The following is a 51743-nucleotide window of genomic DNA, read 5'->3' as shown; positions in this document are numbered from 1 at the left end:
ATATAGAGTAATAGGATTTAGCTCCTATACCCATAATTAATTAAAATGCTTAGCCTCAGCTCTGCAGGACACGGCTAATACTAACTGCTAAAAAAAGTCTTAGATATTATCCTGTCATATTACTTCCTTTAAGACTCTCGTAAAGAAGTTGGGATTCCTACGGAATGACACAATGGGAATAGAAATTTATGATCATTCCCCCGAAACCCACATCATCCATCATCCATCATCCATCATTCATCATTTATCATTTATAACTCCCCCCCTAGCCCTGATAGAAATGGTTACCCCGCAGCTTGCGTGGGAGAGTCGGTGGGTTGGAGCCTGGGAGACCCTTCGACTTCGCTCTGGGTGACAGCCTGGGAGAGCATGGCGCGAGGAGTAGGAATGGAGAGCAGGAAAAAGATCCCCCAAAAAAAGTTGGAGAGTTGGAGAGGGTGAGAGGGTTGGTAAGAAATAGAGAATTATACTCTTAAGGGTGAGAAGGTGAGAGTATGAAATTATAGTTACCATATATATGATGATATTCGGGTTTGAGAAACAGTTTATAGTGAATGATTCACCTTTTCAACTATAACAATAGATGTAATAATGATAAAAAGAGGCTAACATTTTTTTTGATTGCTTACATTTGTAGTGCATTCCGGTTTCTAAGGAATGAAATGAGTTTTATATATGATAGACAGAAAATATAAGGAGACGGTTCATACGGATAAAAACCACTACGAATATATTACAGTAACACATGACGAAAACAAGGTCAGAATCTATACTTTGAAAAATGGATTAAAGGTTTTTCTTGCTCAGAATTTTGATGCACCAAGAATACAGACCTTTATTCCGGTAAGAACAGGAAGTAATAATGATCCTTCTGATAATACAGGATTGGCGCATTATCTCGAACATATGATGTTTAAAGGAACATCTAAAATCGGGACTCAGAACTGGGAAAAGGAAAAAGAGCTTCTTGATCAGATTTCAGCTTTGTATGAAGAACATAAGGCAGAACAGGACTCTGAAAAGAAAAGGGAAATCTATAAAAAGATAGACGAAGTTTCGCAGGAAGCCAGCCAATATGCTATTGCCAATGAATATGACAAAGCAATTTCTTCTCTGGGAGCAAGTGGTACCAATGCGCATACCTGGTTTGATGAAACGGTTTACAAAAACAATATTCCGAACAATGAACTTGAAAAATGGCTTAAAATAGAAAAGGAAAGATTCTCTGAAATTGTTCTTCGTCTTTTCCATACTGAGCTGGAATCGGTATATGAAGAGTTCAACAGAGCGCAGGACAATGACACAAGACTTGTGAGCTATGAACTGATGGATGCTCTTTTCCCCACTCATCCTAATGGGCAGCAAACAACGCTGGGAAAACCGGAACATCTGAAAAATCCATCCATGAAAGCTATTCATAAGTATTTTGATGAATATTATGTTCCCAATAATTATGCTATGGTATTGGTGGGAGACCTTGATTTTGATGAGACGATCCGATTAATCGATCAGTATTTCGGAACTTTACCTTATAAGGAGCTTCCTGTAAAAACACCCATTACTGAACAGCCTATTACAGAAGTTGTAGTGAGAACGGTAAAAAGCCCTACTACTCCACGTACTCAGCTTGCGTGGAGAACAGACAGCTATGGAACAAGAGAAGCAATGCTGGCTGATGTGGTTGCGAATATCCTCAGCAACAGAGGGGAAGCAGGATTACTGGATCTGCATATTAATCAGACCCAGAAGATGCTTTGGGCTCAGGCTTTTTCTGTAGGATTAAGACAGTATGGATATTTTTCCATCGTTGCAGTTCCTAAGGAAACACAGACTCTGGAGGATGCAAAGAATATGGTACTGGATGAAATTGAGCTGATCAAGAAAGGAGATTTTCCGGACTGGATGCTGCCAGCCATTATCAATGATTTCAAACTTCAGAGAATGAAAGGTCTTGAAACCGCCGAAGGTCTTGCCACCAATCTTTACGATTGCTATATAAAAGGAAGAACCTGGGAAGAGGAACTGAATGAAATGGATGAATATGCTGCTTTCACCAAAGATGACGTCGTAAATTTTGCCAATGAGTTTTTCAAAGAAAACTATGTGGTTGTCAATAAAGAAAAAGGGGTGAATGACAAATTGATCAGGGTTGAGAATCCCGGAATTACTCCTGTTAAAATCAACCGTGATACTCAATCGGAATTTTTAAAAGAGATTCTGGCGGATAAAACTGAAGATATTAAACCTGAATTTATTGATTATCAAAAAGAGATCATCACGGATCAGCGTAACGGAAAGAAATTAAGCTTTGTAAAGAATAAGTATAACGATATTGCTCAGGTACATTTTATTTTCCCTTTTGGAAGTGATAATGACAGAGATTTAGGAATTTCTACTCAGCTTTTGCAGTATCTGGGAACTGATACCCTTTCACCGGAGGATTTAAAAAAGGAATTTTTCAAAATCGGAATTAGCAATGATTTTAAAACCACGAACAACCAACTGATCATATCCCTAAGCGGACTGGAAGAAAATATAGAAAAAGGAATTGCTCTTCTTCAGCACTGGATGCATGATGTACAACCTGATCAGGAAATCTATAATCAGTTTGTGGGCACAGTACTGGAAAACCGAGAGGCCATCAAGAAAGATAAAAACCGTATTATAACGGCATTGAACAATTATACGAAACTGGGCAGCAACTCACGTTTTACAGATGTCATTTCTAAAGAAGAACTTCAAAACAGCAATTCTGAAGTATTCACAGACAGAATGAAAAAGCTTTTCCAATATCCTTATCAGGTATTCTTCTACGGTAAAAACTTTGAAAACTTTAAAGAATACATCGGTCATTATATAAGGCCTGAAAGTCTTCACATCCCGGAAGCCAAGCAATATCCGGAACCAGAAACGGGAGGAAAGGTGAATTTCATCAACTACGATATGGTTCAGATGGAAATGAGCAAGATTGGTAAAGGAAACGAGGTGAATCCGCTTCATTTCGGAAAGATCAATGTTTTCAATGAATATTTTGGAAGAGGATTGTCTTCTATTGTTTTCCAGGAGATGCGGGAAAGTAAGAGTCTGGCCTACTCTGCTTATGTTTCTTATGCTGCAAACTCTGAGCTGAACCATCCTGACTATGTGACTACCTATATCGGAACCCAGCCAGACAAACTGATGATCGCTGTAGACACTCTGAATGAACTGATGAACGAACTTCCTGAAGTACCCATTCAGTTTGAAAATGCCAGAAATGCAGCGCTGAAACAGATTGCCTCCACAAGAGTTACCCGAAATAATATATTCTTCAATACCTTAAGATTACAGAAACTGAATATCTATCATGATTTCAGAAAGGATATTTATGAACAGATCAAGCAGCTGAAATTTGAGGATATCAACCATTTTTATAAGACAGAAGTTCAATCAATACATTTTAACACGGCCATTATCGGCAAGAAAGAGAATCTTGATATGAAAGCAGTCAACAAAATGGGAGCATTTAAAGAAGTAAGTCTTAAGGATATTTTTGGTCATTAAATAAACTGAGATTCTGTTAGACATTATCCCGAACTCCTATGTTTAAATAACAAAAAGAAGGATGTACCAAAGTTTAGTACATCCTTTTTCTTTGTCCATTTTATCATTAATGTTTACAGAAAATTTATGGGAGTTTTCAAGCATATACTGTTGAAGATTTTTCATTATATTCTGATGGTATAAGATATAAGATCATGGATCTTGATAGCGTATTACTGAATTCTGACAACTTTTACATTTTCTCTTTACGCTTCAGGTATTCAGTGGCTGTATATCCTGTAATTTCTTTAAATACGCGGCTAAAGCTAGCCTGATAGCTGAATCCTGCTTTTCTGTAAATAAATGAGATTTTATAATTTTTGTGCTCCAGATTTTCAAAATCCTGTAAAACCTGCCGGACACGGTAGGTATTTAAGAGATTATTAAAATTTGTTTTTCCTTTTTCTCTCAGAGCCTTAGAAATGTATGTACGGTTAGAAGACAGCTTTTCTGCTAACTGGCTGATAGAAAAATCTGCATTCTGCCATACCTTATTTTCTTCTATATAAGCAATGATTCGCTGGTAGAGTTCATCAAATTTATCTGCATAATCTGATGGTATTTCAATATGAGCCATGGAATGGTCTTCCAGGAGTTCAGCTTCAGGTTCAGAGTGGTTTTCAGCTGACTGAATTTCTTCATTTCCTTTTTTCAGCAATCCATCCTGTTTTATTTTGTTAAAAATTTTCAAGTAATGAAAAATAAAAAATATACCAAAAATAACGGCTACAAAAGTAGATATATTCTGGATCATTTCTTCTGTCCTGCTCAGCTTCAACGGATGTGAAAAGTTAAAAAAATTATCCAAAACAAAAGGGCTGAGAAAAGAAATCACTATGTAAGCCGACCAGAGAATCAGTACTTTGAGGCTATAAAGATAATTAAGTATCAAAAATGCCGGAATATAGTACAGTGCCTGTATTAAAAAAGTATTGTAGGTAATATAAAAGCAATACTGCATCAGAGTATAGACCAGAATATGAAGAGTTGTGAGAAATTTAAACGTCATATTCAATTTTAATCCAAGCCATAATCCTATTAAAATCGATGCAAAATAAGTGAATATTATAAGATGCGTGATCCCATTTGGGTCCACAATATAGTAAAAGCATCCCATATAAAAGTAGAAAGGAGACATACAAAAAACGAAATTCTTCATGAATTCTCTTTCCTTTACATATAATAGTTCACTTGTTTCCATTTTTAAAATTAACAATATTTTTCATTTTCTAATATACAAAGAGATCAATTAAACAATTAAATTTCAAAAAAAAATCATTTTCACAAATAAAAAAAACAATTAAACATTTTCTGAAAACATATAACATCATATTTTACAGCACTTTATTAAAATGATTCATTCTTTTACACTTTGATTTAATCTTTTGTGATTAAAATTTAAAATCCCTATTACCTTCGCAGAGCAATATTCTATAAAATCACAAATCTTAAAAATATAAATGTTAAACTATAAAATTTTACAAATGAAAAAAAATGTATTTCTATTTATGTTCTTGCTATCCTGTATATACAATGCGCAGGTCGGGATTTACACCCATGATCCTCAGGGTGTAATGGACATCAAAAACCAAACCGGCAAAAAGAACGGGCTGGTTCTCCCCATCGTTGATGATGCTAATAATACACTCACCCCATCGGGAAACACTGCTGTAGAAGGCACATTAGTATATGACCAGGGTTCCCAATGTATCCGTGTAAAAACAGGAACAGGATGGTCCAACTGTCTTATAGACCAGTCGAGTGTAAGCATAACGGCTTTGGGCAGTGTTTATTGGGTAGCCAATTCTTTTTCTAACTTAACAGAGCCATTAATGCAGAAAAAATTTAGTGTCAATATGTATACGGCGGTGTTTGGTAATGCGGCTGACAATGGATATATCACTGGTTCAGGATATGCTACTAATGGTCTGGGATTACCAACAACAGCAACCAGCGTATCTCCTGCCAAGAGATTATATAAAGGTAATGTTCTTACTGTAAGCGGAAGCCAATCATCTCATGTTATGATCAATACGGATGGAAAAATTTTTGTTACAGGATCTAATACTAGTGGGAAACTTGGAACAGGAAACACTTCAAATATAAACACATCATGGAAGGAAGTTACTTTAACAGGAGCTGCTACTGACGAGAAAGCCATTCAGGTACAGACATCACCGAATGCTACCATAATTCTTACTAACAAAGGTTATGTATATTCTGCAGGATCTAATACAAATGGACAAACCGGTTTAGGTATTACTACTGGTAATACACCAACCTTTACCAAAATCCCAACCCTTAGCAATGTAAAATCTATCTGGGGAGGCGAAGACCTTAACGGTTCCAGTATGTTCACTGCAATTACTAATGATCATAACATATATGCATGGGGATATTATTTAGGAGCAGGTATGAGTTCCAGCCTTGGAAATAATGGAAATAAACCTACTCCGATAGACATCACAGCATCTTTTGCATCAGCAACTGCATCATCGGGTGTTATAAAGAAAGTAATGATTGGACATAACGGAACTCTTGCGATGTTTAGCAACGGCTCCATATGGGCATCTCAATCCGTGAATGCTCCGAAATCTAATATCGGCTTGGGAACTGGTACTGCCAGCACCTCAGAATTACAGGACATTACCAGCTATATCACTATGGATGCAGGAGAAAAAATTGTAGACTTTGACCTTAGTGATAATGGTGGGGTTATTATTACAAACCATAATGTATGGATATTCGGAACAGATCTATCTAATAGGTTCTCCCAAATTGGTGGAACATCTAATACATGGATCAAGGTGCAAAGCCAGCTTTATGATGGAGTTCTCCAGCTTACTTCTGTAGACTTAGGTTATAATGCTATGCTGGTGGGAACCGATCTTGAAAATTCAAACAGAATAATTGTTTCCGGCAGTAACACTTACAGGCAATTGTCACCAAGCGGCAACACAAATATTTCAACCCCTACTTACGGTCTGTACTAATAAAAGATAACGTGTGATTTGTGGAAATAAGGTATTATTTACTTTTACTCAAGAAAATATTCGGAGGAATACTTATTGAACACACTAAATACAGAAAGGGAGATCATTTTGATCTCCTTTTTTGTTACACACCGGCAAAACAGAGCCTGTTGCTATCATTTCTATTTTTGCTAAACAGCCTGAGTCCGAGATAAGAACTTCCTGTTCTAATCAGCGTGAAGACCAGAACTATAAAAAAAACTATTCTGGTAATAAAGACCAGCTTTTCTGTATTGTAACTTTCTAAACATTAATTGGATTCGGGATAACCTCTGCAAATAACAAGGACAGAAAGTAACTTTCAGTCTTTTTTTCCAGCGTTCAATAGCCCGAATATTAATTTTATTGTCTCAAAAACCAGATTAAATATATTGCAGATCTGTTAAACCATCATACAATCTGCATCTCCATCCTGATAACTGGGGCTGAAACCCTCCGGAAGCAGCTTCAGTAAGTCCTTATGGAAGAGATATTTTCTGGTAAAATTACGTTCGTAGATATGGGAAAATGCGCTTGAATGCCGGATCATTTCATTCAGCCTGATTTGATAACTGGTAAAGCCTTTCACCTTATGAATTATCATAAAATAATTTAAAAACCGAACCACCTCAGCCAGATCAGATTTTGAAAAAAGGTAAGGTATTTTAAGATAGCCATCACGGAGCTGCAACAGGAAGCAAGAGGAAATGTTATTATCCTGATCCAAAATTTTAATCCAATAAAACTTAAAGCTGTCAGCAAAACTGGAAAACAGGTATTTTTCATCTTTTTTACCTTCCAAAACCCAGGGATAACTGATAAAGGTATTGATTTCATATGCGTCACGTCTCCCAGAAAATCCATTAATAAAATCTGTACTTTCTTTGTCGATCCTATTCAGAACTTCATATTTGAAATCTGGTTTTTGTACTGCCAGGTTCTTTATTGAGATCAGTCCATTGGCTGCAGCATCCAGAATTTGAAAAAGAGGTTTCAAAGGTTTCGTTCCCGGTTTCTTTTCAGGAATCATTTTCGCCGCATCGGTTCTGAAGTAATATCGTTTGCCTTCTTTAGGAAAAACATATTCAAAAACACCCATAATATTGTAGAGTGCTTCTGCCTCTTTGGTAAATTCTGTAATGGCAATTCTGCCTTCGTATTCTTCAAAAGCTTTTTTCAGTAATGCTTTGGCTGGTCTTTTTTTTCTGTATTCCGGGTTTACATACAGAGTACTGAGCCAGGCATAACGGATTTCTTTTCCATCAATAATAAAGGAATCAGGAAAACATCCCACATAACCTACCAGTTTTTCTTCATAAAAGGCAAGAATAAGAAGTACATCTTCATCTGATGCTTTTGGATTTTGAATATGAGACAGCGCCCGATGTCCGGTAATCGGAAGAAAATCATACTGCCGGAAAGCTCCGGATGATATAAAATCGTCCAGCTGGTTTCTATTGAAAGTTTTCAGCGCTATCATTTTCTCACTATCATATTTTTATTAATAAGGCTTTTCAGTCTGAAGTAAGTGATTTCCCTTTTCAGTATCTGTGCTCCGCTCTCTCCCATTTCCATTGGAATCCTCTGGAAATTTCTCTTTACGCTGTCCAGTTTTATACCTGCACACCCAAAGCTGCAGTAGATGTCTTCATTTTTATAAAGTTCATCAAAAAATTCTTTCTTTACTTCAAAATCGGTAAAAGGGAAGGCAAAACTTTCGTATAAAAAACCATTTTCTTTTAAATAATCAAAGGTTTTATCTGTTGTTTCCATCTGCCGTTTCAAAGATAAGTCTCCATATTTCGGATGATCCCAGCTGTGCGAAGAAATTCCGAAACCTTTACGGGTAAGTTCTTTTAATTCTTCTGTGCTTAGATAAGGCTGATATTCTTTTGAATACGCTTTAAAATCTATTTCAAATTTTTCAGCAAGCCTGTCCAAAATATCTTTTTGCTGATAATTTACAGATAAAATTTTCTTTTGTAAAATGCTTCTGTCTGCATTTTTCAACGATAAGATAAAATAAATTTCGGGATCAATGGTTTTCTTTTTTTCAGCAGCATCGGCAAGAAGGCTTGCTTTGCATCTGAACATCATATCTTTATTGTCTATGAAAGCGGGATTGATAAAATTGCAGGCATATATTCCCTTTCTTTCCAAAATAGGAACGACAATATCGTAGAATTCTCTGAAACCATCATCAAAAGTGAGCATGGCAATCTTTTTCTGAGGCTTGAAATTCCCGGACGTAAATTCTTTAAACTCCTGCCAATTCACAAACTGAAAATTCCCGGCCATATGATCGAGATCGTCTTCAAACTGCTGGGTCGTCTTATAGCGGATCACATGTTTTAAATGAGGCAGTTCTTTGTCTGAAACACTATGATAAAGCGGCAGACAATAATCCAGCGGAAATGATTTCCCTATATTCTCAGATTCAAAAGCTGCCAAAACATTGATGATTCTGTCTTTCATCCTATTTTAAATAAAAAAGAATCTATTCAAAATTAAATTCAAATAGATTCTTAAAGGTATAACTTTTAAAATTATTTTATGATTTTCATTTCATCAACAAGCCATCTTGAATCAGCAAACTTATCAATGATGAAAAGGATATATTTTGTATCTACCATAATATTTCTGCTGAAACGCGGGTCATAATTGATATCACTCATTGTTCCTTCCCACTGTCTGTCGAAGTTCAATCCGACAAGGTTTCCGTTGGCATCAAGAGCTGGGCTTCCTGAGTTTCCTCCGGTAGTATGGTTCGTTGCAGTGAATCCTACAGGAACATCACCAGTTTTATCTTTATAGATTCCGAAATCTTTTTTGTTGTAAAGATCAATCAGTTTCTTTGGAACATCAAATTCATAATCTCCGGGAACGTACTTTTCCATTACCCCTGCAAGATGAGTCTGGTATCCGTAAGAAACCGCATCTCTGGGAGTAGAACCTTTTACTTTACCATACGTTACACGAAGTGTTGAGTTCGCATCCGGGAAGAATTTTCTGTCTTTATCCGTCTTCATCTGCTGTGCCATGAATTTCTTCTGTAAAGCATCAATTTTTGCCTGCATAGAAGTATATTGCGGATCTGCAGTTTTCGTATAGGTTTCTTTCATCGAAACATATAATTGATAAATAGGATCTTTCTTTAAAGTCTTTATCAGTTTATCCTGATTAGAAAATGCTTTATCAATATCGGCAGTCAATGTTCCTCCGTTTACAGCTGTTCTTCCTGTAATAACAGAGTTTTTAGACATATCTTCTATAACAGGAATATTGGCATTTTCATCTTTATATTTGTTGAATCCCGTTGGTAAAAACTGAGGTGCCGTTTTATTAACGTATAAAGCCAATAGTTTTGCTGTTACTTTAGCATCTAGCTCTGCACTGTAGTCTTTATAGAAAGAAGTTAATTTTGTTTTCAGTTTTGAAAGTTCCTTTTCATCCATTCTCCCTGCTTCTACAGAAGCAACGAAGTCATAATAATCACCAGCTAATTTCAAAGTCTCAGCATTTTTGATAACTTCTGTGAAGTAAGCATTGTTTAATGCATAAGGAGCCTGATCATTGTACAGTTTATTCAGCTGATCCAAAGTAGTTTTAATCTCCGGGTTTTTAGCTACCAAAGAACCTTCATACATTATTTTCTTTTCTACTGCATTGGATTTTTTCAATCCTTCTATTTCACCAATCCACTTTTTCCAGTAGTTTGCAACGGAAGCATATTTTGAAGCATATTTGATACGTGTTTCATTATCAACACGCATTTTTTCATCCAACGTTTTTAAAGCAACATCTCGTACCGCAATTCTTGCAGGATCAATATCTTTCATGATCTTCTCTACAGCGATTGCAGGAAGGTATTCTGTAGTTTTTCCCGGGAATCCGAAAACAAAAGTAAAATCGTTCTCGTTTTTATCTTTGATAGAAACCGGTAAGTAGTGTTTTGGAACGTAAGGTACGTTGTCTTTTGAATATTCTGCAGGTTTGTTGTTCTTGTCCGCATAAATTCTGAACATAGAGAAATCCCCTGTGTGTCTCGGCCAAACCCAGTTGTCAGTATCACTTCCGAATTTCCCGATACTTTGAGGAGGTGCTCCTACAAGACGGATATCTTTATACGTTTCTATGGTATAAGCATAGTACTTGTTTCCATAATACATTGGCTTTACCATGATCGACTGGTAAGATTCAATTTTCTGAGAGTTTTTATACACCTCAATATTGTTGTTGATCTTTTTAGTAAGTTCAGGTTCTGTAAGGTTATCTGTACCTTCTAATATGGGATCAGTAACTTCTTTTATATCTACAATAAAATCTACTTTTACTCCCGGGTTGGGAAGTTCTCCTGCTGTATTTTTTGCCCAGAATCCGTTTGAAAGCAGGTCATTCTGAACGGTAGAGTGTGCCTGAATCTGCCCAAAACCACAGTGATGGTTGGTTAAAAGCAATCCTTTAGGTGAAATAATTTCTGCAGTACATCCGCCGTTAAACTGTACAACCGCATCTTTAATGCTTGGTTTCTGAGGATTGAAAATATCTTTTGCAGAGATCTTCATTCCTAAATCCTTCATTTCCTTTTCATTCAGCTCTGTAGGAATCCACATTCCTCCATATTGTTGCGCAAATGCCATTGCAGCCGGCAAAAGAAATACAGATAAAAGTATCTTTTTTGTCATAATCAAAATTTTGCCCCAATTTACAAAGAAAAATATGAACATGCTTTATAAAAGAGGTGGAAAAACTGTTGCGAGGTCTTTTTTAAAAAGGTTGATCGTGAATGGCCAATTTTGCTTCACAAGTGAAAGGTGAATTTTTATGATCAGACAGAAGTAAATTTATGAAATATTGACAAGCAAAGCGAATTGACTATTCACTCTTCACAATGCATTCAAAAGTTGGATAGTCAATGGTGAATTTGCTTCGCAAGTGAATGGTGATTTTTTTCTCAGAAGGCACTTCCAATTCATCATGTACTCATTTAAAATTGATGCAAAAAATAAAAATTGACAAGCAAAGCGAATTGACTATTCACCATTGATGAAATCTGCTCTTCAGTGTTCCTCTGGCTCAGTTTTTGTTGATTGGAAGTAACTTTATTATTAAAAACATCCTTAAATTAATTATTATGATGAAAAGCAAAATGTTTGTGTTAGCAATGACATCTGTTCTGTTCCTCGCTTCATGTTCTAAAAAGGAAGCTGCTGAAACAACCAACACTACAGATTCTGCTGCGGCTGTACAACCTGCTGCTACAGACAGCATCACTAAAGCTACTCCTACAGCTGCAGGTGATACCTCTGAAAATGCACTGGACTGGGCGGGAACTTATGAAGCAACAGTTCCCTGCGCCGACTGCCCGGGAATAAAGACTTCTTTGACATTGAATGATGATAAAACATTCAGTATTACCGAGGAATACCTTGAGAGAAATTCAAAAAACCAGGATAAAGGTTCTTTTGTATGGGATGCTACAGGAAGCATGATTACTTTAAAAGGGAAATCTGCCAACTATAAATATAAAGTAGGTGAGAATATGCTGATCCAACTGGATATGGAAGGAAAAGAGATTGATGGCCCAAACAAGGATCTTTATGTATTCAAGAAAAAATAAAAATAAAGGCTTGAGCCTTTATTTTTTTGCTTTTATATCCTAAAACTGATAGGCTATAATCTTCGGATCGTCTACCAGCCTTCTGATTACTTCTTCGTGATGGGTATTTTTACCTGTCAGTCTCCATATGACAGCCAAACTTCCCTGTGAATACTGCTGCTTGATCATCTGATAGTTTAAATGATATTCTTTAAAAATATTTTCACAATATTTAATATCTTCTGAATGGGTAAGTGTTATTCTATATTCTCTCACTTTATGGAAATTATCAATAAAATTCTGAAGATAGGTTAAGGCACTCAAAACAATTAAAACCAACGCCGTTCCTAGGAGCGCAATATAAATATAGCCGGAACCTACCGCCATTCCTATAGAAGCGGTGGCCCAAATAGTGGTTGCTGTGGTAATTCCTTCAATTTTATTATCTCCTTTGAAAATAACTCCTGCTCCCAGAAATCCGATTCCCGTAATTATATTGGCTGCCAAACGATCCGGATTGGCCACACCTATTTTTATAGAAAGTATGGTAAACAGGCAGGCTCCAAAACACACAAGAATAAAGGTTCTGAGACCAGCCGATTTATTACGGTATTCTCTTTCGGCACCAATGAACAGTCCTAAAATAACAGATATAAGGATAAGCAGCAATTCATTTTTAATGGCGTAATGATCCTGAAGAAAATCCATATTTTACAATTTAAATAGAGAATAAATTTACAATAAATCCTATTAAGGAACTATCTTTGCTGCGGAGATTTTATGTTGTTTCCTCAAAAAATGTATTTCCGGAAAAAACTTTTGTAATATTACATATTAATTGTAACAATTTTCCTTGCATAAAAGGGATTTAACAAAGAGATTGTCATAAAAACGCCTATGAAAAACCTTATTTTTGCATTATTTACCGTATTATCCGGAATGACATTTTTACATGCCCAAAAAGTATTTAATGAAAATTATTCTTTTAAAAGTGATGGGTCAACGGTTGCTTTTGTACCCATTATCAATGATTTTAAAGATAATGACGATATTACAAATCAAATTTTAAGGGATACTCTTCAATTAAAATTTAAAGATGCAGCTGTTTTACGGGCAAATATGGATACAAGGGTGATCGATATTTTAAAGAAAATCGCTGAGAAAGATTATAAATCCAAAGAAGTAAAAATGTTTCCTAATCTTACAGGCATAATAACTGGTGAGGAAATGAACTATATTAAAGAAAAATTCGGCAATGCAGATCTATTACTGCTTCCGGTTGTTTTCAATATCAACCAATCTATGGGAATGACCTTTGGAAATTCATTATTCCGGCTCTATGATCTTAATAATGGAGATTTCATTCAGCAGTTTTCAGAAAAAATCAATGTGAATATAGGAGATGAAACAGGCTTCACAATAATGACCAGTATGCTTATCAGCGGTGAAAAATCTCACTTGCTAAAAAATATTAAAAAATAAAACTTATATACAATTATGGATAAAGAAATTTCACACTTCTGGTTAGGATATTTCAAAAATGAAGAAGATTTCTATAGCTTCGTAGAGGAGGATGAAAATTATTATATAGAGGAAGAAACTGATGATCAGTATGTTTCCAAGTTTGCAGAATCACAGAATATCAAGTGGTTTGACGATGACTTTATAGAATATGGTTTTGAGGATGAAAGCCTTAGTCTTTATGACAAATTTGCAGAATATTCTTATGCTGACCAATGGATTCCGATCTTAGAAAAAAAGCTGAATGAACTTAGTCTGGACACGCCCGTGAATGCGATCATCTTTGCGACACGATTTGTTATTCCTAATCCGGTTTCTGTAGAAAATGATGATTTTTCACTGCATTATGTAGGGGAAATAGAATATGATATTTAATACTATCATTAATAACAAGTAACTTCATCAGAAATGCAGTTACTTGTTATGGATAAGATTCTGAAATGGCATAATAAGTGATAATTTAATCCGTAAACTATTATCATGAACAGAAATCTTATTATCATTAATCTTACCATCATACTGCTTCTGGCAGGAGTCTATATTTCCGGATATTATTTTATTAATTATCCTTTGGAATTCAATTTCTGGCTTTCCGTTAAAGAATCAGGTTTTGAATATTTCCCTTTTATATTAGCTGGTACCGCTCTTATCACCTATCTTCTGAGTAATGTATCAATTAAAAATTTAAGTTTCAAGGCTAAGTTTTTAAGGATTTACCCTGTTCTCAATTCTATTATTCTTCTTTTCTTCATCATTTCATCTGGAACTGAACTGATAAAAAAACAAAAAGAACTTTCAGAAAAAGAAACTGAATATATTCTACAAGCCCAAAAAGATATACAGAATGATCAGGTTACGCTATCTTATGCCGGAGGTTTTTCAATTCCTTCTTATAATGAATCAACGCTAAGCAAAATACAGGACATCCGAAAGAAATACGGTGTAACTTATGTGAATACAGGTTGTATTATTGATCCTATAGATCATGAGGCACAAAAGAAATACATACAAACAGTGAATCCTTATCTTGAAAAAAGAAATGGAAAAGGCTGGAAAGATAAGATGCAAAAGGAGATTGATGGTTTGAAGTAAACTTACTAATATCCATCAAAAAAATAGAAGTATTTTTGCAGCTGATGGATTTATATTCTACCCTACAAATCGGAGATTATCATATTAATCATTGTGAAGATGATCTTCTCATCAAAAAAATCAGTTCGGATAAAATTGTATGTACTGTGATGGATGGATGTTCTACCGCTATGGACAGTCATTTTGCCTCAACACTTATTGGAAAAATTTTGCGTAAAACCATTATTGAAATAGGCTACAGAGCATTATATGAAAAAGACAGCCAGCACAGTCCGGAAGAAGAACTCAAAGAAATCATCAAAGGCTTATTCCATGAACTTCAATTTATTAAAAAGCATCTGATGCTGGATGAAAAAGAGCTGTTATCTACTCTTATAATTTTGGTTTATGATATCTCAAAAGACAAAGGATTAATCCTAGCCATTGGTGACGGAGTTGTTTGTATCAATGGAAATATCACGGAATTTGACCGTAATAATAAACCTGATTATTTAGCTTATCATCTTCATGAAGATTTTGAAAATTGGTATTCCGGTCTGTCTCAGAAAATATCTTTTGATCACCTGGATGATATTTCTATTGCTACTGATGGCATTTCCAGCTTCTCACAAATAAAAAAGACCGATCCCGATGAAGTCATCAACTTTATGGAATATCTGATGATTAATCAAAACAACAACGATACGGAAGATATGCTCAACAGAAAGCTTAAACAGCTGGAACATCAATATGGGGTAAAACCTACAGATGATTTAGCGATTATAAGGATGATAAAATAAAATTATTCTGAAAATCTGTTATATTAAAAAACAAAAACTTCCGCCCAAAAGACGGAAGTTTTTTATATCGTTAGGGATACGTTCTGTTTATTAATGTGCTTCTAACCAGTTGTCCCCTACTCCAATTTCTACCAATAATGGAACCTGTGTTTTTAAGGCACTTTCCATTTCAGTTTTGATGAGTTTTGAAGCGGTATCAATCTCATCTAACGGAGATTCAAACACCAGTTCGTCATGTACCTGAAGCAGCATTTTTGTTTTAAGCTGTTTCTCTTCCAATTCTCGGTCTATTTTAATCATGGCAAGCTTTACAACATCTGCCGCACTTCCCTGAACAGGAGCGTTCACAGCATTTCTTTCTGCATGACCTCTTACCACAAAGTTATTAGAGTTGATATCTTTCAGATGACGTTTTCTTCCCAATATGGTTTCCACATATCCTAACTGGCGCGCTTTACTCACCTGCTCTGCCATATATTCCTTCAGTTTCGGATACGTTTCGAAATAAGCTTCGATCATTTGTTTAGCTTCTGTACGGGATAATCCCGTTTGCTCAGCCAAAGCAAAAGCTCCCTGTCCGTAGATAATCCCAAAATTTACAGTCTTAGCCTGACTTCTCTGGGTTTTAGATACCTCAGCCAAAGGAATTTTAAAGAGTTTGGCTGCTGTAGAAGCGTGGATATCTTCTCCATCCTGGAAGGCTTTAATCATATTATCCTCTCCTGAAATTTCAGCAATTAAACGAAGTTCAATCTGTGAATAATCGGCAGAAATAATCTTTTTCCCTTCTCCGGAAACAAATGCTCCGCGGATCTGCTGGCCTCTCAAGGTTCGGATCGGAATATTCTGCAGGTTCGGGTTTACACTTGCCAAACGGCCTGTAGCGGCTGTAGTCTGCGAGAAGTTGGTATGTACTCTGTTATCTTTTTTCTCAATCTGTGAAGGCAGAGCGTCTACATAGGTTGATTTTAATTTCTGATAGGTTCTGTATTCCAGGATATGCTTGATGATTTCATGTTTTGAAGATAACTTCTGAAGAACATCTTCTGAGGTTGCATATTGTCCGGTCTTTGTTTTTTTGGCTTTCGGATCCAGCTGTAATTTTTCAAAAAGAATCTCTCCCAGTTGTTTAGGTGAATTCATATTGAATTCTTCTTCTGAAAGTTCAAAAATCTTTGCTTCCAGCTGTTTCAGGTCATTTTCAAGGTCAACACTTTCCTGAGCCAGCCATTTTTCATCCAGAGAAATTCCTGCCAGTTCCATTTTCGCGAGCACTTCCATGAGAGGCATCTCAATATTGTAGAAAAGCTCTTCCAGATTTTCTTTTTTAAGCTGTGGTGCAAAAAGCTCATACAGTTGGAAAGTTATATCTGCATCTTCCGCTGCGTAATCTGTTTGCGTTCTCAGATCAGCATCTCTGAAATTCCCTTGTTTTTTCCCTTTTTTTCCGATGATGGTTTCAATGGATACAGGTTTATAGTTCAGGTATACTTCTGAAAGGTAATCCATCCCGTGTCTTCCGTCCGGATTCAGGAGGTAATGAGCAATCATGGTATCGAACATGGCCCCTTTCACGGTGATATCGTATTGTTTTAAAACTTTATAATCGTATTTAAGATTGTGAGCAATTTTCAGCAGGTCTTCTTTTTCGAAAAACGGTCTGAAAATTTCCAGGGTCTGCAACACTTCTTCTCTGTTTTCAGAAAGTGGAATATAGTAGGCAAGTCCTTTCTTGTAAGAGAAGCTCATTCCTACCAATTCTGCTTCCAGCTCATTTAATGAAGTAGTTTCTGTATCAAAACAAACTACTTTTTGCTGGAGCAGGTTTTCGACCAGTTTTTTCTGTGCTTTCGGATTATTGATAAACTGATAAAGGTGATCATTATTCTCAATGGTAGACTTTGTAGAAGTAGCCTGCTCCAATTCTTCGAAATTGGCAAAAAGGTCAAGCTGCATCGCCTGCCCTTTAACTTCTGCTCCTGTTGGACCCTGCTTCACTTCTACTTCACTCACCACTAATGTTTCTGTAGTGGAAGGAGCAAAAGCTCTGTATAGATTTTCATATAGTCTTCTGAATTCTATTTCATCAAAGACTTCTTTTACTTTTTCAAAATCCGGAGTTTCAAGGTCATATTGTTCCTGATGGAATTCTACAGGAGCATCACAGATGATAGTCGCTAATTTTTTAGACAAAATACCACGCTCCGCAGAAGCTTCTACTTTTTCCTTCAGTTTTCCTTTAAGCTTATCGGTATTGGCAAGCAACGTTTCAATATTTCCGAATTCTTTCAGGAATTTCATGGCAGTTTTCTCTCCTACTCCTTCTAATCCAGGGATATTATCTACTGCATCACCCATCATGGCCAGGAAATCAATCACCTGCTTTGGATCTTCAATCTCATATTTTGCCTTTACTTCTTCAACTCCCAGAATCTCAATATCACCTCCTTTTAAGCCTGGTTTATAAATTTTAATTTTATCGGTAACCAGCTGTGCAAAATCTTTATCCGGCGTCACCATGAAAGTGGTGTATCCTTCTTTTTCTGCTTTGCACGCAATAGTCCCAATGACATCATCGGCTTCATATCCTTCCACTCCAAGAATCGGGATATGCATTGCTTCCAGAATTTTATGGATGTATGGAACAGCAATTTTGATCGCTTCAGGAGTCTCGCTTCTGTTGGCTTTGTAATCTGAGTAGTCATCCGTCCTCACACTGGCCTGGCCTACATCAAAAACTACTGCCAGGTGTGTTGGTTTTTCTCTTCTGATCAATTCTATGAGAGAATTGGTAAAACCGAAGATGGCAGAAGTATCCAAACCTGTACTGGTGAGTCTCGGATTCCTGATCAATGCGTAATATCCTCTGAAAATCATCGCATAAGCATCGATGAGAAACAGCCTTTTATCTTGTGTTGCGTCCATATTTTGAATAATGAACAAATATAAGAAAATAGGAGTAAAAATTGGTAGCCTGTTGAAGGGTTTCGGGTATCGGATTTGAGTTTTTGAGTGCAGGATACGAGGCCCGAGTTGCGGGGTACGTAATATAACAATCACTTTTCAGCAGCGGTGGTTTTAAGACTGATTGGTCTATTTTCATTTCGACTGTTTTCCATTTTTTGCTTTGTACAGCTACTTTTATACAAACAAAACAGCATACCCAAAGGCATACTGTTTCTTTTTTATTTAAGTTTATGGGATTATTTACCTGAAGAAGGCCATAGCCCTGCGTACTGAGAAGTACCGTAGTCAATGGTTTCAGCACTTACTACGAAACTGATCAGCATACTGTTGCTGTCTACTGCGTCGAAGTCTACTTCATGCTGGATGACGTATCCGTTTTCCCATTTCAATGTGATCAGTGTTCCTTCTTCGTGAGATTTATTGAAAGTAATTTCTCCTACTGTCGGCTTATATTTGCCGTTTAGTAAGCTTTCCAGGATGTCTGACTTTTCAGTAGCTTCTACTGTAACCTTGATTAATGCGTTGGAAGGATCTGATGCTACACGTCCTGAAACGTCTGTAGCTCTTGATACGCTGTAATTCATTTTTAACAGCTTCTGTCCTTCTCCGTTGTTGAATTTTAAGATTCCTCTTGAGTTTCTTTCTGCCATGATTGTAAATTTTAATCGTTAGTAATAAATTGTAATTCAATAATTATATAACAAAGATAAAGCCCCTGGTTTTGAAAAAAAAGCAATTGAAAGGAAATCTGAAAAAGTGTCGTAATTATACGATTTGATGTAGTAGTTCTACGATTAGTTGTCGTAATTCTACGACATTAAGTTAAAAAAAATAACATAAACACCTTATAATAAATACATTAACAACAGAATCTAAATAAATATTATTACACTATAAAGAGATATATTATATTAAATATTATTCCAAAAAACCTAATTATTAAATAAAAAAACAGAACAGCGTCTCTTGTCCGCTGTTCTGTACCAATTTTATTTTTACTAAGATGATGAATAGGCTTATTTACCTGCTGAAGGCCATAGTCCTGCGTACTGAGAAGTACCGTAGTCAATGGTTTCTGCACTGATGACGAAGCTGATCAGCATACTGTTGCTGTCAATAGCATCGAAGTCTACTTCGTGTTGGATGACGTACCCATTTTCCCATTTCAAAGTGATCAGTGTTCCTTCTTCATGAGATTTGTTGAAAGTGATCTCTCCTACTGTCGGTTTATATTTACCGTTTAGTAAGCTTTCAAGGATGTCTGACTTTTCAGTAGCTTCTACTGTAACCTTGATTAATGCATTAGAAGGATCTGATGCTACACGTCCCGAAACGTCTGTAGATCTTGATACGCTGTAGTTCATTTTTAACAGCTTCTGTCCTTCTCCGTTGTTGAATTTTAAGATTCCTCTTGAATTTCTTTCGGCCATGATTAGTAAATTTAATCGTTAGTAATATTTTGTGATGTGGTGATTGTGTTAGCAAATATAGAAGCTCTTTTCTGCTAAAAAAAGCTTTTGAACGGAAATCTGAAAATTTGTAGTAGTTCTACGATTTCTTGTAGTAATTCTACGATAATGGATTTAACAAAGCTATCCAAAACCTCATCAAGAAAGGTTTTGAATCAACTAAAAACCAACAACAAAACCAATAATTTTACACTTAAGTGAGAAATATTAAGAATTTATCAATAAAAAAATAGATCTGTTTTCAGCAGATTACTTAATAAAAAAGCAACCAGATCAACTGATTGCTTTGTATGGTATTGCTGTTATTTTACTGTTGGGTCTTTCCGCCTTCTTTTAAGGAACGAACCAATATTTTATTTTTTCTCAGCAGAAAATCTGGCATCAGATCCACGGGAAGATAGAATGGACTTTCCCCTTTTTTCTGGAGTTCTTCCTCGATTCCGGGATTCCAGGCAAGGATTTTGTCTACATCAACGTTCAATTCAGCAGCAACCACATTCAGGTTGAATCCGGCATTGATCTCTGTTTCTGAAAGCGAAGCAGCGGTCTCTTTACGGTCTCCCTCAAAGAAAATCTTATTGAGTCTTGCAGAATTATAATTATTCAATACACTCTGAAGCTCTCCGGTTGCATAGCATGCATTAAGATATTTCTTCACATGATTAATGGTTTCTGCCGGAAGGTATTTATAAAACTCATGGTATTGAGTAGAGCCAGCAGCTTCCATTGCTTTGGCAATATTTCCTTCACCGCAGTTATAAGCCGCAACCACTGTCACCCAGTTATTGTACTTTTTGTAAAGATTACTTAAGGAAATAGTAGCTGTTTTGGTACTTTTATAGATATCTGTACGTCCCTGCTCTGTAAGTCCATACTGGTTGGCATGGGCTGTCATGAACTGCCAGATACCAACTGCTCCCGCTCCCGAGGTAATATTTCTGTCAAAATGGGATTCAATCAGGGCCAGGTTTCTCAAATGTTTGGGAACACCTTTCTGAAGGAGTAACTGTTCAATAAATTCGACAAGATCTTTATTGGCATTAATGATACCCTTATACTTTTTCACACTGCTTTCCGAGGTATCGGAAGCGGCAAGAAACTGTCCGTTGATCATGATAACGGATCCTAATAATAGAAAACCTGTAAAGATATTTCTGGCAATCGTTTTCATTGTAATTTCATTTATAAGTAAAAGGGTAAAAGCTGATGGCAAATCCCCTTTTCTTTATACTTAATCTACTTTCCAGCTCAGTTTTTCTTCGTCTTTATTCCAATCTACATGAATCGTTTGTCCGGATTTCACTTCTTCTCTAACAATCATTTTAGAAATTGGTCTTGCAAGCTGTGCACGGATTACTCCGGAGATCTGTCTTGCTCCGTACTTGCTGCTGAAGCCTCCTAATGCAAGGTTTTTCACAGCTTCGTCTGTAATCTTTAAAGCAATTCCCAATCTTGTTAAAGAAGTATGAAGTGATTTCAGCTGAATATTAAAGATTCTTTCTGCAATGGATTCTGTGATCGGTGCAAAAGGAATGATCTCTGTAATTCTTGCCAGGAACTCAGGTCTGAATCGTCCTGAATTCGACATGATCTGCATCAGTGAAGATGATTCCGGAATTTTTCCTTCTTCAAACTGTTTTACAATTTCTTCACTTCCTATATTGGAGGTAAACAGGATCAGTGCATTGCTGAAATCTCCTTCTTTACCTAATTTATCATGAACTTTTCCTTCATCCATAATCTGAAGGAAAACATCAAAAACTGAATGATGGGCCTTTTCAATTTCGTCAAATAAAACAACGGTGTAAGGCTGCTGTCTTATTTTATTAACCAGCATACCACCCTCTTCATATCCTACATATCCAGGAGGCGCTCCGTATAGCAAGGCTGCGGAATGTTCTTCTTTAAATTCTGACATATCAAAGCGTACCATTGCCTTTTCATCGTTGAAAAGTAATTCTGCCATCGATTTTGCCAGCTCGGTTTTACCGGTTCCGGTAGGTCCCAGAAGGAAGAACGAACCGATAGGCTGTCCCGGTTTGTTCAATCCGCTTCGGTTTTCAACAATGGCATCGGAAAGGATTTTTAATGCGTGATCCTGTCCTACGACTCTGTTTAGCAGAAGAGATTCCATATTCAGGAGTTTTTCTTTTTCCTGAGCCTGGATCTTCCCGATGGGAATATTGGTTTTAGCGGCCATTACAGCTGCGAGTTCGAGTCTGTCTACTTTTTCTCTTTTTTGGGCGGCATGCTGTAAAAGTTCTGCGTAAGTATCTTCAATGATCTTCTGAATCTGATCTACCGGCATAGAGTTGTCAATGGTTGGCTGTTCACTCAGTGAACCCCAAAGAATCGGGCTTATTTTGTCTCTTAGCAGGTTGTAAGTCCAGATCAGTTCATCTGCTTTATCTTTGCTGTCTGCATATTCTTCTGTTAAAATCGCATCATAGCTTTCTTTCCAGCTGTCCAGTTCTTTTTCTGATAATTCATCCAGCATTTTGATGGCAGCCATTGTTCTGTCTAATAAGTCAATAGCAGCATCCGGTAATTTTTTACCTTTTGCATATCTTTTAGCCAGACGCACGCATTCCGGAAGGGCTGTTTTTTCCACTTCAATACCGTGGTGTTTTTTGTAGCCTTCAAGAAGCACGTCAATCATTTTCACGCAAGTCTTTTCATCGGGTTCATGAACCGTCAAAACTTCAAAACGGCGGTTAAAAGCCTGTTCCGGTTCTATAATTTTTCTGTATTCTTCCTGTGTAGTAGCTCCGATTACGGTAATTTCACCTCTGGCAAGTTCAGGTTTCAGAAGGTTGGCAACGTTTCCGATGCTTCCTTTTGGGTCCAGAAGGGTATGTATTTCGTCAATGAAGAGAATGGCTTTTTCAATTTTCTTGCATTCATTAATTACTTTTTTCAGGCGGTCTTCAATTTCACCTTTGTAAGAAGTTCCTGCTAATAAAGCTCCGGTGTCAAGTTCTAAGAGAGTCCCGTTTTTAAGCATTTCGGGGACATTTCCTTTGATAATTTCTGTAGCAAAACCTTCTACCAAAGCTGTTTTTCCTACTCCCGGCTCTCCGATGATGATCACATTCGGTTTGCTTCTTCGGCAAAGGATTTCCACCAGCATTCTGAGTTCTTTATCTCTACCGATAATATTTTCGATTTCTCCTTTTCTTGCCTGTGCTGTTCTGTCTACACAGTAGCTTTTAATGGAAGGAAATGAAGAATCTGAGTAGTCTGATGTACCATTTGAAAATAATGATGAAAAATCACCGTCTTCAGACACGGTAAACGGAGTGTCTTTTCTGTACAGGTTGAAGATCTCATGTTCTCTCAAAGGAAGTGACTTTAACTGCTGAAGAGAAAATACAACCTGAGGCTTTACAATGGCTGTAAGGATGCAGATAGGAGTAATCTCATCCAGTCCTAATTTTAAACGGATATCATCAGCTTCTTCAATAAGGGTATCTACCGCATCATCCTGTCCTACTTCATCCGGAAGATGGCTGGTTTTCGGATATTCTTCAATACGGACATCTGCCCATTCATAGAAATAACCTGGATCTTTATCTATACTTTTCAGGAATTCATTAAGCCCGATATCTTTATGCATTAAAGCCTGCAGAATGTGCGGGCCTCCATAAGTTCCATTATAATTTTCCTTCGCTATCGACTGAGCAATGTGAAATAGTTGCTTTACTGTTTCGTTGGTTACTAGTACTCCCATTTATAATTTTCTTATATTAATATATTTGCATTCTGCTGTGCTTGCGATTTGATGATTTTAAAGTATGTTTTTCACCTCTTTTTTCAAAGAATCAAAACTTATTCTTTTTGTGTAGCTAAAATTAGCTATTTTATTCTAAATGATATAAAGATAGTTAATTCTTTAATCAGAGAAATAACAACGGTGTTTTTTTGTTTTTAATCCTATTTCTGATGGTGATATATTGTAATAAATTACTTTTCTGGATCTTCTTGCTGTCAAAATAGAATATATAATTCTCCTATTAAACTTGTATTAAGCATACAATTACGGGTTATAAAAAGGTACTGTCTTCTTTTGAAGTTCTTTTCCTGTTTTACCATCCAGAATGATTTCTTCTATTTTGTCGCCTGCAATTTGATGAGAAATTCTCCATACTTTTTTGCCTTCAAAATCCTGTTTTAGTACTCTTGTCTGATAACCAGAATCATGATAACCTTTTGGAAGATCAATTTTATTTTTTTTACAGTATGCAATAATATTTTCAGGTTTGAAATCATAATCTTCATCCGTGTTTTCTTCTTTTACAACTTTACCTGATTTATCAAAATGATATAATATTCCTACAGGTGAGCCCATGTTAAATGACAATGATTTATTTTTTATGTAACCATTTTTATAATAGAATTTATCTGATTTATAAAAAGAGTTCTCATAGTAAGTACTTAATCTATATCCACCTTCAGAAGCAGAAAAAATTTCTTTTCTTCCTTCCGGAGTTTCAATACATCTGTCATCATCTTTTTTCTTAGAATTCTGTATAGTAATCTTTTCAAATTCATTAGTAATTTTTGGAATCATTGTCTTTTGTAATTCCTGCGATTGAATTTGAGTAAAAAAGCCCAACCCAGCTAATATTATTATTTTATTCATAATATTTTTTTGTAGATAAACCAGTTTTTCTTCATTGTCAATACTATAATAATTTTATGTAAATTAATATAACAGCCCGCTATCCAATACATTATTCTTTTACCTGACCTTGCATTGGTTCTGTATTTTCCGATTGCGAGTTTACTTTCAATTTATATAGTTTCCAGGATCTGTTCATCTTATCCTGGCTGGGATCAGTTGTTACACCAAATAGATAATCTTCTCCTTCACAAAAAAGAAATACCGGAGTCAATTTTATATGTTCTTTTTTTAAATATTCCAAAAATATAGCATTGGCCTCATCATATTTTATCTGGGCATTATTTTCAAAAGATAAAAACTCTTCTGTTTTATAATAAATTCTATTTGTATTATTAATATGCTTTTTTTTACATTGAGAAAAAAATAAAAACATAACAATTAAAAAAAATACTTTTAGTTTCATAATTTAAAAGCTACTTAACTTCATTAAAAAAAATTTCATTATACTTTTCTATCGTTTTATCATCTGAAATATTATTAGCTTTATAAAAATCGTTTTTTGGCATCAATGTTTTCATAAATCCATGATGCTTAACCACATCTGATTCTCTTCCGATATAAATAACGTTTATATTATTATTTTCTTCATTCAAATAAATATGATTAATATGATCATTTGCATTTCTCATTACATTTTCAAATTTCAATATATTAACTAATGAATCTTTATAAGAAACATAAAGTTCATAGGTAGCACCTGCTTCCGTTTCTGCATTTATGTCATATTCTTTTCCTAAAAACAATAATGTATTTTCAGTTTTTGCTCCTCTATCATCTATCTTTATGATATTAATTTTAGTATTCTTCAATATATCTTCTTTTCCAAATACTTTAAATGTTTGTTCATTCATTTTTGTACAAGCTACAGTAGTTATTAATAATAATTGTAAGAAAACCTTAACGATGGTTGTTAAAAACCCCTTGATGTGTTGATTTAATAAGTTTTCCATTTTTATAGCAATTCATATTGTTAACTTTTAAATATCCTCCTTCTGCAAGTTTTTTCTGACTCAAATTGTCTTTATCGGGATGGTAACTAACAGCTTTACTTCCCTCACCTGCATTTCCTCCTACCTGATATGTATTTGATCGTATATCCCAACCCATACCGTCTCTTATTATACCACCCGTTCTCTTTTCATCAAGGCTTCTGGCTAAACTAGTAACTCTGTAGTCAGGATAAAATGATGGGAAAGATGAAGTGGATTGCCCCCATACTTCTACATCTTTAAAGTTTGACAAATTGGAAATATTCTGTGCAAAGTTTTTTGAGGCAAAGGAATTACCTGTGTTACAGCCATAAAACACACATTTTGAATTTACACCCCATTCTACTTTTATCTGTTCCCATCCGCACATAGCCATTTGATGAGGCCAATTATCAATAGGACAAATCTTAATTTCTTTATTATAAGATATGGGCCCATCTCCTCCGGCATGTGAAAACACTCCTAATTCACCAATTATTACTCTCTTTTTATCATTTTCAGAATGTTTTTCAATAATCTTAGGAATTTGCTCTACAATTTCATCTATGCTTTGTATTGGTATACTAAATGCTTTATGAATTTTATCATCATACCACGATTGTTTCTTTTTATTTTTCAAACGGGTTTGACAAGCTTCTGAAATCATATGCATTCCTTTATGATCTTCACTTACAAAAAAGAATAAATATAAAAAAACACTTTCTTTTACACTGTCTCTTTGTATATCTTCATATGTTCCATGACTAACCCCTGCCATCTGCTTTTATTTTTTTTGCGCTATTGAACTCCAGATTATCTTCTATTGCATCGAATATCATTTTTTTACTGGTACTCATGTGAATTCTCCCAGCTAAAACAGCGTCCTTATTTTGAGTAATAATTTTAATATTCGCAGCTTTTCTTATAATTGCCATAGACGTTAATTTTTAATGATTAGTCCCTTTTTCACCACTATTCATATGTACAGTCTTAGCACTTTGTATAAGAATATCATCTTCTGAACTTATAGCAGTCATTTTTTTTGCAAAAATATCAGACGTTGAAGACTGTCTTGTATAATCATTATCCACCATTTCTGTTCGGTTATCAGACATTTCCATTCTATTGCCCGTAGCAGTTTCTATAATATCATTACCAGCAGATATTGTGATATTATTTCCAACGTTTGTACTTTGGTTATTTCCCACCGTCGTCGTCATATTCTCTCCAACATTAATATTCATATTCTTACAGTTCAGGGTCATGGTTTCCGGTGCTGTAATGTTGATATTACTTCCGGTTGTATCCAGATGGATCTCATTTCCGCTTTTGTCTGTAATAATGATACTTTCATCTTCTGTGAAAACGACTCTGTGACCGCTTCGTGTTTGGATAGATTTTACCCGGTTGTCTGCTCCTCCACCAAGGCCTATTCCGCCATGAAACATTCCTCCCATTACAAATGGTCTGTCCGGATGACTGTGTACGAAATTAACCATCACCTGATCTCCTACTTCCGGAATGGCTACATAACCACGATTTTGTGTGATCTGATCGGTTCCTCCGGCATCAGGGCTCATTACTCTTACAAAGTGAGTGTTATCATTCATCTGCCAGTCGAATCTTACCTGAACCCTTCCCTGGCCTTCCGGATCAGTATTGGAAATTACCGTTGCAATCTGTGGCTGGGCAGCCGGTACCGTAAATTCCGGTTTGGGCAGAAAACCCGTGTCTGCGGCAATGGATTCGAAAGTTCCTGTGTAATGTCCGATCGTATCAATTTCATGAACGGCTTCTGTCACCATAACCTTCGTAAAATAAGATGTTTCACTGCTGTCCGGCTTTCTCATATGAATATCCGCAATACATCCGGGATGCAAAAAAGGAACGGTTGTAGATCCGGAAACTGAAAATACATTAACAGCCTCGCTTCCTGATGAACTTCTTTGAGAATGCTCTATATCCAGATGCGTTGTTGCTTTGATAGGTGCAACCTGCAGTGCCGGGGTTTTATATATCTTGTCATTGTGACTGTATGCTGTACGGGCAAGATCGCCTAAATGGCTTACCGGAGTTTCTCCTGAAGTCAGCTTTTCATGTTTACTGCTGTTATAGCCATAATACTGAGGCTTTGTATGAACAGCTTTTAGTTCTATTTTAATATTATCTGCATTGCTTCCGTATAACAATTTTATAGGCTTATTCTGCGGAGGAAGCTTTCCAAAATGCAAGACTTCACCATCATAATAAAATTGTTCCCCATAAGCTTCTGCCATTCTCGCCAGATAATTATAATGGGTTTCGTTATACTGGCTGCTGTAAATAATCTGGGAATAATCATTGGTATCGACTCTTATATCAAACCGCTCTTTATCTATTCCCTGTTTTATTACTTCTTTGGCTATGATGCCCATATTAACAGGCTGGCTGCCACCAAAACTCTGAATATGCGGAGCACCGTCCAGCAAGATCGTAGGGCTGTATCCGGAAAGCACAATATTTCCCAGACTCATTTTTTCCTGACTGAATCCTACTTTGGTAATGATCCCGACAAAATTCCTTTCCGGACTTTTCTCAATATCTTTGTAGGAAATGACTGCTGTAAGACGTTTACCCAGAAATTTGTTGGCTTCTTCAAGGGTATGGCTTTGCCTTTCTCCCAAAGCATCGTGAGCAAGAATAAGATTGAATTCGTGGTGATGCCCCGCTTTTTGTTTAAGGGTGAAATGTTTATAGTACTTAATAATTTTACCTTCTACAACCAGTGATAATTTGACCAGCCGGTTGATGCCTGCGTGATGATTCTCGGATATTCCGTCTGCATTCTGTGAAGGACGGAAGGAAGATCCCTTGGTCTTTGATTCGGTTTTCATATGCTTTGTGTTTGTGTTGGGTATTAAAGATAACAAAATTTACATAACAGACACTATATAAATATGTTATAGAATAAAATTTCAGGTATAGTTTTTTCATTCAGGCAAAAAAAGACCGTCTTAAATAGGGACAGTCTTTCTTCTTATGAATGTTGATAATATGTGTCAATCTTAGCTGGATGGCCATAGCCCTGCGTATTGAGAAGTACCGTAATCAATGGTTTCTGCACTGATGACGAAGCTGATCAGCATACTGTTGCTGTCTACTGCGTCGAAGTCTACTTCATGCTGGATGACGTATCCGTTTTCCCATTTCAAAGTGATCAGTGTTCCTTCTTCGTGAGATTTGTTGAAAGTAATTTCTCCTACTGTCGGCTTATATTTACCGTTTAGTAAGCTTTCAAGGATATCTGACTTTTCAGTAGCTTCTACCGTAACCTTGATTAATGCATTAGAAGGATCTGATGCTACACGTCCTGAAACATCTGTAGATCTTGATACGCTGTAGTTCATTTTTAACAGCTTCTGCCCTTCTCCATTATTGAATTTTAAGATTCCTCTTGAGTTTCTTTCGGCCATTATTAGTAAATTTAATCGTTAGTAATATTTTGTGATTCGGTGATTGTGTTAGCAAATATAGAGGCTCTTTTCCGCTAAAAAAAACTTTTCCTTATAAATCTGATATTTTGTAGTAGTTCTACGATTTGTTGTCGTAATTCTACGACAATGGATTTACAAACCACACCGTAACATCCATTAATACAGTGTTTTAAATTATATCTCAGTTTTTAGATAAAAAATATTTTTACACTTTAAAGAGAAATAAACAGAGTATAGGTTTCAAAAATTCAAAGTTTAAGGTTTACAATTAATCAATATATGTGACCTCACTTTAAGACACAAAAAAAGCAGAAGATATACTCCTGCTTTTAATATCATAAAATAAATTTCTTAATGCTTTGTGTATTCCGGTTGTTCTGTTGGAATTCTGGATGGCGTAAAGTACTCATTAAGCCAGTAGAAAGTCTGTCCGTTCTGCTGAATTTTTACAGCCGGATTGTTTCTGTTGGCAAGCAGTCTGTCTGCTAAGTTCTTGTAGTGCTGGAAATAATTTTTTACCGTTTCACTAGGAACCACTTTTGATTTTTTCCAACCTTTCAGTTTATATTTAGCCATCAATTCTTCTTCAGAAAGGTCAAATCCGGTACTCATTCCAATAGCGTAAGACATTGGCAGCTCATAAAGTGCTCCTTTATCTAAGAATTTTATTGTAGGATTATACTTTTTCAGCAGCTTTACATACTCCTTTACTGCTCTAGCCTGGTTAAAGTCTGCACGGTCTGCCTGAGTATTTCTGTAAACTTCCGTATAGAAAGCTTTTAAGTTATCATATTCCGATTCAGAAATAAGGATTCCCTTTTCTATTCCTGGCGTAAACTCTTTCAGCTCTTTTGGAATATATCCTTTCACAAGGAACGGGCTTCCATAGTTGATCAGCTGTGCAGCAATTCCGGCAGAAACCGGATTGGTTAGTCCGGGATACAGGTATTTATATTTTAAATCTACATCTGTTCTCCCTGCTCCTACGGATGAATGGAAATATTCATTAAGAGATTTATCAACAGTCTGATTATCTAAAGTAACTTGTGCAATAAGACTGTCAACAGACTTTTTAAGGAATCCGGGAGTGGTAATATCTCCTTTTTTAGGGAAAATAACAAATCCCTGAGACATGCTCTCTTTAGGATAAGCTAAAGAGAAGAATCCCGTATCGCCTTCCACAAGGCTGAAATTATTTTTGGTTAAAACATCATATTGGTTGATGATCTTCTGCTTTTTAAGTTCAGCAATGTTTTTAGCTGTATTCGTTACCACATTTTCTGCCATCAATACAAAATCGTTGTAAGTATCAGATGATCTTGCACTGGTCTGGAACATGATTAATCTCGCCTGAGCCTGTGTTAACGAACTGATTACGCTGTACATATTTCCGCTTTGATTGGCAGAAGTTCCTACAGTTATAACAATATTGGTTTCATCAGAAACATTTGAAAGAAGATTCCCTGCTGCAGTAAGCGCCTCTCCTACCGGCTGATAGCCATTATTGCTTGCACAGTTCATTTCATTGGTTTTCTGATCAATAAATGTCATGATTTTACTGTAGTCTGTACTTAAGTTGGATACAGAAATATTATCTCCACATGGATTGTTTTTGTATAAAACCACACCATATTTAACGTGATTAAAATAAGATGGTTTTTCAAATCTCAGCTGAAGATCCTGTAAAAGTGATTTTACGATAGGTGCATAAGGTGCATTGGCAGCACTTACGTCTAATGCAAAAACAATATTGATATTTTTATCTCTTTCCGTAATCTCTCTGTAGCGATCAAAATAAATAGGCTCACCCAATACATTGGATACAAAGTTCTTGCTGTAATCTAAAATATTGGTGAAATATTTTGTCTTGGTATCAGGAGTTGGAGTTTCTTCTAAATGAAGATTTACCGGGAAGATATTTTCCAGAGGTGTTCTTTTGTTTACATCAGTAAGAAGAACAGCTGTTTTGTTATCAGCATCTGAAGCAGATCCGCCTGGATGTCCTTCATGGATTCCCAATGCCGTATCATTAATTCCTGTTGTATTTTTTAATTTGATCGCAGAACGTTCTCCCCAGCTGGAAATTACATTTGAGCTTACCCATCCGTAAAGTCCTTTGTTGATACTGTCCATATCAACAGATGGTTTTTTACCTACCAGGAAACGTTTATTATTTTCAGCCATCTTGTATACGTAAACAATTTGTCCGTTAGGAATTTTCACGTTGGCTGTTTCAATAAGACTTGGTGAATTAAACACCATAATAGAGTCGTTTTTGTAGTATCTCTCGGCATTTCTGATGACTTCGCTGTTATTAGGTACTACTGCTACTCTTACAGGATACCCTGTTTTTTCGCTTTTTAAGGCATTATTCCAAAGAAGGAGGTCAGATTCCTGAATCCAGCCATATGTTTTGACTGATTTTGAAGAAATCTTTTTCATTAAAGCATCCGGAACATATTCCGCTACTTTTACCATTCCGTCTCTATGTTTTAAAACCATTAAAGGTTCAAGGAATTTTACTTCTTTGTAAGACTTCTCATCATCTTTATCCAGATAAGCCGTATTTCTTGATCTGTCTGAAATAACAATCCATGGAACTGACTTTTTTGGATATCCGTTAACGACAGGGGAAGCATCCACCTGCCCATACTGTGAAGGTTCCGGGGTTTTCTTTGACGGGAGCTTTACCTGGCAACTCGTTAATAATACTGATAACCCTATATAATATGCTGCTAGAGGAAATGTATTTTTCATCCTATTTAATCTTTTTATGATTGGTGCATCCGTAAGACCGGACGAAATTATTTGCTTTGATTAATATCTACTTTCGTTACACAGTTCTGTGTATCATCCAGATTTACTTTTACCGTCTGGATCACTGTATTTTTATCAAACTGAAGGCCTGCACAATACATGTAGAAATTATTTACTTTGCTGTCATTTACTTTTACCACTGTATTTTCATTGTTACACAGATACGTTTTCAACAGGTAATTGTAATGCATATTGAAACTGTTTCCGTTAGCAATCTGCTGCAGGTGATATTTGAAATCATTATCTACTTTTGCATAAGAGTCTTCTACTGAAACTTCATCTTCTGCAAGAGCATCATAAGCCGGAAGGATTTTAATACGGTGATAAATAGGATCCTGGCTTTGTTCTGTGTAAAGAGTTACCAGATAATCTCCGGGTTTTTTATAGGAATAGATAGTGAATTTATCCTTAGCATCTGTATTCCCGGACTCACCAAATTTCCATGCAAACTGCTTTGCTTCGGAAATAGCACGGAAGGTTACATTCTCGTTCTGCATCGCCTGGCTCACAGCTTCAATAGTTGTTTTTGCTGTTGCAGTATCTTTTGGTTTCTGAACGCTTCTTGCACTTACCATTACAGGGAAAGATTTCGTATACTTATTGTCCACGATCAAACTTACCTGGTAATATCCTGGCTTATTATAGAAGTGAATACCACTGTTTTTGTCTGAAGTTGTTCCATCTCCGAAATTCCATCTTTTGGTTTTCGCAAACTGGGTTTTATCTTCAAATAAAAGTGTATCTCCCACCGCCAATGAAGACGGATAAACCACCCCAACAATATCATCGGCTGAATGTATTACCTTTTTCTGCAGCCACAGAGCAACCAATGCAGCAATCAGCAACGTTGCAATAACACCGATAATAATGTTTTTCTTGTTCTTTTGAAAATAATTCATAGTTAATAATTGTGATGTGTTGTTTAAAATTCCTAGTATCCATTTGCTTACTGCATTCTTGCTTTCAGATCCTGCTCGCGCTGATAGAGCTTATTCTGCTTATCTTTAAATCCGATTCTGCATTCATCTACCTGTTTCTGGAAAATTTTAATGTCTTCCGAGGTTGTTGAAATGACTTTTTTATCATCAAAATACATTTTATAAAATTTTGCGATCTGTGGATAGGCATCTTTACGGATATCCACAACGTCAGTACTATTGAAATAGCTGTTAAGATCATTCACTCCCAGCTGGATATTGTTTTCGATAAAAGGCTGTGGTCCGTCATTGGTAAGTTTGGTGATCATGGTATAAGTACTGTCCATTATGGGAAGAACAACTTTCTGATGCTGTTCAAATTCGGCTTTCTGTTCAAGATTCTGAATACCTCTTACATCTTCATCAGAAAAAGGAGATACAAATCCTTTTAAAAAGATCACTCCCAAAAATAACATTGCTGTTACCAGCATCAGTATTAAATAAAAAAACTGATAATGCCTTTCTTTCTTAGATAATGTGATTTGTCCTTGCATATCTTTTTCTTTTTATCTTCTTCTTTTACTTCCTGTGAAATTTCTTGTAGGGTCTTTTCTAAGTTCATTATTGGTTACTTTGATCTTTCCCATACATTCATCAAGATCTCTCAACACTGTTTTCTTCTGATATTCCACTTCAATGATCCTGGCTTTTAAATTCATCATGGGTACAATCTGTTTCATCAGTACAGCATAATGTTTAAAGCTTTGTACACTGTCTTTACCCATAATATTTTTAGCATCTCTCACATTATCCATAATACTGGTTCTGAGAAATACTTCATTCTCCACCTTATTAATGCTAAGCTGGTTCATTTTGTCGTAAATATCATCAATGTGGTCCTTAAGTACATCACTTCGAAGCATCAGTTCTTTATAAGCTTCTGCTTCACGGCTAATTCCTTCCCGTTGTATATCATAACTCTTAAAGAAGAGAAATAAGCAAGTAAAAGATACAGCCGACAAAACGACAAATGACAGAATAAACTTCCAAATGCCCGTTCTGACGTCAGATTTGTTTAATTTTTTTTCTCTGTTAGAAGACATAATTTGCGATTTGTTTGGCCTGTGAAAATATAAAAAAAAAAATTTATGCACAATACGTAATTTCCCCAAGCCTGTTTCGTGAAAACCCTGATTAAATTAATATTAATTTTCACTTTGATAAGTTTTTCATAAATTAGACCTTTAAATTTCAAATATCATTCGCCAAATCGATATTAAGAATGAGTAAAATATTATCTAATACCGTACGTTTTTCCATTGCTGACAGTGATTTTTATTTTAAAAAAATAATGATCAAAACACTTATGGAAAATCCTTTCTATATGCTTCTGAATGACTGTAACAATGGGCATGAACTGGTAAACAGAATCTACAGAAGACAGGAAGATGTGTTCATTATTGAACTCTTCATGCCGGTATTAAGCGGAATTGAGGCCATAAAGTACATCAGAAAAAACAATACGGAAACACCCATCATTACCTATTCCGGCACTTATCAGGAAGATATGGCCGAGATCCTTTCAAAAATTCCTAATATCTATTACTGCCAGAAAAAAAGTACAATCATAAAGGATATCATTAAAGGAAGTATTGCTTCTGAAGACTTTGACTATCAGGCTTATTCCAAAGAATGGGAGCAGCAGCCTCTTGCTGTACAGGAGTATATGGACAGGCAGAAGAAAGGACAGGAGGAGCTTTCACCGGCAGAAATACAGCTTATGAGATTCTGCTATGAAGGATTAAGCAATAAAGAAATTGCAGAAAAACTTAATCTGAGCACCAGAACCATAGATACCTACATCAACAGGCTTACAGAAAAGCTGGGATTAAAAACCAAGCTTCACCTTATCCGTTTCTGTGTGGAAAACGGATATTATAATTCCAGTTTATAAAATTTCTGATTTCAGTTAAAAAATTCAATTACGGGTTACAAATGAGGGTAGATACGAGGATATTAAAATATTATGCTCAAGGTTAGAATGCGTTGTAAAGCCTGCTACAACCAGCATTTATTAAATTTTATTCATTAAATTTTCATACCTTTATCCGGTTACATTATTTTATTGTTAAATTATTATCACCCGCCCTTAATATAGTGTATACATAAAAAGTCCAACTCTTTGAATAAAAATATTTTGCCACTAATTTGCTAGTATTCAATTTTTTTAACTAAATTTGCACACCTAAAATTTAAAATTAAAATAAGGAAATGACAAAGGCAGAATTGGTAAACACCATCTCAAATAAGTTGGGAACAGAAAAGAATGAAACACAGAAAGTTGTAGAAGCTTTTATGCAGGAGATCAGAACTTCTATGTATAATGGGGATAACGTTTATCTAAGAGGTTTTGGATCTTTTATCATTAAAACAAGAGCTGCTAAAACAGGAAGAAATATTTCTAAAAACACTGCAATTGAGATTCCTGCTCATAACATTCCTGCTTTCAAACCATCAAAATCTTTTGTTGAGAAAGTAAAAACTAAAGTTGCAGTAAAATAAGAACATTAACTGAATATTAACTAGTTACTAAAAAATTAAAATTATGCCAAGCGGAAAGAAAAGAAAAAGACACAAGGTTGCAACTCACAAAAGAAAGAAAAGAAGAAGAGCAAACAGACATAAGAAAAAATAATCTCTTTTTTTCGAGATTTACAATATAATAATATAGTTGGTGGATTTAAATTTTTAAAGTTCACTAACTATATTTTTGTTTGCAACTATAAGATTCCGCGGAAAACGGAGGGTTTCAAATATTATTTTAATAAACATATAATGGTTTTCATTCAAAATCCTTATATTTAATAGATGAATTAATCGATAAAAACATCCACTTCCTATAATCTTAACAATTTTATCTTATTAAAAAATGAAGAAAGAACTAATAGTTTCGCATGAAGATGATCTTACAAAGATTGCGCTGCTGGAAGACGGAAGACTATGTGAACTTCATGAGCAAGAAGACAAAAGCGATTTTATAGTTGGAGATCTGTTTATAGGAAAAGTAAAAAAACTGGCACCCAATCTGAATGCAGCATTCGTGAATATCGGATACGACAAAGATGCATTTCTGCATTATCAGGACCTGGGGCCTCAGTATCTTACATACAAAAAGTTTTTAAAAGATACTATTTCTAAAAAACAAAGCACTTCGAGCTTAAAAAATTTCGAGATACAACCCGAAATAGACAAAAACGGAACGGTAGACAAAGTGATCGTAAAAGATGACCTGGTACTGTTACAAATTACCAAAGAACCAATTTCTACCAAAGGTCCCAGAATTTCTACCCAGATTTCACTAACAGGGCGATTTCTGGTTTTAATTCCTTTCGACAATAAAGTTTCTATTTCCAAAAAAATCAGAAGTTCTGAGGAAAAAGAAAGGTTGAGAACCCTTATCGACAGTATTAAGCCTGAAGGATTCGGAGTAATCATCAGAACTGTAGCGGAAGGAAAAAAAGTAGCAGATCTGCATAATGACATGAACCAGCTGGTTCAGAAATGGGAAAGCACTTTCAAAAATATCCAGAGAAATAAAGTTCCGTCTAAAGTTTTAAGCGAAGAAGACAAAGCTTCAGCTATTTTAAGAGACAATTTTAACCAGGACTTCGTGAATATCATTTGTGATGATGAACAGATGGTGACCGAAATGAAGAATTACATTGAAGTAATTGCGCCTGAAAAGAAAAATATTGTCCAGTTTTATGATTCTCATATTCCGCTTCTGGAATATTACAATGTTGAAAAACAGCTTAAACAGAGCTTCGGGAAACATGTAAACATTCCGAGTTCCAAAGGAGCTTATCTTGTTATTGAACACACAGAAGCACTTCACGTTGTGGACGTCAACTCCGGAAACAATATTACTACCGGAACGGCTGTCAACAAAGAGCATGCACTGAAAGTGAACAAAATGGCTGCTACAGAAATTGCAAGACAACTCCGCCTCCGCGATATGGGAGGTATTATTGTTATCGATTTCATAGACATGCCGAATTCTGATCACAGAAGAGATCTCTACGAGCATCTGAAAGAGGAAATGAAGCGCGACAAAGCTCGCCACAAAATCCTTCCTCCTAGTAAATTTGGCCTGATCCAGATTACCAGACAGAGAAACCGTCCGGAAAAACAGATCGAAACCAAAGAAGAAAACCCGAACAAAGACGGAGAAATTGTAGCTCCTATTGTTATCGTGGAAAGAATGGGTGAAACCCTAAGAAACATCCTGCAGAAAGAAAAAGGAAAGATCTACCTGCATGTACACCCATTTGTGGAAGCCTACCTTACAAAAGGCATTAAAAGTATCCAGATGAAATGGTTCATGAAATACAAAAAATGGGTAACCATTGTTCCGAGAGATTCTTTTAAATATTTAGAATACAAAATCTACAATGCCAAAAAAGAAGAATTGATAGAATTCTCTAATTAAAAAATTTAAAGAGGCTGTCTCAAAAGTCAAACAATCTGGCTTTTGTCATTCTGACGAAGGAAGAATCTCATTGATAACCAAACATATGAGATTCTTCACTACATTTCATTTCGTTCAGAATGACACTTTTGAGACAGCCTCTTTTTTGTTTTGTATTTATAAATATAAAATATGATCTACCCTTTAAGTTTTGGCTGAAACCGATAAATTTTAATGACAAGATCTTTTATCTTTTGATAAAACACAGGTATGATGGCAGAAAAAGCCAGTTGAATTGGTTATTTTAGAGAAGTTACCCTGCCTCCTGCGGCAATAATTTATGAAAGAAAAGCAGAACAGCTACATCATAAGCTAATTCTGATAGTTTTCCGCTAAAACATATCCCCAGCATGTTATTTATATAGCACCACATTTCAAAATAAACTCTAAAAAAGACCATTAATATTAGGTTTTAACAATAATAACTCCAAAAAACTCTACAAAAAGAGAATTATTTAATAAAAAATTAATAAAAATAACATTTTACTAATAATAAAAACATAATACTTTTAAAATATTTATCAATTTTAATCAAAATGTAAAGTTTTTTTCCTATTTTTATATAAACAAAACAGACCATGATGAAACCAAGATTGACCATTTTTGATGAACCCATGCTGTATACAGAGGGATTATCAAGACTACTTTCACAAAGTAATATTTTTAGCACTATAGATATTTGTAATTCTTTAGAAAACCTCTCCAAAAATTTAAAAGAAACGCCCCCGGAAATGCTTGTTATGAGTTCCAATATGCTTATGCTTTCGGAAATCTGCAAGTTGGTGGAAAGTATTATTTCAGAGCATAAAAATACCAGAATCACAATCATTGGAAGTTCATATGATGTAATTGACATCCGAAAACTCTTCAACAAAGGGATTAAAGCTTATCTCGATAAAAATTGTACCTACGATGAATTTCTTAAATCCATCAATGTTTTGCTTCTTAATGAGATCTACATCTGTGATCATGCAAAGGAAAGAATGATCAATTTTATCAGTAATGAACAGGGCAAACACAACCCACACATCAAAGAACCTCTCACCCGTCGCGAAATGGAAATTCTTAAACTCATCTGTGACGGATGCAGCAGTAAAGATATATCAGAAAAATTATTTATCAGTATCAATACGGTAGAAACACACCGAAAAAGAATTCTTTTGAAACTCAATGCGAAAAACTCAGTCGGAATTGTAAAATATGCAATAGAGAATCATATCATCGACTGAAAGACTTCCATGAATTACTCAAAAAATTCCAGACTTTGTAAAGCATGGAATTTTTTTTACTCCTGATTTTAATTTCAATAATTCTTCAGGGAAATTTTTATTGATACATACAATCAAAATCTATAAGGTAAAAAGTGAGGCAGAGAAATAAGAGACTTAACAATTAAAAAAGTATTTAATTCATTTTAAATTTATCTCTAATGGGTACAGATCATCTCTCCCACCTCACTTTACAACTAAAACCTTGGACTTTGAACGCTAAACGTTATATATTATTCATAATCCGGCATTTCTCCATTACTAAACAGTGTTACCCTTGTAAGATCAGTCATCGTACTATTGAGGTCAACTACCATTATATTTCTTTGCGAAATATTATCGTTGGAGGTATTCATAAAGATAATCTGAGCATTGTTCGGGGAGAATCTTGGATCGAGATCATTAGTTCCCATTACTTTTTCGCTTTCTGCAGAAATATCACTTACAGCATCTGTAACAAGGTTATAGATAAAGATATGTGAATCCAGCTGACGGTAATTTCCGCTTCCGTCCAAATATCCGGAAACATCACGGGTAAAGAGAAGAAACTGTCCGTCAACCGAGAAGTTCAAACCTCCGCTGGCCCCTGCTGTACCAGACAATACAGTTTTAAGAACGGCTCCATTGACATCGATCACATAAATTTTAGTGTTATATCCGTTATAATCATTGGTTTTCAATGCTATTTTACTACCATCGTAGCTCCAGTCGCATTCCGAGATCATACTTCCATCCGGAGTTGTATACACTAAGCTCAGACCGCTTCCATCTTTATTAATTCTGTAAAGTTTATTAAAGTTGGAATAAATAAGTTCCTTACCATTTGTACTCCATGCAAAGTCCATTTCATAATTATTGAAACCTGCAACAGCAACAGTTGTTACTTTAAAAGGATTGGAACCATCCGGGTTGGCAGTATAAAGATGGGTACTTCCCCCTTCTGTACGAAGGAATGCAATGAGGCCGGCATTATTGTTTTTCCGTGGCCGCCAGCTATTATAGGAAGAATTGGTAAGCTGGAACTTATTTCCCTGGTCATCACTGGAAATGATCACAAAGTTTCCATTTTGTTTCTGAACGTAATGATACCGGTTGGCCGGAACTGTATTGGTGGTGAATTTACTGATAGAGCTTAAAACTGGCTGGTGAATGCCGTCCGAAACAGACACCTGCCAGAAGTAACTTACACCAAACTTCAGATTTGATAGCGTATAATGGTTTGCTGTCAAATCATTAACCTGAATCACATTAGTGTCAAGATTATTTTTAATTGTCAAACTGTATTTTAAGACATCCGCTGTATCGGGATCTGTTGCGCTCCAGGTTAATTCGACGCTCAAGGGTTGATTTACTGCGTTATCTATCGGACTTAGCAACTGGGGTGTAGCGGGAGGAGAATTCAATGAAGTATCATCATCCATCTCAAAAACTACTGTTACTACCTGATTTTGAGTTTGTATATTGACTGACTGAAAGCTTGTAATATATCCTGAAAGTTCTGCTTTTACAGAATAATTCCCCACTGGCATGGCAGGGATTTCAAATGAACCGTCTGTACCGCTGAAAACAGTTTGTGTCGTAGGATTGGTAAAAATTTTCACGTTAGGAATCGGTACATTACTGCCTCTTTTCACGATTTTTCCTTTTAACATTCCTGTTTGAGCCTGTTCCACAAGGTCTTCATTGCATGAAAACAGACAAAAAGCAAAGATGAATATGCTGAATATTTTAATTATAGTTTTCATTGTTCGTGTTTTTATTTGTTTCCGAAGTAAAAGTTGATTCCTATTCCAAAGCGCAAAGCCTGATCTTTTCTTTTCCCATTAACAAGGTCTTCCCAGTCGTCTTTGAAACCAAGGTCATATTGTGCGGAGGCTCTCAGTGAAAAATTCCGGCTGATCATATATTCCAGTCCGCCACCGAACTGTGCTTTATATTGAGGTTTATATTTTGAATACATCGCTCCTGCTCCACTGTATACAAATGGGCTGAATCTGTATTTCGGAAAAAGGATGTATTCCAGATTCACTTCAGGACCGAAGTAGTTTCTTTTTACAATATTTGAATTTTCAAGCGTAAAATAGCTTGCGTTCAGTTCCATATTCAGATAGGGAGTAAGAAAATATTTAAATCCTATTTTTCCACCAACATTCATCTTTGGACTTACATAGTCATCTTTAACTTTCTGCCCTTCCACATTCGCAAATATGGATACTTTCTGTCTGTAATCCTGCGGATATCTGCCTCCAACAACTCTGTCATTATTTTGCTCCTGCTCTCTGTTATATTCGTTGATTAAGCTTTGATATCCTCCATTCTCATCTATTGCTTTCCCCCATATTTTATCTCTGATCCCTTCAACAATCAGAGCTTTTACAGCCTTTTCTATCGCTTCTGTCACGGCGAGCTGAACAGGCTCATTTTGAGTAAGCCCTACTTCAGCTTCCAGTAGTCTTTCCGTATCAATATATCTGAAAAAGCTTCCGTTAACACTGGTTGAAAGAATGGTTTTAGAAGTATAAACCGTTTTAAGAATTTCTCCGTTAAGGGTAGAGACAGCACGGAGATAGATCGTAATTCTGTCCTGGCGGTACTGCGTGGAAGCACCGATTCCGAAATACCTTGCTCCAAGTCCTCCGGTCAGAATATTGCTGTCGTATGAGATAACGCCGCCTTCAAGAAGAATCCCGGCATATAAAAGAGGGGGAAGTGATTGATTGTTTTTGTCTGCATCCTTGATGTATTCCTGTCTTGTGGAACGGATGATCTGTCTTTCATTAAGTAGATTGGCAATATTTTCTCTTTCAATAGGGATAAACCAGCGGCTGTCTTCTAATGCTTTAATGAGAATGGTAGTCGTTCCCTGAGGGACTGCCGTACTCCAGTTGTTTCCATTTTCGGAAGGTTTATACTGGCCGGTCTGATCTCTGAATTTGTAGACTCCTATTACAATCTTTTCTTTGGGAAGCGGAAGATTTTTCAGTTCCGCAGTGGAAGAAGTAACCTCTCCCATTGTTGGCTTTTCGGGATCCGAAGGTAAGCCAAATATTGAACTACAGGCCTGCATAATGCATAGCAGGAAGATGCAGAAAAAGATTCTGGTATAAGTGTAGGTTGTCATGGTAAGTTTATTTTTAGTGATTTCCTATTTCGGAATTACGATCTCGGACTGATCGCCATTGCTGGTATCCAAAATATTGATTAAAAGTCCCTGATTAGTATTGGTAATTTGCAGATAAAGGGATCCGAAAAGGTAATTTCCGGGTTTTATGTTTCCATCACCAAACTGTTCATCAAACAGTTTTCTTGAAAGCTCACTGAGAATTTGTCTGTTAAGACTCTGGGTAAAACTATCAAGGGAATTCACACGATCCAGCAAATTGCTGTAATCATTTTTTTCATCAAACGGGTTCTGTGCATTAGCAGAGCTTAAAAGCCACTGGTAATTAAATGTATCTCCTCCGAAAGCAGGATTTACCGGCTTATAGACGAGCTGCTGAGCTTTTCCGTAGAAAACACCCGCAATACATGTCAAAATAATGATAAAGGTTTTCATGGCGGACATTTTTAATAGATAAATTCATTTTTTATAAGATTTTTTTTGGCATTAAATTCTTTGATGTATTTTAAGCTATAACCTAGCTGTTCTTTTAAATATTCCTCTGCCGGATTGGTCATAAAACTGTAAATAATTTTATCTTCCATCTGAATATTAATCTGACCACTTGTTCCACGGAGAGGAAGTTCTGAAATAGTAATTACGCTACTGCTTCTATCGGGAAGCTGACTGTACTGCATGTAAAACATATCATAAAAGTCTTTTCCTACTTTGGTTTTTGTATCATCTATAGTAAGCCCTCTGAGTTCGTAAGCAGCATCTTCTTCTATCTTAGCTGTTTTTTTCTTAAAAAGATCACTGTTCATTTCCAGACTGTCTTTGGCAATCAGCTTCTGGGTTTCTTCATCCCTGATGTAAAGGAAAGCTTTAAGAGCATCTTTTGATTCGAGATTCACATTGATTTCCGATAATACCTTTACTTCATTGGGGTTGACAGAAAATTTACCATTCTGCTGATTATTGGAGAGATTTCCGCCATTCCCTTTTTTAATAGAAACCAAAAGGTAATTCAGTTCTTTATAAACAGCGGTGTTATTGATGACTACAGCTTTCAACCTGACCTGGTTTTCAAGGAGACTACTCTCTATCCTGGCGTTTACTTTCTTATCTTCCTGCCCATAAACCCATACAGACAGGAAGGTAAAAAATGTACCCAGGCTGAGGGAATATAAAATTTTCATCATTTGTGTTTTAATAGTTTCTCATGAAAACTGTTTTATTATCTCCTTTTACATTAATCTGAATTCCATCCGAAATACTGTTGCTTCCTGTAACATCAATAATATTATTGTTTCCCTGTGAAGTAATAGCTGCTTTTGCTTCTTTATCTGTAAATGAATTGATAAAATATAGCGTATTAAAATCTCCAAACTGTTTTACTACAATATTCGTTCGGGCGTTAACGGAAAGTTCGGCATTATTATAGTCTCCCATCTGAATAATATCGGATCCATACGAACTCTGATCTGTCTGCTGCCTGGCTATAAGATTAAAGATTGTATTACTGTTTATCTTATCCCAGTCTATTTCCTGTGCATGTAGTGGCAACAATGTAAAAAGAGCCAAAACACTCCATCTTAAGTTAAACATAGTCTGTTTATTAAAGTTTCATGAATAACAAATCTGTCAAACTGAAGGTAAAAAGGAGAAACACTGTAGTTTCTCCTTTACAATTTCTAAGATTTACAGTATTTTGCTATAGGACTTAATTCGACTGGTTCACAATCATTGAGTTTCCATTACCCATCTGAGTTCCTACATGAACCTGGCTAACACCACTCTGAGCTACCCAGGTAAAGTTACCATTACCCATCTGAAGATCAATAGCTGAGTTTGAATCTCCTATCTGGAACTGATAAAGCTGGTTGGCATTACCTACCTGAAATCCTGAAGAACTGTTATCATCCCCTACCTGAACTGAGGCAGCAATATTACCTGTACCAACTTGTACATGAGTAGCACTGTTATCATTACCATCCTGATACTGAACAAGAACGTTATTATCACCTAGCTGAAGAGCGCCAGCATCATTTCTTCTTCCCAGCTGAACCTGATAAGCGGCATTACCAATACCTATCTGAATAGCAGAAGCATCATTTCTTCTCCCATCCTGATATTGAAAAACTGAGTTCCCTAATCCAATCTGTACTGAAGAAGCATCATTTCTTCTTCCGGTCTGAGTTTGTTCTGTAGAGTTAAGTACTCCTAACTGCCATGTTGAAGCAGAGTTTCTGTTTCCCGTCTGCATCACTTCATTTGAGTTCCCAATACCCACCTGGCCTACATCTATAGAGTTTCTGTTTCCGATACTTTGTGCATTATTGACATTTAAAATTCCTATCTGGTCGATATCTGCGGTATTACGATTCCCTGTTTGTGTAAGAGAATTCATGTTCAAAAGACCAGTTTGGTCTACTGTAGCAACATTTAAGTTTCCTGTCTGGGTAGTCACATCAATATTGAATTGTGCGAATCCGAAACTCATTGCAAATAGTGTAAGTACACCTGTAAGTAAGTTTTTCATCTTAGTAAAAATTAATTGGTTAATAGTAAGGCAAAGTTAGCTTGCCCATCAAAATGAAAAACCACCATCAAGGTGTAAATTTTGAAAATCACGGTTTCCAGTTGCTCATGTCATTATTTACCGTTACAAAAAAACATCGTTACAAAATATTGGTTTACAGTAAAATCCAATAACAGTGAATATTAAATTCTCTTGTATTATGATCTTTTCTAAGTAAACCCGACCTTTTATCTGTTCAAAACATCACAGCCCAGGGTTTTAAGCCCTTTTTTACAAACTGCATTCAAATTTATTTTATCAACCTAAAATCAATTTTGAATTAAAAATTAAAGATTAAAAATTGCAATTCTTTGTATTTTATCATCAATGATATCGCATTGGGATTAAGAGGCAAAAATTTTCGGCTACACTACAGTGTTTCTCATAGGTTAATTAATGTTAAGGCACTTATTTCTTCAAGATATATTGCTAAATTTGAGCTATGGAAAATTTTGGAAAAGATTTATTGAGACAAATAAAAAGCGTGGAACTTCCCGGTGAACACGCCCATGGAGTATTCTCACCTCCCTACCGTCCCGTTTTTACTTATGATGAAGTATTGTCAAAGAATCCCAAATTTGCAGCTGTTAATATTGTTTTATATCTGAAGGACAACGAATGGTATTTTCCATTGATTCAAAGAACGATTAATGAACACGACAGGCATAGCGGGCAGATATCCCTGCCTGGAGGAAAGCGTGAGGAAATGGACAGAGATTTTGCTGAAACAGCCGTTCGGGAAACCTCTGAAGAAATTGGAATAGATAAACATTATGTAAGGATCATCAGAGAAATGTCCCCTATCTATATTCCGCCGAGCAATTTTTATGTATATCCCTATATCTCTTATACTAAAAAAAATCCGGCCTTTGTTCTTCAGCAGACGGAAGCTGTAGAAACCATTGAATTTCCCATCACTTCCTTTTTAAACCTGTCAGACACCCCGGAAATTATGGCTCTGCCAAGTGCAGGCGGACATGAAGTTCCGGTTATTAATTTCAACGGATACATTATTTGGGGTGCTACAGCGATGATATTAAGTGAATTCAGTCAGTTGCTGAAAAAAATGTAACTTTGCACTACCGTGTTTAATTGAGAGATGGCGAAGAAAAATATTTTCACCGATGCATTCGGAACACCTTATTTTTTGAAAAGGTTTATTATTTTTATATTAGGAGTTGTATCATACAGAAGATTCAACGGCTTTAATAAGTTAAAAATAACCGGTACAGAACACCTTGTGGATCTTCCGGACTCTAACGTACTTTTTGTATCCAACCATCAGACCTATTTTGCAGATGTGGCTGCAATGTACCATGCCTTCTGTGCTGTAAACAACGGATATTTAAATACGATAAAAAACCCGATCTACCTACTGAACCCAAAGATTGATTTTTATTATGTAGCAGCTGAGGAAACCATGAACAAAGGTATTCTTCCTAAAATTTTCAAAATTGCAGGGGCTGTAACAGTAAAAAGAACCTGGAGAGCTGAAGGGAAAAATGTCAACAGAATGGTTGACATGAGTGAGGTAGATAATATTATGAAAGCATTGGACAATGGCTGGGTAGCTACTTTCCCTCAAGGAACTACATCAGCTTTTGCACAGGGACGAAGAGGAACTGCCAAATTGGTAAAAAACCAGCGTCCTATTGTAATTCCAATCAAAATAAACGGATTCAGAAGAGCTTTTGATAAAAAAGGACTCCGCGTAAAGGTAACCGGTGTAAAACCTACGATGGAATTCAAAGCTCCTTTGGATATTGATTATGATAATGAAAAAGCACCGGAAATTTTATTGAAAATTATGACAGCCATTGAGCAGACAGAAGATTTCAATCTATTACACAGTTATGATGAAGAACTTAAAGCTAAAAAATTAGAAAAGGACTCAAATAATTAAAGTAAATAGAAAAATTATGAAAAAAATACTTGGAATATTATTCGCAGTCATAGTATTAGTTTCATGCAACAGCCAAAAAGTATATTCGGATTTCGATATCAGCTATTCGAAAAGCGGAGGCTTTGCTCCGGCATATGAAAATCTGCTTATAAAGGGCAATAATGTACACTACTCTTTTGAAGGACAGGGAAAGAAATATAAGCAGGATTTTAAAATTTCCGATGAAGATTTAAAGAAACTGGATCAGGTTCTTTCTCAGAATAATTTCAGAAGAATACAGGAAGACCGTAAAAAATTGTACGACAATATTTCAACGTCCATCAATGTAAAGAAAGGTCCTAATGAAGGCAGTAAATCGGATGCGAGTATGATTATTCCGAATTACCAGACCAACTGGAACAATATTGTTGAAGCTTTCCAGCAAATCATTAATACTAATGTTAAAAAACAGTAAATACAATTGAAAACCCACTTCATTGCCATTGGCGGAAGCGCCATGCATAATCTCGCCATCGCATTAAAAGACAAAGGATATCAGGTGACAGGTTCTGATGACGCTATTTTTGAGCCTTCAAAGTCCCGATTGGAAAAGAAAGGAATTCTGCCCGAGGAAATGGGCTGGTTCCCGGAAAAGATCACTCCGGATATTGATGCTGTCATCCTTGGGATGCATGCACATCAGGATAATCCTGAGCTGGCAAGAGCAAAAGAACTGGGTCTGAAAATATATTCTTATCCTGAATTCCTCTACGAACAGTCTAAAAATAAGACAAGAGTTGTCATTGCAGGATCACATGGTAAAACAACCATTACTTCAATGATTCTCCATGTTCTGAATTTCCATCAGAAAGATGTGGATTTCATGGTAGGCGCACAGCTTGAAGGTTTCGACTGTATGGTAAAACTGACTCAGGATAATGATTTTATGGTGTTGGAAGGTGATGAATATCTTTCTTCTCCTATTGATCTTCGTTCGAAATTTTTATTGTATCAACCCAATATCGCTTTAATGAGCGGTATTGCATGGGATCATATCAATGTATTCAAAACATTTGATGATTATATTGAGCAGTTCAGAAAGTTTGTAGCAAGCATTACGGCAGGCGGAGTTCTTGTGTATAATGAAGAAGATCTGGAAGTAGTGAAAGTAGTGGAAAATGCAGAAAACTATTTTAGAAAGATTCCTTATAAAACACCAGAATACGAAATCAACAATGGTAAAGTATATTTAAAAACCGAAATGGGAGATGTGCCTCTTTCTGTTTTTGGAGCACACAATCTTCTGAACCTTGAAGGTGCAAGACATATCTGCCAGCAGCTTGGTATTATGGATGAAGATTTCTATGAGGCAATCATGAGTTTCAAAGGAGCATCCAAGCGTCTTGAAAAAGTAGAAAGAGAAGACAAAGGAATTCTTTACAAAGATTTTGCCCATGCACCAAGTAAAGTGAAAGCAGCTGTAAAAGCCTTTGCAGAGCAATTTAAAAATGATAAGAAATACGGATTCCTGGAGCTTCATACCTATTCCAGCTTAAATCCTGCTTTCCTTGAACAATATGATCACGCCATGGATGGTTTGGAAGAAGCCATTGTTTTCTACTCTGAAGATGCATTGAAGATCAAGAGAATGGAAGCTATTTCTCCTGAGTTTATCAAAGAAAAATTCAGGAATGAAAATCTAAGGGTTTTCACGAATGCTGAAGATCTTCATACCTACTGGAATACATTAGATAAAACGGATGGTGTTTATTTAATGATGAGTTCCGGGAATTTCGGCGGATTAGATTTAACAAAATAAATAAAAAGCTTCAGAGTATATCTGAAGCTTTTTTACTAAGTTTTGTAATTTCCGTCCCATTAAAAACGTCAGAATTTATCTTTCAGATTCTTTGATCAGGTTTTTCAGAATTTCTTCTGTGGAAAGTTCACTGTATTGGTGGATAGACTGCCCTACCCATATTCCTACAAATTCAGGATTTTGTAGAGCTTTAGCTGCTTTTCTCAGGGCATTCGTAAGTTTGTTCTGATAAGGATAAGGTAAAATATATTCTGAGTTTTCAACTGTTCCTATAAACTGATTTTTCACTCCTCTGGCGTACCTTCCGGAGAAACTCTTCGTTAAAACAATTTCGTCTTCTGTTACTTTTTTCAATCGTTCTTTTTCAAAAGGCAAAAGAGCACTTTCCTGAGAAGTTAATAGAAGATTTCCAACCTGAAAACCTTGCGCACCTAAGTCTTTCACAGCCTTTAATGTTCTTGCTCCGTAAATTCCTCCTGCATAGATTAAAGGAACATTTACCTGATCAAAGATCTGCGATAGTAAAGATAAACCTCCGATCTGTGGAATATTTTCTGCTTCAAAACTTCCTCTGTGTCCTCCAGCTTCTATTCCCTGAACACAGATGATATCAATACCGGATTTTTCAAGAAATAAAGCTTCCTTCACAGAAGTACAGGTTCCGATAAGGATAACACCATTTTCCTTTAATTTCTGAATACTCTGATCCTCCAGATTTCCAAAAGTAAAACTTAATATTTTACAATTTTCTTCAATGATAGCATCCACCTGTTCACGATAACCGTTGACTCTGATTTCTTCAAAATCCGGAAGATGTACTTCAATACCATTGTCTTTGGCCAGCTGCTCAATAAATTGCTTGGTTTTACTATACTTTTCTTTTAAAGCATCCGTCACTTCAGGAATTTGATGGACAAATATATTGGCAGCAAACGGTTTATCAGTCAGTTTTCTTGTTTCCCTGATTAATTCCACAGACTGGTCTGCAGAAAGGTCAGCCAGCGCCAAAGATCCGAGGCAGCCTGCTTTTGTGGCTGCTAATGCCATCTTTACCGTGCTCACTCCAAACATTGGAGCCTGAATTACAGGATATTCTACACCTAGTTTTCTACTGATTGTATCCGGCCAAAACATAAGAATTATTTTTTATTAAAATGTACGAAGAACAAAGCAATAGTTTTTGTTCCAAGATATGATATTGCTCACTATTTATTCAAAGTTCAAGGTTCAATGTTTAGAGTTTAAGGTTGTTGATCAACTTCTATTCTATATTAAATGAATAAAGATTTACTTTTTCTTCCTGAGTTCTTTGTAGAATAATTTTAATTCCGGATCCAGTTTTTCTGTTGCGTAAGAAAATGTAACGGCAGACATTGTTTTTACATAAGCAGTGAGAAAACCGTGTAATTTCTTTTTGTCTTTTTTTCCGGCTTCCCGAATCCAGCTTCCTACAGCTTTATTCACAAGCTCGTTTGGGTCGTGAACAAGGATTTCCGCTATGGCAAAAGTGTCTGCTACCTCATTTTTCCGAATAAATGCATGAGTGCTTACGATGGCTGTTCTTCTTTCCCATGGACTGTGGGAATCAGCAAGTTTGTATAAAATGTCTCTCGGTTTATCAATAAGATATTCTCCAATAATACTTCTGGCAGCTCTGTCTACAAAATCCCAGTTATTCAAACGGTCATGGCGGCTGAGATAGAGATCAAAAAGGGCTTTCTTATGGTCTTCAGACGTTTTTTTACTTCTCGCCTGAAAATCCATGATGCTTACCGCTCCCATTCTTACCTCATAAAAATCACTGTCAAGAAGCTTATTGATTTCCTCCAGAGACATCTCCGAAAATTCTTTAGCCGTAGAAAAAACATCTCCGAATTTCGTCCCGAAACTCTTGGTAATACCATCATTTCCTTTGAAAAACTTCTCAGCTTTATTAAGCTCTTTTTCATTTTTAAATAATGCGAGTGTTTCTATGAATTCTTTTGCAGTCATGGTTATATTAATTTAAAAATCCCGCAGATCTCACAATAGCTAAGATTCGTAGATCTGTAAATTTGTGAAAGCTGCGGGATGTATTTTTTATAAATTCCAGATTAAATATCCGCTACGGAATTTAACATTTTTTGCTCCCATTCAGGATCTTTAGGATCAAAGAATAATCTTTTCCCAGTATCTAAAGAACGGACAACATTCATTTCATCTTCTGTCAGTTCAAAATCAAATACATTAAAGTTTTCTTCAATTCTTGAAGGGGTTACAGATTTTGGAATCACGACAAATCCTTCCTGTAAGTGCCATCTCAGAATAACCTGTGCTACTGTTTTTCCATATTTCTCTGCAATAGCTTTCAGATCAGGATTGCTTAAAAGATTCGCATTACCGTTTCCTAGCGGGCTCCAAGGTTGAGTTACGATATTATTTTCTCTGTCATACACCTGCAGTTCTTTCTGCTGAAATACAGGATGCAGTTCAATCTGATTGATAACCGGTAAAACAGTTGAGTTAGCTTTCAATTCCTCCAGTTTTTCTACTGTAAAATTGCATACTCCAATCGCTTTGATTTTTCCTTCGTGGTATAATTCTTCCAAAGCTTTCCATGTACCCAGAAAATCTCCGTATGGCCAGTGGATAAGATATAGATCAAGATAATCCATCTGCAATCTGTCTAATGTTCTCTGAAAAGCACTTTTCGCCTTTTCATATCCATGATCCTGAACCCATACTTTGGAGGTGATAAACAGTTCGTCTCTGTTTACACCACTATTTTTCACAGCAGCACCTACCGCGGTTTCATTCTGATAAATAGCCGCAGTATCAATCATTCTATATCCCGTCTGAATAGCTTTGATTACTGCATTTTCACATTCCTTCAGATCTTCCATCTGCCATACTCCGAATCCTAAAGCCGGAATATCCACTCCGTTATTTAATGTTACCACTGGCTGCCCTGTATAGGTTTTCTTTTGCATAAATCTTTATTTTAGTTATTAATATAAAGTGATGAACAAATTTGCGATAAAAATTTGAAAATTATGCTTACCAATTTTACTGTTTTTCTTCTAAGAAAAGTATTTTATTAGCTCCGGAACAGGTTAAAAAATGTAAAGTTGTAGAGTTGGTTATTCTGATTAATCAATTTTATCGAGGATAAAAATCTTTGCGCCTTATGTATCCATCTTTAGAAAGATTTCTTGCACCCCTTTGCGATTTTCCAACTTTAAAAGTTTTTTTCTTTCCCACAGATTATACAGATCCTACATATTTTTTCTTTAATGTATTTTTGAAATTTGTGAGAACCATTCCAGTCTTCAATTTTTTACATGATTAAATCTTTTAATTATTTAATTCTGACCATCATCAGGAGAAAATCAAAGAATCAATGAATTCTTCTGATCTATAGATAAAAAGTCCTCATACCCGTTTAGAGTTGAGGATTTTAAATACTACCAAATTGTTTATTAATTTTTATCTAACCATGATTGTACCAATTCAGCGTGATCTTCTACCCATTCTTTGGCAGTGGTTTCTTTATTTTTACTCTGTTCCATTTTCATTAAAAGATCAGACATGTTTTCATCATCAAAATGAACTTTGGAAAAGAATTTTGCCAGCTCAGGATGATCTTTAGCAAAGCTTTTTCTGGAATAAGTTTTAATCTGTTCTGCTTCACCAAATATCTTTTTGGG

46 protein-coding genes (1 of these 46 cut by a window edge) are annotated in these 51743 nt (G+C 35.8%); 15 read left to right on the top strand and 31 right to left on the bottom strand.

What is annotated here, in order from left to right:
* Positions 1-675: 675 nt before the first annotated feature.
* Positions 676-3543 carry a M16 family metallopeptidase gene (locus C8D70_RS15650; RefSeq protein ID WP_110367902.1) on the top strand — a complete coding sequence of 956 codons (2868 nt, stop codon included), beginning with the start codon at positions 676-678 and terminating at the stop codon, positions 3541-3543.
* A gap of 232 nt (positions 3544-3775) precedes the next feature.
* On the opposite strand, the gene C8D70_RS20875 is transcribed toward C8D70_RS15650, so the two are convergent.
* Complete coding sequence (locus tag C8D70_RS20875) at positions 3776-4273, bottom strand: helix-turn-helix domain-containing protein (RefSeq protein WP_168801943.1); 498 nt, start codon at positions 4271-4273, stop codon at positions 3776-3778.
* A gap of 793 nt (positions 4274-5066) precedes the next feature.
* Between C8D70_RS20875 and C8D70_RS15640 the strand changes: the two genes are divergently transcribed.
* Entirely contained in the window at positions 5067-6575 is a 1509-nt protein-coding gene (locus C8D70_RS15640; protein WP_110367900.1) for a hypothetical protein, read from the top strand.
* Positions 6576-6996: 421 nt separating this feature from the next.
* On the opposite strand, the gene C8D70_RS15635 is transcribed toward C8D70_RS15640, so the two are convergent.
* From C8D70_RS15635 to C8D70_RS15625, 3 genes are all read right to left on the bottom strand, one after another.
* Positions 6997-8073, bottom strand: coding sequence for a GNAT family N-acetyltransferase (locus tag C8D70_RS15635; RefSeq protein ID WP_110367899.1), 1077 nt, complete (start codon positions 8071-8073; stop codon positions 6997-6999).
* Complete coding sequence (locus C8D70_RS15630) at positions 8070-9068, bottom strand: polysaccharide deacetylase family protein (protein ID WP_110367898.1); 999 nt, start codon at positions 9066-9068, stop codon at positions 8070-8072. The genes C8D70_RS15635 and C8D70_RS15630 overlap by 4 nt, the downstream gene beginning before the upstream one ends.
* A 71-nt stretch (positions 9069-9139) precedes the next feature.
* Positions 9140-11278, bottom strand: coding sequence for a S46 family peptidase (locus C8D70_RS15625; protein WP_083688855.1), 2139 nt, complete (start codon positions 11276-11278; stop codon positions 9140-9142).
* Positions 11279-11727: 449 nt separating this feature from the next.
* On the opposite strand from C8D70_RS15625, the gene C8D70_RS15620 reads away from it, so the two are divergent.
* On the top strand, positions 11728-12213 hold the full coding sequence (locus tag C8D70_RS15620; RefSeq protein WP_228408041.1) for a copper resistance protein NlpE: 486 nt from the start codon (positions 11728-11730) through the stop codon (positions 12211-12213).
* A 39-nt stretch (positions 12214-12252) separates the two neighbouring features.
* Here the strand turns inward: C8D70_RS15620 and C8D70_RS15615 are convergent, their stop codons facing one another.
* On the bottom strand, positions 12253-12900 hold the full coding sequence (locus tag C8D70_RS15615) for an MgtC/SapB family protein (protein WP_110367897.1): 648 nt from the start codon (positions 12898-12900) through the stop codon (positions 12253-12255).
* Between the two features lie 189 nt (positions 12901-13089).
* On the opposite strand from C8D70_RS15615, the gene C8D70_RS15610 reads away from it, so the two are divergent.
* The 4 genes from C8D70_RS15610 to C8D70_RS15595 all read left to right on the top strand — a co-directional run bounded on the left by C8D70_RS15610 (position 13090) and on the right by C8D70_RS15595 (position 15584).
* Positions 13090-13674: a hypothetical protein gene (locus C8D70_RS15610; protein WP_076596277.1), complete on the top strand. Its 585-nt coding sequence runs from the start codon at positions 13090-13092 to the stop codon at positions 13672-13674.
* Positions 13675-13689: 15 nt separating this feature from the next.
* Positions 13690-14088: an immunity 22 family protein gene (locus C8D70_RS15605; protein ID WP_110367896.1), complete on the top strand. Its 399-nt coding sequence runs from the start codon at positions 13690-13692 to the stop codon at positions 14086-14088.
* A 105-nt stretch (positions 14089-14193) separates the two neighbouring features.
* Positions 14194-14805: a hypothetical protein gene (locus C8D70_RS15600; protein WP_110367894.1), complete on the top strand. Its 612-nt coding sequence runs from the start codon at positions 14194-14196 to the stop codon at positions 14803-14805.
* A 44-nt stretch (positions 14806-14849) separates the two neighbouring features.
* Complete coding sequence (locus tag C8D70_RS15595) at positions 14850-15584, top strand: protein phosphatase 2C domain-containing protein (protein WP_110367893.1); 735 nt, start codon at positions 14850-14852, stop codon at positions 15582-15584.
* A gap of 90 nt (positions 15585-15674) precedes the next feature.
* Here the strand turns inward: C8D70_RS15595 and polA are convergent, their stop codons facing one another.
* The 16 genes from polA to tssO all read right to left on the bottom strand — a co-directional run bounded on the left by polA (position 15675) and on the right by tssO (position 33982).
* Positions 15675-18509 carry a DNA polymerase I gene (gene polA / locus C8D70_RS15590; protein ID WP_110367892.1) on the bottom strand — a complete coding sequence of 945 codons (2835 nt, stop codon included), beginning with the start codon at positions 18507-18509 and terminating at the stop codon, positions 15675-15677.
* Positions 18510-18787: 278 nt separating this feature from the next.
* Positions 18788-19201, bottom strand: a complete 414-nt coding sequence (tssD, locus tag C8D70_RS15585) for a type VI secretion system tube protein TssD (RefSeq protein WP_076596274.1) — start codon at positions 19199-19201, stop codon at positions 18788-18790.
* A gap of 366 nt (positions 19202-19567) precedes the next feature.
* The gene (gene tssD, locus C8D70_RS15580; RefSeq protein ID WP_062675331.1) at positions 19568-19981 is read right to left on the bottom strand and encodes a type VI secretion system tube protein TssD; all 414 of its coding nucleotides are present in this window, start codon (positions 19979-19981) and stop codon (positions 19568-19570) included.
* A 346-nt stretch (positions 19982-20327) separates the two neighbouring features.
* Entirely contained in the window at positions 20328-21191 is an 864-nt protein-coding gene (locus C8D70_RS15575; RefSeq protein WP_110367891.1) for a lytic transglycosylase domain-containing protein, read from the bottom strand.
* Positions 21192-21251: 60 nt separating this feature from the next.
* Positions 21252-23750, bottom strand: a complete 2499-nt coding sequence (locus C8D70_RS15570) for an ATP-dependent Clp protease ATP-binding subunit (protein ID WP_110367889.1) — start codon at positions 23748-23750, stop codon at positions 21252-21254.
* 306 nt (positions 23751-24056) lie between these two features.
* Positions 24057-24662, bottom strand: a complete 606-nt coding sequence (locus C8D70_RS15565) for a hypothetical protein (RefSeq protein WP_110367887.1) — start codon at positions 24660-24662, stop codon at positions 24057-24059.
* 91 nt (positions 24663-24753) lie between these two features.
* Positions 24754-25107: a hypothetical protein gene (locus tag C8D70_RS15560; protein WP_110367885.1), complete on the bottom strand. Its 354-nt coding sequence runs from the start codon at positions 25105-25107 to the stop codon at positions 24754-24756.
* Positions 25108-25117: 10 nt separating this feature from the next.
* The gene (locus tag C8D70_RS15555) at positions 25118-25654 is read right to left on the bottom strand and encodes a hypothetical protein (protein ID WP_146212890.1); all 537 of its coding nucleotides are present in this window, start codon (positions 25652-25654) and stop codon (positions 25118-25120) included.
* A complete protein-coding gene (locus C8D70_RS15550) occupies positions 25602-26450 on the bottom strand; it encodes a hypothetical protein (protein ID WP_110367883.1) in 849 nt (282 codons plus the stop codon). The genes C8D70_RS15555 and C8D70_RS15550 overlap by 53 nt, the downstream gene beginning before the upstream one ends.
* Positions 26437-26607, bottom strand: a complete 171-nt coding sequence (locus tag C8D70_RS20870) for a hypothetical protein (RefSeq protein ID WP_181416142.1) — start codon at positions 26605-26607, stop codon at positions 26437-26439. Before C8D70_RS20870 ends, C8D70_RS15550 begins: the two co-directional genes overlap by 14 nt.
* Positions 26608-26619: 12 nt before the next feature.
* On the bottom strand, positions 26620-28545 hold the full coding sequence (locus C8D70_RS15545; protein WP_110367882.1) for a type VI secretion system Vgr family protein: 1926 nt from the start codon (positions 28543-28545) through the stop codon (positions 26620-26622).
* Positions 28546-28716: 171 nt separating this feature from the next.
* Positions 28717-29124 (bottom strand): type VI secretion system tube protein TssD, encoded by a 408-nt coding sequence (tssD, locus tag C8D70_RS15540; RefSeq protein ID WP_076596267.1) that lies wholly within the window; start codon positions 29122-29124, stop codon positions 28717-28719.
* 372 nt (positions 29125-29496) lie between these two features.
* Entirely contained in the window at positions 29497-31902 is a 2406-nt protein-coding gene (gene tssR, locus C8D70_RS15535; RefSeq protein ID WP_110367880.1) for a type VI secretion system protein TssR domain-containing protein, read from the bottom strand.
* 47 nt (positions 31903-31949) lie between these two features.
* Positions 31950-32861, bottom strand: coding sequence for a PKD domain-containing protein (locus C8D70_RS15530; RefSeq protein WP_076596265.1), 912 nt, complete (start codon positions 32859-32861; stop codon positions 31950-31952).
* A 47-nt stretch (positions 32862-32908) separates the two neighbouring features.
* The gene (locus tag C8D70_RS15525) at positions 32909-33433 is read right to left on the bottom strand and encodes a type VI secretion system transmembrane protein TssO (RefSeq protein ID WP_076596264.1); all 525 of its coding nucleotides are present in this window, start codon (positions 33431-33433) and stop codon (positions 32909-32911) included.
* A 12-nt stretch (positions 33434-33445) separates the two neighbouring features.
* Positions 33446-33982 (bottom strand): type VI secretion system TssO, encoded by a 537-nt coding sequence (tssO, locus tag C8D70_RS15520; RefSeq protein ID WP_076596263.1) that lies wholly within the window; start codon positions 33980-33982, stop codon positions 33446-33448.
* Positions 33983-34161: 179 nt separating this feature from the next.
* Between tssO and C8D70_RS15515 the strand changes: the two genes are divergently transcribed.
* The 4 genes from C8D70_RS15515 to C8D70_RS15500 all read left to right on the top strand — a co-directional run bounded on the left by C8D70_RS15515 (position 34162) and on the right by C8D70_RS15500 (position 38636).
* The gene (locus C8D70_RS15515) at positions 34162-34833 is read left to right on the top strand and encodes a response regulator transcription factor (protein WP_076596262.1); all 672 of its coding nucleotides are present in this window, start codon (positions 34162-34164) and stop codon (positions 34831-34833) included.
* A gap of 317 nt (positions 34834-35150) precedes the next feature.
* Positions 35151-35441: an HU family DNA-binding protein gene (locus C8D70_RS15510; RefSeq protein WP_002984212.1), complete on the top strand. Its 291-nt coding sequence runs from the start codon at positions 35151-35153 to the stop codon at positions 35439-35441.
* 367 nt (positions 35442-35808) lie between these two features.
* Positions 35809-37368 carry a ribonuclease E/G gene (locus tag C8D70_RS15505; RefSeq protein ID WP_076596261.1) on the top strand — a complete coding sequence of 520 codons (1560 nt, stop codon included), beginning with the start codon at positions 35809-35811 and terminating at the stop codon, positions 37366-37368.
* Between the two features lie 617 nt (positions 37369-37985).
* Positions 37986-38636, top strand: coding sequence for a response regulator transcription factor (locus tag C8D70_RS15500; RefSeq protein ID WP_228408040.1), 651 nt, complete (start codon positions 37986-37988; stop codon positions 38634-38636).
* Positions 38637-38908: 272 nt separating this feature from the next.
* Here the strand turns inward: C8D70_RS15500 and C8D70_RS15495 are convergent, their stop codons facing one another.
* The 6 genes from C8D70_RS15495 to C8D70_RS15470 all read right to left on the bottom strand — a co-directional run bounded on the left by C8D70_RS15495 (position 38909) and on the right by C8D70_RS15470 (position 44317).
* On the bottom strand, positions 38909-40420 hold the full coding sequence (locus C8D70_RS15495; protein WP_110367878.1) for a carboxypeptidase-like regulatory domain-containing protein: 1512 nt from the start codon (positions 40418-40420) through the stop codon (positions 38909-38911).
* Positions 40421-40431: 11 nt separating this feature from the next.
* The gene (locus tag C8D70_RS15490) at positions 40432-41796 is read right to left on the bottom strand and encodes a CsgG/HfaB family protein (protein ID WP_110367877.1); all 1365 of its coding nucleotides are present in this window, start codon (positions 41794-41796) and stop codon (positions 40432-40434) included.
* 24 nt (positions 41797-41820) lie between these two features.
* Entirely contained in the window at positions 41821-42231 is a 411-nt protein-coding gene (locus C8D70_RS15485) for a curli production assembly/transport component CsgF (protein WP_076596286.1), read from the bottom strand.
* 11 nt (positions 42232-42242) lie between these two features.
* Positions 42243-42977 (bottom strand): curli production assembly/transport protein CsgE, encoded by a 735-nt coding sequence (locus tag C8D70_RS15480; RefSeq protein ID WP_228408039.1) that lies wholly within the window; start codon positions 42975-42977, stop codon positions 42243-42245.
* A gap of 7 nt (positions 42978-42984) precedes the next feature.
* Positions 42985-43383 (bottom strand): hypothetical protein, encoded by a 399-nt coding sequence (locus tag C8D70_RS15475; RefSeq protein ID WP_110367875.1) that lies wholly within the window; start codon positions 43381-43383, stop codon positions 42985-42987.
* Between the two features lie 115 nt (positions 43384-43498).
* Positions 43499-44317, bottom strand: a complete 819-nt coding sequence (locus C8D70_RS15470) for a hypothetical protein (protein ID WP_110367874.1) — start codon at positions 44315-44317, stop codon at positions 43499-43501.
* 481 nt (positions 44318-44798) lie between these two features.
* Here C8D70_RS15470 and C8D70_RS15465 point away from each other — a divergent pair, with 481 nt between their 5' ends.
* The 4 genes from C8D70_RS15465 to C8D70_RS15450 are packed head-to-tail and all read left to right on the top strand — an operon-like array spanning position 44799 to position 48057.
* The gene (locus tag C8D70_RS15465) at positions 44799-45428 is read left to right on the top strand and encodes an NUDIX hydrolase (RefSeq protein WP_076596255.1); all 630 of its coding nucleotides are present in this window, start codon (positions 44799-44801) and stop codon (positions 45426-45428) included.
* 27 nt (positions 45429-45455) lie between these two features.
* The gene (locus tag C8D70_RS15460) at positions 45456-46259 is read left to right on the top strand and encodes a lysophospholipid acyltransferase family protein (protein WP_076596254.1); all 804 of its coding nucleotides are present in this window, start codon (positions 45456-45458) and stop codon (positions 46257-46259) included.
* Between the two features lie 16 nt (positions 46260-46275).
* On the top strand, positions 46276-46713 hold the full coding sequence (locus tag C8D70_RS15455) for a hypothetical protein (protein ID WP_110367873.1): 438 nt from the start codon (positions 46276-46278) through the stop codon (positions 46711-46713).
* A gap of 6 nt (positions 46714-46719) precedes the next feature.
* Positions 46720-48057 (top strand): UDP-N-acetylmuramate--L-alanine ligase, encoded by a 1338-nt coding sequence (locus C8D70_RS15450; protein ID WP_110367872.1) that lies wholly within the window; start codon positions 46720-46722, stop codon positions 48055-48057.
* A 75-nt stretch (positions 48058-48132) separates the two neighbouring features.
* Here C8D70_RS15450 and C8D70_RS15445 read toward each other — a convergent pair whose 3' ends face one another.
* From C8D70_RS15445 to C8D70_RS15430, 4 genes are all read right to left on the bottom strand, one after another.
* Entirely contained in the window at positions 48133-49191 is a 1059-nt protein-coding gene (locus C8D70_RS15445) for an NAD(P)H-dependent flavin oxidoreductase (RefSeq protein ID WP_110367871.1), read from the bottom strand.
* 153 nt (positions 49192-49344) lie between these two features.
* On the bottom strand, positions 49345-50049 hold the full coding sequence (locus tag C8D70_RS15440) for a DNA alkylation repair protein (RefSeq protein ID WP_110367870.1): 705 nt from the start codon (positions 50047-50049) through the stop codon (positions 49345-49347).
* A gap of 101 nt (positions 50050-50150) precedes the next feature.
* Positions 50151-51026 carry an aldo/keto reductase gene (locus tag C8D70_RS15435; protein ID WP_110367869.1) on the bottom strand — a complete coding sequence of 292 codons (876 nt, stop codon included), beginning with the start codon at positions 51024-51026 and terminating at the stop codon, positions 50151-50153.
* Between the two features lie 489 nt (positions 51027-51515).
* Positions 51516-51743: the 3' end of a glycine betaine ABC transporter substrate-binding protein gene (locus C8D70_RS15430; RefSeq protein WP_076596248.1), read on the bottom strand. It continues 627 nt past the right edge of the window; only the last 228 of its 855 coding nucleotides appear in the window; its start codon lies beyond the right edge, outside the window; its stop codon occupies positions 51516-51518.

Origin of the sequence: Chryseobacterium sp. CBTAP 102, assembly GCF_003201365.1 — a bacterium.
Classification (GTDB): Bacteria; Bacteroidota; Bacteroidia; order Flavobacteriales; family Weeksellaceae; genus Chryseobacterium; species Chryseobacterium candidae.
The sequence above is the reverse complement of the archived record's forward strand: the minus strand, read 5'-3'. Positions and strand labels throughout refer to the sequence as shown.

What these genes read in the sequence shown, in the direction of transcription:
- C8D70_RS15650 (WP_110367902.1), top strand. Translation starts at nt 676, where the DNA reads ATGATAGACAGAAAATATAAGGAGACGGTTCATACGGATAAAAACCAC.
- C8D70_RS15640 (WP_110367900.1), top strand. Translation starts at nt 5,067, where the DNA reads ATGAAAAAAAATGTATTTCTATTTATGTTCTTGCTATCCTGTATATAC.
- C8D70_RS15635 (WP_110367899.1), bottom strand. Translation starts at nt 8,073, where the DNA reads ATGATAGCGCTGAAAACTTTCAATAGAAACCAGCTGGACGATTTTATA.
- C8D70_RS15630 (WP_110367898.1), bottom strand. Translation starts at nt 9,068, where the DNA reads ATGAAAGACAGAATCATCAATGTTTTGGCAGCTTTTGAATCTGAGAAT.
- C8D70_RS15625 (WP_083688855.1), bottom strand. Translation starts at nt 11,278, where the DNA reads ATGACAAAAAAGATACTTTTATCTGTATTTCTTTTGCCGGCTGCAATG.
- C8D70_RS15620 (WP_228408041.1), top strand. Translation starts at nt 11,728, where the DNA reads ATGATGAAAAGCAAAATGTTTGTGTTAGCAATGACATCTGTTCTGTTC.
- C8D70_RS15615 (WP_110367897.1), bottom strand. Translation starts at nt 12,900, where the DNA reads ATGGATTTTCTTCAGGATCATTACGCCATTAAAAATGAATTGCTGCTT.
- C8D70_RS15610 (WP_076596277.1), top strand. Translation starts at nt 13,090, where the DNA reads ATGAAAAACCTTATTTTTGCATTATTTACCGTATTATCCGGAATGACA.
- C8D70_RS15605 (WP_110367896.1), top strand. Translation starts at nt 13,690, where the DNA reads ATGGATAAAGAAATTTCACACTTCTGGTTAGGATATTTCAAAAATGAA.
- C8D70_RS15600 (WP_110367894.1), top strand. Translation starts at nt 14,194, where the DNA reads ATGAACAGAAATCTTATTATCATTAATCTTACCATCATACTGCTTCTG.
- C8D70_RS15595 (WP_110367893.1), top strand. Translation starts at nt 14,850, where the DNA reads ATGGATTTATATTCTACCCTACAAATCGGAGATTATCATATTAATCAT.
- polA (WP_110367892.1), bottom strand. Translation starts at nt 18,509, where the DNA reads ATGGACGCAACACAAGATAAAAGGCTGTTTCTCATCGATGCTTATGCG.
- tssD (WP_076596274.1), bottom strand. Translation starts at nt 19,201, where the DNA reads ATGGCAGAAAGAAACTCAAGAGGAATCTTAAAATTCAACAACGGAGAA.
- tssD (WP_062675331.1), bottom strand. Translation starts at nt 19,981, where the DNA reads ATGGCCGAAAGAAATTCAAGAGGAATCTTAAAATTCAACAACGGAGAA.
- C8D70_RS15575 (WP_110367891.1), bottom strand. Translation starts at nt 21,191, where the DNA reads ATGAAAACGATTGCCAGAAATATCTTTACAGGTTTTCTATTATTAGGA.
- C8D70_RS15570 (WP_110367889.1), bottom strand. Translation starts at nt 23,750, where the DNA reads ATGGGAGTACTAGTAACCAACGAAACAGTAAAGCAACTATTTCACATT.
- C8D70_RS15565 (WP_110367887.1), bottom strand. Translation starts at nt 24,662, where the DNA reads ATGAATAAAATAATAATATTAGCTGGGTTGGGCTTTTTTACTCAAATT.
- C8D70_RS15560 (WP_110367885.1), bottom strand. Translation starts at nt 25,107, where the DNA reads ATGAAACTAAAAGTATTTTTTTTAATTGTTATGTTTTTATTTTTTTCT.
- C8D70_RS15555 (WP_146212890.1), bottom strand. Translation starts at nt 25,654, where the DNA reads ATGGAAAACTTATTAAATCAACACATCAAGGGGTTTTTAACAACCATC.
- C8D70_RS15550 (WP_110367883.1), bottom strand. Translation starts at nt 26,450, where the DNA reads ATGGCAGGGGTTAGTCATGGAACATATGAAGATATACAAAGAGACAGT.
- C8D70_RS20870 (WP_181416142.1), bottom strand. Translation starts at nt 26,607, where the DNA reads ATGGCAATTATAAGAAAAGCTGCGAATATTAAAATTATTACTCAAAAT.
- C8D70_RS15545 (WP_110367882.1), bottom strand. Translation starts at nt 28,545, where the DNA reads ATGAAAACCGAATCAAAGACCAAGGGATCTTCCTTCCGTCCTTCACAG.
- tssD (WP_076596267.1), bottom strand. Translation starts at nt 29,124, where the DNA reads ATGGCCGAAAGAAACTCAAGAGGAATCTTAAAATTCAATAATGGAGAA.
- tssR (WP_110367880.1), bottom strand. Translation starts at nt 31,902, where the DNA reads ATGAAAAATACATTTCCTCTAGCAGCATATTATATAGGGTTATCAGTA.
- C8D70_RS15530 (WP_076596265.1), bottom strand. Translation starts at nt 32,861, where the DNA reads ATGAATTATTTTCAAAAGAACAAGAAAAACATTATTATCGGTGTTATT.
- C8D70_RS15525 (WP_076596264.1), bottom strand. Translation starts at nt 33,433, where the DNA reads ATGCAAGGACAAATCACATTATCTAAGAAAGAAAGGCATTATCAGTTT.
- tssO (WP_076596263.1), bottom strand. Translation starts at nt 33,982, where the DNA reads ATGTCTTCTAACAGAGAAAAAAAATTAAACAAATCTGACGTCAGAACG.
- C8D70_RS15515 (WP_076596262.1), top strand. Translation starts at nt 34,162, where the DNA reads ATGAGTAAAATATTATCTAATACCGTACGTTTTTCCATTGCTGACAGT.
- C8D70_RS15510 (WP_002984212.1), top strand. Translation starts at nt 35,151, where the DNA reads ATGACAAAGGCAGAATTGGTAAACACCATCTCAAATAAGTTGGGAACA.
- C8D70_RS15505 (WP_076596261.1), top strand. Translation starts at nt 35,809, where the DNA reads ATGAAGAAAGAACTAATAGTTTCGCATGAAGATGATCTTACAAAGATT.
- C8D70_RS15500 (WP_228408040.1), top strand. Translation starts at nt 37,986, where the DNA reads ATGATGAAACCAAGATTGACCATTTTTGATGAACCCATGCTGTATACA.
- C8D70_RS15495 (WP_110367878.1), bottom strand. Translation starts at nt 40,420, where the DNA reads ATGAAAACTATAATTAAAATATTCAGCATATTCATCTTTGCTTTTTGT.
- C8D70_RS15490 (WP_110367877.1), bottom strand. Translation starts at nt 41,796, where the DNA reads ATGACAACCTACACTTATACCAGAATCTTTTTCTGCATCTTCCTGCTA.
- C8D70_RS15485 (WP_076596286.1), bottom strand. Translation starts at nt 42,231, where the DNA reads ATGAAAACCTTTATCATTATTTTGACATGTATTGCGGGTGTTTTCTAC.
- C8D70_RS15480 (WP_228408039.1), bottom strand. Translation starts at nt 42,977, where the DNA reads ATGATGAAAATTTTATATTCCCTCAGCCTGGGTACATTTTTTACCTTC.
- C8D70_RS15475 (WP_110367875.1), bottom strand. Translation starts at nt 43,383, where the DNA reads ATGTTTAACTTAAGATGGAGTGTTTTGGCTCTTTTTACATTGTTGCCA.
- C8D70_RS15470 (WP_110367874.1), bottom strand. Translation starts at nt 44,317, where the DNA reads ATGAAAAACTTACTTACAGGTGTACTTACACTATTTGCAATGAGTTTC.
- C8D70_RS15465 (WP_076596255.1), top strand. Translation starts at nt 44,799, where the DNA reads ATGGAAAATTTTGGAAAAGATTTATTGAGACAAATAAAAAGCGTGGAA.
- C8D70_RS15460 (WP_076596254.1), top strand. Translation starts at nt 45,456, where the DNA reads ATGGCGAAGAAAAATATTTTCACCGATGCATTCGGAACACCTTATTTT.
- C8D70_RS15455 (WP_110367873.1), top strand. Translation starts at nt 46,276, where the DNA reads ATGAAAAAAATACTTGGAATATTATTCGCAGTCATAGTATTAGTTTCA.
- C8D70_RS15445 (WP_110367871.1), bottom strand. Translation starts at nt 49,191, where the DNA reads ATGTTTTGGCCGGATACAATCAGTAGAAAACTAGGTGTAGAATATCCT.
- C8D70_RS15440 (WP_110367870.1), bottom strand. Translation starts at nt 50,049, where the DNA reads ATGACTGCAAAAGAATTCATAGAAACACTCGCATTATTTAAAAATGAA.
- C8D70_RS15435 (WP_110367869.1), bottom strand. Translation starts at nt 51,026, where the DNA reads ATGCAAAAGAAAACCTATACAGGGCAGCCAGTGGTAACATTAAATAAC.